Source organism: Isoptericola maris (assembly GCF_048065335.1).
Taxonomy (GTDB): Bacteria; Actinomycetota; Actinomycetes; order Actinomycetales; family Cellulomonadaceae; genus Isoptericola; species Isoptericola rhizosphaerae.
This window is the reverse complement of the sequence record NZ_JBLUNY010000010.1, coordinates 1-41,886: the sequence shown is the minus strand read 5'-3', so window position 1 is coordinate 41,886 and position 41,886 is coordinate 1. Positions and strand designations below refer to the sequence as shown.

The 41,886-nt window shown below is 72.8% G+C and carries 38 protein-coding genes, 1 rRNA gene and 1 riboswitch; of the genes, 14 read left to right on the top strand and 25 right to left on the bottom strand.

The genetic code is table 11. The annotated features are described in order from the left end of the window. Positions 1-68: 68 nt before the first annotated feature. The 4 genes from grpE to ACH5HR_RS14065 all read right to left on the bottom strand — a co-directional run bounded on the left by grpE (position 69) and on the right by ACH5HR_RS14065 (position 4,774). Positions 69-725 carry a nucleotide exchange factor GrpE gene (gene grpE, locus ACH5HR_RS14080; RefSeq protein WP_416478414.1) on the bottom strand — a complete coding sequence of 219 codons (657 nt, stop codon included), beginning with the start codon at positions 723-725 and terminating at the stop codon, positions 69-71. After that, complete coding sequence (gene dnaK, locus ACH5HR_RS14075) at positions 722-2,602, bottom strand: molecular chaperone DnaK (RefSeq protein ID WP_416478412.1); 1,881 nt, start codon at positions 2,600-2,602, stop codon at positions 722-724. Before dnaK ends, grpE begins: the two co-directional genes overlap by 4 nt. Positions 2,603-2,921: 319 nt before the next feature. After that, a complete protein-coding gene (locus tag ACH5HR_RS14070; protein WP_416478410.1) occupies positions 2,922-3,854 on the bottom strand; it encodes a cold-shock protein in 933 nt (310 codons plus the stop codon). 74 nt (positions 3,855-3,928) lie between these two features. Continuing rightward, a complete protein-coding gene (locus ACH5HR_RS14065; RefSeq protein WP_416478408.1) occupies positions 3,929-4,774 on the bottom strand; it encodes a PIG-L deacetylase family protein in 846 nt (281 codons plus the stop codon). Positions 4,775-4,910: 136 nt separating this feature from the next. Between ACH5HR_RS14065 and ACH5HR_RS14060 the strand changes: the two genes are divergently transcribed. Together ACH5HR_RS14060 and ACH5HR_RS14055 are read left to right on the top strand one after the other, a co-directional pair. After that, entirely contained in the window at positions 4,911-6,215 is a 1,305-nt protein-coding gene (locus ACH5HR_RS14060; protein WP_416478406.1) for an AAA family ATPase, read from the top strand. A gap of 11 nt (positions 6,216-6,226) precedes the next feature. Continuing rightward, complete coding sequence (locus tag ACH5HR_RS14055; protein WP_416478404.1) at positions 6,227-7,870, top strand: tetratricopeptide repeat protein; 1,644 nt, start codon at positions 6,227-6,229, stop codon at positions 7,868-7,870. 2 nt (positions 7,871-7,872) lie between these two features. On the opposite strand, the gene ACH5HR_RS14050 is transcribed toward ACH5HR_RS14055, so the two are convergent. Next, entirely contained in the window at positions 7,873-8,301 is a 429-nt protein-coding gene (locus ACH5HR_RS14050; protein ID WP_416478402.1) for a YfbO family protein, read from the bottom strand. A gap of 61 nt (positions 8,302-8,362) precedes the next feature. Between ACH5HR_RS14050 and ACH5HR_RS14045 the strand changes: the two genes are divergently transcribed. Continuing rightward, positions 8,363-9,586, top strand: coding sequence for a glycosyltransferase (locus tag ACH5HR_RS14045; RefSeq protein WP_416478400.1), 1,224 nt, complete (start codon positions 8,363-8,365; stop codon positions 9,584-9,586). A gap of 29 nt (positions 9,587-9,615) precedes the next feature. On the opposite strand, the gene ACH5HR_RS14040 is transcribed toward ACH5HR_RS14045, so the two are convergent. Then, positions 9,616-10,284 (bottom strand): O-methyltransferase, encoded by a 669-nt coding sequence (locus ACH5HR_RS14040; protein WP_416478398.1) that lies wholly within the window; start codon positions 10,282-10,284, stop codon positions 9,616-9,618. 281 nt (positions 10,285-10,565) lie between these two features. Here ACH5HR_RS14040 and erm point away from each other — a divergent pair, with 281 nt between their 5' ends. Genes erm through ACH5HR_RS14025 form a run of 3 tightly spaced genes read left to right on the top strand, consistent with a single transcriptional unit; the run spans position 10,566 to position 12,528 of the window. Continuing rightward, a complete protein-coding gene (erm, locus tag ACH5HR_RS14035) occupies positions 10,566-11,333 on the top strand; it encodes a 23S ribosomal RNA methyltransferase Erm (RefSeq protein WP_416478396.1) in 768 nt (255 codons plus the stop codon). Between the two features lie 38 nt (positions 11,334-11,371). Continuing rightward, positions 11,372-11,953: a 1-acyl-sn-glycerol-3-phosphate acyltransferase gene (locus tag ACH5HR_RS14030; RefSeq protein WP_402377059.1), complete on the top strand. Its 582-nt coding sequence runs from the start codon at positions 11,372-11,374 to the stop codon at positions 11,951-11,953. 14 nt (positions 11,954-11,967) lie between these two features. Then, positions 11,968-12,528, top strand: a complete 561-nt coding sequence (locus ACH5HR_RS14025) for a GNAT family N-acetyltransferase (protein ID WP_416478394.1) — start codon at positions 11,968-11,970, stop codon at positions 12,526-12,528. Positions 12,529-12,573: 45 nt separating this feature from the next. On the opposite strand, the gene ACH5HR_RS14020 is transcribed toward ACH5HR_RS14025, so the two are convergent. Further along, positions 12,574-13,491 carry a universal stress protein gene (locus tag ACH5HR_RS14020; protein ID WP_416478392.1) on the bottom strand — a complete coding sequence of 306 codons (918 nt, stop codon included), beginning with the start codon at positions 13,489-13,491 and terminating at the stop codon, positions 12,574-12,576. A 127-nt stretch (positions 13,492-13,618) separates the two neighbouring features. Here ACH5HR_RS14020 and ACH5HR_RS14015 point away from each other — a divergent pair, with 127 nt between their 5' ends. Then, the gene (locus tag ACH5HR_RS14015; protein WP_402377068.1) at positions 13,619-15,244 is read left to right on the top strand and encodes a sensor histidine kinase; all 1,626 of its coding nucleotides are present in this window, start codon (positions 13,619-13,621) and stop codon (positions 15,242-15,244) included. A 36-nt stretch (positions 15,245-15,280) separates the two neighbouring features. Here ACH5HR_RS14015 and ACH5HR_RS14010 read toward each other — a convergent pair whose 3' ends face one another. The 4 genes from ACH5HR_RS14010 to ACH5HR_RS13995 form a co-directional block, all read right to left on the bottom strand. After that, positions 15,281-15,928 carry a response regulator gene (locus ACH5HR_RS14010; protein WP_402377070.1) on the bottom strand — a complete coding sequence of 216 codons (648 nt, stop codon included), beginning with the start codon at positions 15,926-15,928 and terminating at the stop codon, positions 15,281-15,283. A gap of 27 nt (positions 15,929-15,955) precedes the next feature. Continuing rightward, on the bottom strand, positions 15,956-16,876 hold the full coding sequence (locus ACH5HR_RS14005; protein WP_402377073.1) for a universal stress protein: 921 nt from the start codon (positions 16,874-16,876) through the stop codon (positions 15,956-15,958). A 100-nt stretch (positions 16,877-16,976) separates the two neighbouring features. Beyond that, positions 16,977-17,519 (bottom strand): hypothetical protein, encoded by a 543-nt coding sequence (locus tag ACH5HR_RS14000; RefSeq protein ID WP_402377076.1) that lies wholly within the window; start codon positions 17,517-17,519, stop codon positions 16,977-16,979. Between the two features lie 197 nt (positions 17,520-17,716). Next, a complete protein-coding gene (locus ACH5HR_RS13995; protein WP_416478389.1) occupies positions 17,717-19,873 on the bottom strand; it encodes a gluzincin family metallopeptidase in 2,157 nt (718 codons plus the stop codon). Between the two features lie 174 nt (positions 19,874-20,047). Between ACH5HR_RS13995 and ACH5HR_RS13990 the strand changes: the two genes are divergently transcribed. Then, positions 20,048-20,308 (top strand): hypothetical protein, encoded by a 261-nt coding sequence (locus ACH5HR_RS13990; protein WP_402377081.1) that lies wholly within the window; start codon positions 20,048-20,050, stop codon positions 20,306-20,308. Between the two features lie 49 nt (positions 20,309-20,357). Here the strand turns inward: ACH5HR_RS13990 and hslR are convergent, their stop codons facing one another. Genes hslR through ACH5HR_RS13965 form a run of 5 tightly spaced genes read right to left on the bottom strand, consistent with a single transcriptional unit; the run spans position 20,358 to position 26,459 of the window. Next, the gene (hslR, locus tag ACH5HR_RS13985) at positions 20,358-20,717 is read right to left on the bottom strand and encodes an Hsp15 family ribosome-associated heat shock protein (RefSeq protein WP_402377083.1); all 360 of its coding nucleotides are present in this window, start codon (positions 20,715-20,717) and stop codon (positions 20,358-20,360) included. A 42-nt stretch (positions 20,718-20,759) separates the two neighbouring features. Further along, positions 20,760-23,213, bottom strand: a complete 2,454-nt coding sequence (locus tag ACH5HR_RS13980) for a beta-xylosidase/alpha-l-arabinosidase (protein WP_416478523.1) — start codon at positions 23,211-23,213, stop codon at positions 20,760-20,762. 20 nt (positions 23,214-23,233) lie between these two features. Beyond that, on the bottom strand, positions 23,234-24,118 hold the full coding sequence (locus tag ACH5HR_RS13975; RefSeq protein ID WP_402377089.1) for a carbohydrate ABC transporter permease: 885 nt from the start codon (positions 24,116-24,118) through the stop codon (positions 23,234-23,236). Further along, complete coding sequence (locus ACH5HR_RS13970; RefSeq protein ID WP_416478521.1) at positions 24,118-25,128, bottom strand: carbohydrate ABC transporter permease; 1,011 nt, start codon at positions 25,126-25,128, stop codon at positions 24,118-24,120. Before ACH5HR_RS13970 ends, ACH5HR_RS13975 begins: the two co-directional genes overlap by 1 nt. A gap of 5 nt (positions 25,129-25,133) precedes the next feature. Next, positions 25,134-26,459 (bottom strand): extracellular solute-binding protein, encoded by a 1,326-nt coding sequence (locus ACH5HR_RS13965; RefSeq protein ID WP_402377094.1) that lies wholly within the window; start codon positions 26,457-26,459, stop codon positions 25,134-25,136. A 262-nt stretch (positions 26,460-26,721) separates the two neighbouring features. Here ACH5HR_RS13965 and ACH5HR_RS13960 point away from each other — a divergent pair, with 262 nt between their 5' ends. After that, on the top strand, positions 26,722-27,720 hold the full coding sequence (locus tag ACH5HR_RS13960; RefSeq protein WP_416478387.1) for a LacI family DNA-binding transcriptional regulator: 999 nt from the start codon (positions 26,722-26,724) through the stop codon (positions 27,718-27,720). A gap of 16 nt (positions 27,721-27,736) precedes the next feature. Here ACH5HR_RS13960 and ACH5HR_RS13955 read toward each other — a convergent pair whose 3' ends face one another. Continuing rightward, positions 27,737-28,951, bottom strand: coding sequence for an aminoglycoside phosphotransferase family protein (locus ACH5HR_RS13955; protein ID WP_416478385.1), 1,215 nt, complete (start codon positions 28,949-28,951; stop codon positions 27,737-27,739). Between the two features lie 111 nt (positions 28,952-29,062). Between ACH5HR_RS13955 and pgi the strand changes: the two genes are divergently transcribed. Both pgi and ACH5HR_RS13945 read left to right on the top strand, forming a co-directional pair. Next, complete coding sequence (gene pgi, locus ACH5HR_RS13950; RefSeq protein WP_416478384.1) at positions 29,063-30,772, top strand: glucose-6-phosphate isomerase; 1,710 nt, start codon at positions 29,063-29,065, stop codon at positions 30,770-30,772. 51 nt (positions 30,773-30,823) lie between these two features. Continuing rightward, positions 30,824-31,969, top strand: coding sequence for a PrsW family intramembrane metalloprotease (locus ACH5HR_RS13945; RefSeq protein ID WP_416478382.1), 1,146 nt, complete (start codon positions 30,824-30,826; stop codon positions 31,967-31,969). A 119-nt stretch (positions 31,970-32,088) separates the two neighbouring features. Here the strand turns inward: ACH5HR_RS13945 and ACH5HR_RS13940 are convergent, their stop codons facing one another. Beyond that, positions 32,089-32,556, bottom strand: a complete 468-nt coding sequence (locus ACH5HR_RS13940; RefSeq protein ID WP_416478380.1) for a DUF6069 family protein — start codon at positions 32,554-32,556, stop codon at positions 32,089-32,091. A gap of 202 nt (positions 32,557-32,758) precedes the next feature. Between ACH5HR_RS13940 and ACH5HR_RS13935 the strand changes: the two genes are divergently transcribed. Both ACH5HR_RS13935 and ACH5HR_RS13930 read left to right on the top strand, forming a co-directional pair. After that, complete coding sequence (locus ACH5HR_RS13935) at positions 32,759-33,883, top strand: sensor histidine kinase (RefSeq protein WP_416478379.1); 1,125 nt, start codon at positions 32,759-32,761, stop codon at positions 33,881-33,883. Continuing rightward, positions 33,880-34,542 carry a response regulator gene (locus ACH5HR_RS13930; RefSeq protein ID WP_416478377.1) on the top strand — a complete coding sequence of 221 codons (663 nt, stop codon included), beginning with the start codon at positions 33,880-33,882 and terminating at the stop codon, positions 34,540-34,542. The genes ACH5HR_RS13935 and ACH5HR_RS13930 overlap by 4 nt, the downstream gene beginning before the upstream one ends. 25 nt (positions 34,543-34,567) lie before the next feature. On the opposite strand, the gene ACH5HR_RS13925 is transcribed toward ACH5HR_RS13930, so the two are convergent. The 3 genes from ACH5HR_RS13925 to ACH5HR_RS13915 all read right to left on the bottom strand — a co-directional run bounded on the left by ACH5HR_RS13925 (position 34,568) and on the right by ACH5HR_RS13915 (position 38,564). Continuing rightward, positions 34,568-35,602, bottom strand: coding sequence for an ABC transporter ATP-binding protein (locus ACH5HR_RS13925; RefSeq protein WP_416478375.1), 1,035 nt, complete (start codon positions 35,600-35,602; stop codon positions 34,568-34,570). Further along, positions 35,602-37,299, bottom strand: a complete 1,698-nt coding sequence (locus ACH5HR_RS13920) for an ABC transporter permease (protein WP_416478520.1) — start codon at positions 37,297-37,299, stop codon at positions 35,602-35,604. The genes ACH5HR_RS13925 and ACH5HR_RS13920 overlap by 1 nt, the downstream gene beginning before the upstream one ends. Positions 37,300-37,481: 182 nt before the next feature. Continuing rightward, a complete protein-coding gene (locus ACH5HR_RS13915; protein WP_416478373.1) occupies positions 37,482-38,564 on the bottom strand; it encodes a thiamine ABC transporter substrate-binding protein in 1,083 nt (360 codons plus the stop codon). Between the two features lie 55 nt (positions 38,565-38,619). Further along, positions 38,620-38,724, bottom strand: a riboswitch (TPP riboswitch). Between the two features lie 98 nt (positions 38,725-38,822). Here ACH5HR_RS13915 and ACH5HR_RS13910 point away from each other — a divergent pair. After that, positions 38,823-39,116, top strand: a complete 294-nt coding sequence (locus ACH5HR_RS13910; RefSeq protein ID WP_402377125.1) for a DUF4235 domain-containing protein — start codon at positions 38,823-38,825, stop codon at positions 39,114-39,116. Positions 39,117-39,139: 23 nt separating this feature from the next. Here ACH5HR_RS13910 and ACH5HR_RS13905 read toward each other — a convergent pair whose 3' ends face one another. The 4 genes from ACH5HR_RS13905 to rrf form a co-directional block, all read right to left on the bottom strand. After that, a complete protein-coding gene (locus ACH5HR_RS13905) occupies positions 39,140-39,868 on the bottom strand; it encodes a PAS domain-containing protein (protein ID WP_402377128.1) in 729 nt (242 codons plus the stop codon). 99 nt (positions 39,869-39,967) lie between these two features. Further along, on the bottom strand, positions 39,968-40,900 hold the full coding sequence (locus ACH5HR_RS13900) for a sulfite exporter TauE/SafE family protein (RefSeq protein WP_416478371.1): 933 nt from the start codon (positions 40,898-40,900) through the stop codon (positions 39,968-39,970). A 128-nt stretch (positions 40,901-41,028) separates the two neighbouring features. Continuing rightward, complete coding sequence (locus ACH5HR_RS13895) at positions 41,029-41,487, bottom strand: RrF2 family transcriptional regulator (protein WP_416478369.1); 459 nt, start codon at positions 41,485-41,487, stop codon at positions 41,029-41,031. Positions 41,488-41,657: 170 nt separating this feature from the next. Further along, positions 41,658-41,776, bottom strand: a 5S ribosomal RNA gene (rrf, locus tag ACH5HR_RS13890). Between the last annotated feature and the right edge of the window lie 110 nt (positions 41,777-41,886).

Genomic DNA, 41,886 nt, shown 5'->3' with positions numbered 1-41,886 from the left:
GGGGGTTTGGGGGGGGGGTGGGGCGTGGGTGGGGGGTTTGCGCCCAAAACACCCCCCCCCCACAACGATCACTCGGGTCCGACGACGCCTACGCGGGCGGCGCGGACCACCTTGTCACCGATGCGGTAGCCCGGCTCGATCACCAGGTTGATCGTGGCGACCTCGACCTCGGCGTCCGCGTTGTGCATCAGCGCCTCGTGCAGCGTGGGGTCGAACTCCTCGCCCACGCGGCCGAACCGCTCGATGCCGAACTTCGTCAGCGACGCGTCGAGCTTCTCCGCGATGGCCGCCATCGGGCCCGACAGCTCGGCGTGCTGCTTGGCACGCTCGATGTCGTCGAGGACCGGCAGCAGCGCGACGAGCACGTCCTGCGTGCCCTGGGTCCGCGCGACCTCCTGGTCGCGCAGCGCCCGGTTGCGGTAGTTCGTGAAGCTCGCGCGCTCCCGCTGCAGGGCGTCGAGGTTCTCCGCCGCCTGAGCCTTGGCCCGCAGCAGCTCGGAGTCCTCGACCGCCTCGCCCGAGGGCTCGAAGTCGAGCGCCTCCAGCGGGTCGCCGGCGTCGGCCGCCGCACCCGCGCCGTCGGCCGCGTCCGACGGCGTGGCCTCCGGACGCTTCTCGCCCGAGGTGGGGTCGACCTTGCGCTTGTCCCGGAACTGGAAGGGGGTGTCCCCCGAGCGGCCCTCCTCGGGCTGCTCGGGGGTTCCCTGCGTCTCGTCGGGCGTCACTTGGCGTCCTTCTTGTCGTCCTCGTCGTCGACGATCTCGGCGTCGACGACGTCCTCGTCGGAGTTCTCGGACTCCGGCGTGGCGCCGTCCGCCGGCGCACCGTCCGCACCGGCGCCCGCGGCCTGCTCGGCCGAGTAGATCGCCTCACCGATCTTCTGCGAGGACGTCCCGAGCTTCTCGTAGGCGGTCTTGACGGCGTCGGCGTCCTCGCCCTCCAGGGCGGTCTTGACGGCGGCGATGTCCGCCTCGACCTCGGAGACGACGTCGGCGGGGAGCTTGTCGCGGTTGTCCGCGACCTGCTTCTCCATCGAGTAGGCGAAGGACTCCGCCTGGTTGCGGGTCTCGGCCTCCTCGCGACGCTTCTTGTCCTCCTCGGCGTGCTCCTCCGCCTCCTTGACCATCCGGTCGATGTCCTCCTGCGGGAGGGCCGACCCACCGGTGATCTTCATCGACTGCTCGGTACCCGTGCCGCGGTCACTGGCGGACACGTGCACGATGCCGTTCGCGTCGATGTCGAAGGTGACCTCGATCTGGGGGACGCCGCGCGGCGCCGGCGCGATGCCGGTCAGCTCGAACGTGCCCAGCGGCTTGTTGTCCCGGGTGAACTCGCGCTCGCCCTGGAAGACCTGGATCGCCACCGACGGCTGGTTGTCCTCGGCCGTGGAGAAGATCTCGCTCCGCTTGGTCGGGATCGCCGTGTTGCGCTCGATGAGCTTGGTCATCACGCCGCCCTTGGTCTCGATGCCGAGGGACAGCGGGGTGACGTCGATGAGCAGGATGTCCTTGCGCTCACCACCGATGACACCGGCCTGCAGGGCAGCGCCGACGGCGACGACCTCGTCCGGGTTGACGCCCTTGTTGGGCTCCTTGCCACCGGTGAGCTCACGCACGACGTCGGCCACGGCCGGCATGCGGGTGGAGCCGCCGACGAGGACCACGTGGTCGATCTCCGAGATGGAGACGCCCGCGTCCCGGATGACGGCGTGGAACGGCTCCTTGGTGCGGTCGATGAGGTCCTGCGTCATCTGCTGGAACTGCGCGCGGGTCAGCTTCTCGTCCAGGTGGACGGGCCCGTTCTCGCTCATCGAGAGGTACTGCATCGAGATGTTGGTGCTCGTCGCGGACGAGAGCTCCTTCTTGGCCTGCTCGGCCGCCTCGCGCAGACGCTGCAGGGCGATCTTGTCCTTGGACAGGTCGACGCCCGAGGAGTTCTTCACCTGCTTGATGAGGTGCTCGACGACGCGCTGGTCCCAGTCGTCACCACCGAGCCGGTTGTCACCGGAGGTGGCGCGGACCTGGATCGTGGAGAAGTCGTCCTCGTCCTTGCCCACCTCGAGCAGGGAGACGTCGAACGTGCCGCCACCGAGGTCGAAGACGAGGATGAGCTCGTCCTCCTTGCCCCGGTCGAGGCCGTAGGCGAGGGCCGCGGCGGTCGGCTCGTTGACGATGCGCTGCACGTTGAGGCCGGCGATCTGCCCGGCGTCCTTCGTCGCCTGGCGCTCGGCGTCGTTGAAGTACGCCGGGACGGTGATGACCGCGTCGGTGACGGGCTCGCCCAGGTACTCCTCGGCGTCGCGCTTCAGCTTGCCGAGCACGCGGGCGGAGATCTCCTGCGCGCTGTACTTCTTGTCGTCGATCTCCTGCGACCAGTCGGTGCCCATGTGGCGCTTGACCGACGCGATGGTGCGGTCGACGTTGGTGACGGCCTGCCGCTTGGCGACCTCACCCACGAGGACTTCGCCGTTCTTGGAGAACGCGACGACGGACGGGGTGGTGCGAGCGCCCTCGGCGTTCGCGATGACGGTGGGCTCGCCGCCCTCCAGGACGGCGACCACCGAGTTGGTGGTTCCGAGGTCGATGCCGACTGCACGAGCCATGGTGGTTGCTCTCCTTCGTGACGTGGATTGAGTCGTCTGCACTCAACTTAGGACGCGGTGCCGCGAGTGTCCAGCCAGCGGCGTCAAACTTGAGCCTGCCTGACTCAACCTTGCGCGCGGCGCGTATGTTCCCGCAGGCGGAACGGGCCGTTCGCTCTGAGCGAACGCGCAGACGTCGGCATCCTCGAACCCTCCGGCGGACGGTTCCGCCGAGGTCTACCAGGCGTCGGCGCTGCTGCAGATGATGGACCGGCTCGTGCCGGGCATCCAGCCCACCGCCCTCCCGAAGCCGCGGCGGGGATGAGCCGCGACCGCCCGCTCAGATCAGCTCGACGCCGTCGGCCTGCGGGCCCCGGTCGCTCTGCCGCACCTTGAACCGGACCCGGTCGCCCTCCTCGAGGACCTCGTCGCCCCGCACGACCGACACGTGCACGAACAGGTCGGCGCCCCCGGAGTCGGGCGAGATGAAACCGAAGCCGCGGTCCGCGTCGTAGCGCGCGACCGTGCCCTCGCCGCCGCGCACCGGCGCGCCCGATCCCGCGGGACGGTTCGACCGACCCCGGTCCGCGCCCCCGCGTGCACCCCCGGAACCCCGCACGAGCTGCACGTGGCGAGCGTTCGGCCCCTTGTCGCCGGCGACGACGTCGTACGTCACGCGGGCGCCTTCGACCAGCTCGGTCAGCCCGCCCGCGAGCGCCTTGGCGTGGACGAAGACGTCCTCACCGCCCGCGTCGGGGACGATGAACCCGAAGCCCTTGGTGCCGTCGTAGAAGGTCACTGTCCCGTCCGCGCCGTCAGAGGTCCCGGCGTCCGCGGCGGCCTGGGCCCCGAGCGGGAGCAGGTGGTCCGCCTGCGGCCCCTTCTCGCCGTCGACGACGAGGAACGCCACCCGCTGACCCTCCGAGATCACACCGCCGGTGACGATGGCCGAGCTGTGCACGAAGATCTCGCGCCCGTCGTCGGGCGTGACGAACCCGTACCCCTTGGCGGGCTCGTACCAGCTGACGGTGCCGAGCACGCCCACGGGGGCGTCGGCGGCCCGGTCTCCCGTGACTCGGACGCGGCGCGCCTGCGGGCCGCGGTCGCCCTCGCCCACCTCGAACTCGACGGACTGCCCCTCTCGGAGCAGCTTCGGACCGTCGTCGCCGACGATCTCGGACGCGTGCACGAACAGGTCATCGCCGTCGTTCCCGAGGTCGATGAAGCCGAACCCTCGGTCGGCGTCGAACCATCGAACTGTCCCCTGGGGCACCTAGAACTCCTCAACTCAACAGACATTGCTGTGGTCCAGTGTCCCCCGAGAGCGCCGCGGCCGGGTGCGCCCGGTCAGGCGAGAGGGTCCGCGACGAGGTCCCGCACGTGGTAGAACTCCTGGTCCCACAGCAGATAGACCAACCAGGTGGGCAGTCCGTACGACGCCTGCAGGTAGTCCTCCTGGGACGCGTGGATCTTCCAGCCTTCCTTCTTCTTGCCGACCTCGGCCGACATGGCGTACTCGGGGTCGGGTTGGTTCTCCACGACCAGCCGCCCCTGCTCGCCGCCGAACATCTCGAGCGCCTTCGTCGGGCTGATGGTGTAGACGAGGTGGTCGGGCCCCCGGTATGAGCCGCCCTCCTCGGCGAGCCGGGCGATCGCCAGCTCCGTGACGCGACCCATCTCCCTGTGGTCGAGGTGCCCCGTCGCGCCGGACGCCGGCCAGAATCCGACCACCACGTCCGGCCGGACGCGTCGCATGGTCGCGGCCAGCCGCTCGACGAGCTCCTCCTCGTCGACGTCGGGCACCCCGCCGTCCGGGTAGTCCCACACCTCGTGCTCGTCGACACCGAGGTTGAAGCTGTTCTTCAACGCCTCCGCCTCGCGGACGGCACCGAGGTCGCCCTGCCGCGCGACGACCGGCACCTGCTCCCCGGCCTCGCCCCGCGTCGCGGTGACCATCGCCGTGTAGGCACCGTCCAGGTCCTTCGCACGCCAGAACAGGCCGTTGACGGTCTGCTCGTCGTCCGGGTGGGCGAAGACGCCGAGCACGCGCTCGCCGTCCAGCTCGCCGACGACGGAGTCGACCTTGGTCGCGGTCGGCATGGCGAACAGGGAGCGGCCCGCCACGATCGCCCCGACGAGCAGGAGGACCACGACGGAGACGACGACGATCAGCGCGATGCGGCTCTTGCGCACGGGTGCTCCTTCAAGGCTACGGCCCCGTCGACGGCGACGGGTCGACGCATGCTACCGGCCGGCGCCGGGAGGTGAGCGGTAGCATCCCCAACTGTCCGGTGCCCCCGCTTTCTGCAGCCAGCCGAGGAGACCTCCCGTGTCCGACATCCTGGAGCACATGGCTGTCGCCGTGCAGGCCGCCCCCGACGACGCACCGTTGCGCGTCCAGTACGCACGGCTCCTCCTCCTGCACGACCGCCCCGCGGAGGCGCTCGAGAACGCCAGCACGGCCCTGCGCCTCGACCCCGCCGACGGTGATGCCCTGGCCCTCGTCACCGAGGCCGCGAGCGCTCTGACGAAGCGGACGCCGGCCACGCCGGAGCCGGCACCCGCTCCGGAACCCGCTCCGGAACCCGCTCCGGAAGCAGCGTCGTCGGAGGCTCACGGCTTCGACTGGGAGCGGGTGGAGGCGGAGCTGGGCGTCGACGTCCCGCGACCGTTCGTGGAGGACGCTCCTGCCGGCACGAGCGGCGAGCCGTCCCCCGTCCCCGTGCACGACGACGCCCCCTCGGCCGAGGGCCTGCTCGAGATGTCTCGCGAGACGATCACGCTGGACGACGTCGGTGGCCTGGAGCCTGTGAAGAAGCGCATCCGCGAGGCCTTCCTCGAGCCGATGCGCAACCAGTCGATAGCCCGGGCGTTCGGCAAGTCCCTGCGCGGCGGGCTGCTGCTGTACGGCCCTCCCGGGACGGGCAAGACGTTCATGGCCCGTGCGGTGGCCGGTGAGCTGGGCGCGCGCTTCCTCACGGTGACGCTCGCGGACATCCTCGACAAGTACATCGGGGAGAGCGAGCAGAACCTGCACGCGCTGTTCCAACGGGCTCGGGAGCTGGCACCCGCCGTCCTCTTCCTCGACGAGGTCGACGCGATCGGCGGGAAGCGCACACAGTACACGGGGTCGTCGGGGATGCGGACGGTCGTGAACCAGCTCCTGCAGGAGATGGACGGCATGGGGTCCGACAACGACGGCCTGTTCGTCCTCGGCGCGACGAACCACCCCTGGGACGTCGACAGCGCCCTGCTGCGCCCCGGCAGGTTCGATCGCATGGTCCTCGTGCTCCCGCCGGACGCACCGGCGCGCGAGTCGATCCTGCGCCACTACCTGGAGGGTCGACCGATCGCCGGGATCTCGTTGTCCACGATCGTGGACCAGACCGACGGGTTCTCCGGCGCCGACCTGGAGCACCTGTGCGCCTCGGCCGCCGAGAAGGCGATGATGGACTCGATCGCCTCGGGCGAGATCCGGCCGATCACGATGGACGACGTGCGGTCCGCCTTGGCCGAGGTGCGGCCGTCGACGACGGCGTGGCTGCACTCCGCGCGGAACGTCGTGTCGTTCGCCAACAACGACGGGCGCTACGACGAGCTGGGGGCGTACCTGCGGTCGCGCCGGATGCTGTGAGCACCGGTTCCATGCCCCGGCCCGTGCAGGACCCGGTCGGCGGGTACGTCACGCGCGCCGAGATGCTGGTCGACGCCGGCCGGCCCGAGCAGGCGCTCGAGGGCGTCGAGGCCGCACTGGCCGAGCACCCGGACGACCCCCGCCTGCACCTGACGTCGGGGTGGCTCCACCTGCGCCTGCAGCGCTCCGCGGACGCGCAGCGGATCCTCGAGCAGGTCGTGGCGAGCTCGCCGGACGACGCGCAGGGGCACGTGCTGCTGTCCGTCGCGCTGCAGAACCGCAGCCGGCTGGCCGAGGCGCGGGCCGCCGTCGAACGCGCGATCGAGCTGCAGCCCGACGACGCCGCGACCCTCGTGCAGCACGCCGACGTGCTCACCAGCGGTCGCGTGCGACGCCCGGAGCGTGAGCTGGCGATGGACCGGGTCGCCCGGGCTCTTGAGCTCGAGCCGGAGAACCCGAGCCGGCTGCTCGGCGCCGCATCGATCCACGCACGGCTCGGGGAACGCGATCGTGCGCGCGCGCTCGTTCACCAAGGACTGGCGGTGGCTCCGCAGCACGAGGGCCTGCTCTACGCCGACGCCCAGCTCTCGGAGGACGACGGGCAGCACTCCCGTGCGCTCGTCGGGGTCCTTGCGCAGAACCCTGAGCACGCCGAGGCGGGCTACGTGCTGTTCCTGCGCGTCTGGCAACGCCTGCTCGCACCGATGGACACCGCCATCGCCGTCCTGACGACCAGCGCCCTCGCCGTGGCGTGGCAGATGAGCGACTCGCAGCACGTCTCCCTGCGGTTCTGGGCGGTGGTGCTCGCCGTCGCGCTCGGCATCTCCGCACTGCGGACCTGGTCGGTGCTGCGCCACGTCCCCCGCGTGCTGGTGCGCCGCAGCCTGCTGGACGGCACCTGGTCCGGACGGCTCGGTGCGGCCGCGCTGATCGCGGGCTGGGCGGGTTCGGTCCTCACGCTGGCCGCCCTCCTCGGGCTGCGCGACGCCGTCGCCGTCCGGTGGTTCCTCGTCCTCCTCGCGCTCACCCTGCTGGTCGCGGGGACCGGGTCGGCCATGCTGCCGGGCACCATGCTGCGGCACGCTCGGAGCGCCGGATACCTCTCCACCTCGGAGCCGGGACGCGCCCGCGCCGACGCGCTGCGTGCCAGCTATCGCGCGGCCACGGCGCGCCGGGCCGTGATCGTCGGGCTCGTCGCCCTGCTCAACGCGGCGGTCGCGGCGGGGGCGGCCCGTCCGGACGCACTGCCCGTCGCCGCTCTCGGCGCCGTCGCGTGGCTGCTGCCGGGCGTCCTGGTCGTCTGGCGGCTGCGTGCGCGCCGCGCCGTCGGGCTCGTCGTCCTCTTCGTGACCACCGCGGCGCTCGGCGCGGGCGGGCTGGTCGCCGTCGCGCACGTACCCGTCCTGCCGAACGAGCACGACGCCGACGGTCGGTACGTCACGACGCCCGGCTCCGGTGGCTCGGAACCGGCGTGCAGCGGGTCGCGCTACACCCGGATCAGCTGCGTCCTGCGCGAGAACCGGGAGCGGATGGAGGAGTGGGAGGAGCGCGAGCCGGTCGACATCCCGACCTTCGACGTGGAGGTCCCCGAGATCCCGGAGATCGTCGTGCCCGACCTCCCGGAGCTCGACGTCCCGGACGGACCGACGAACTGAGGTCAGTCCCAGACCAGCGTCAGCACCCGCTGCCCGTCCGGCACGGGCGGCAGCTCGCAGAACTCGTCCCGGTCGTAGGAAAGTCCCTCCCAGACCGGTTCCGCCTGCAGCTCCTCCACACCGAGGCGCGCGTCCACGACGCCGGCGGGCAACGCCGTGCAGATCGCCACCGACTCCGCCGAGACGTCGTCGTAGCCGTCCTCGAACATCTCCTCGTGCAGCTGCACCCGCACCCACGCCACGGCGTCGTCGGCCTCGAGGTCCCGCAGCCGAGCGGCGATCTCGGCGAGGCCGGGCCGTCCGTAGCCGTGCTGGTTCGGCGCTATCGAGTCCTCGACGTCGTTGCCGTCGAAGAACTCGGCGACGGTGAGCAGCGGGATCCGGTTGCCGCCATCGGCGGCGCGCGCCAGGATCTCTTCACGAGTGATCACGAGGACGATGCTAGAGCGCCGGCACACCGCCGCTGCACCTGATCCTCGACGAGAGGCATGCATGAGCACCGTCCTGTTCTGCCCGGTGATGTTCAACCTGGCCGAGACCACGCGCATGATCCAGGTCGCCCGCGCCCTCGACCCGGCGCACTCGGCCGTCTTCATGGGCTACGAGCACGACTACGTCGACCTGGTCCGCGACGCCGGGTTCCCCTACCGGGCGTGCGAGCCCGCCTGGACGCGTGCCGAACGGGACCAGGCGCTCGCGTTCGACCAGGGACGGTCGGTGCGCAGCCCGTTCACCACCGATCTGGTCCGCGAGCGCGTGCGGGTCGAGCGCAGCGTCGTCCGGGAGACCGGCGCCCGCGCGATGGTGACCGGCTCGAACCTCACGTCGTTCCTCTCGGCCCGGGCCGAGGGCGTCCCGCTGTACTACCCGGTCCCGTTCGCGCTGACCGGGCCGCAGGTGGCGCAGACCCGCCGGATGGGGTTCGTGCGCGGCCGGAGCGGCCTGGCCCGGGCGGCGGACCGGGTCGCGACGTCGGCCTTCCGCTGGGTCTACACCTCCGCGCCGCTCGCCCCGCGGGCGTTCACGACCGTCGCCCGGGAGCACGGAGTCCCGGCGCCGCGCACCGTCGCCGAGCTGATCCGGGCCGACCACAACCTGCTCACCGAGACGGCCTGGGAGCTCGAGGGCGTCGACCTGCCGGACGACTTCGAGCGCGTCGGCCCGATCTTCGCCCACCTCGACGCGCCGCTGCCGGCTGTCGTCGAGGAGCTGGCCGCCGCCCCGGAGCCGTTGGTGTACCTCGGGCTCGGGTCGTCGGCGAGCCGTGCGCTGGTGCTGAGAACGGCGCGAGCGCTCGGCGACCTGCCGGTGAACGTCGTCGCGCCCGTGCGTCACTACCTGCGGGACGACGACGTCCTGCCGCCGAACGTGCACGTCACCGACCTGCTGCCCGCCCACCGGCTCGGCGGGCTGGTCGGCGCCGCCGTGCTGCACGGCGGGCAGGGCACGGTGCAGACCGCGTGCGCGACGGGCGTGCCGTTCGTCGGCATGGGCCTCCAGCCGGAGCAGACGTGGAACGTGCGCCGCTGCGAGGAGCGCGGCAACGCCGTCGTCGTCTCGCCGCGGCGGGTGGGCACGCAGGACTTCCGCACGGGGGTGCACCGCGCACTGTTCGACCCGGCCGTCCGCACTGCCGCCGCGGAGGTGCGAGAGGCCTATCAGGGCGAGGACGGCGCGACGGCGGCAGCCCGGGTCGTCGAGCGCAGCCTCGCCTGAGGCACGCGTGAGCAGCTCCCCGGCGAACCTCAGCGCACGCGCGCGATCGCGAACCCGTCCCAGCCCTTCGAGCCGACCGTCTGTAGCGCCGTCGCCTCCAGCCGCGGGTCGTTGCCGAGCGCGTGCAGGAACGCTCGCGAGCCCTGGACGCTCGGGTCGTCGCTGGACGGGTCGACGACGGCGCCGCGGCGCACCACGTTGTCACCCACGATCACGCTGCCGGAGCGTGTCAGCCGCAGCGCGAGCTCGAGGTAGGCCGCCATGTTCGCCTTGTCGGCGTCGAGGAACACGAGGTCGTAGGGCTCGGTGCCGGACTCGGCGAGACGGGCCAGCACGTCGAGCGCCGGACCGACCGCGATCTCGACCCGCTCGCCGACGTCGGCCCGCGCAAGGTTCTCCTGCGCCACCTCGGCGTGCCGGGGGTCGAGCTCGACGGTGGTGACGTGCCCGTGCGCCCCGACGGCCCGCGCGAGCCAGATGGTGCTGTAGCCGGCGAGCGTCCCCAGCTCGAGGACCCGCCGCGCGCCAGCCATCCGCGCCACGAGGGCGAGGAACGCCCCCTGGTTCGGGGCCACCTCGATCGGCGGCAGGCCACGCTCCCGCCCCAGCTCACGGGCGGCAACCAGCGCCTCGTCCTCTGCGACCAGCTCGCCCACCAGGTAGTCGTCGACGGTCGTCCACACATCGTCAGCAGCCATGTCCTGATCCTGGCACACGGCCCGGTCCGCCGTCCCGGACGTCCCCGGAAATTCGCTCGATCCCGTCGCTGCCTCCGCACTACCGTCCCCGTCATGGGAACTCTCTGCTGCGCGCCGTCGACGGCGCTGCTCTTCCGCGACCGCCGCGCCTGACGGCGCGTCCGCGGGTCCACCACGCCACGCGCCGTCGTCCGGGACGTCCTCGCACCCCGGCCGCGCGTCATCTCGTCATGCCCTGACGCTCGTCGGGGTGCTCCGCATCTCTCGCTCGGAGCGCACCCGTGTCTACCCGTTCCCGCCATGGCGGCCGCCATGAGCTCGGCCAGAACTTCCTCGTCCACCGCCCCACCATCGACCGCATCGTCGGTCTCGTCGCCGCCACCGACGGCCCGGTCCTCGAGATCGGGGCCGGCGACGGTGCCCTCACCGTCCCGCTGGCCCGGCTCGGCCGCGACCTGACCGCGATCGATCTCGACGAGCACCTCGTCCGGCGACTGCGACGCCGCCTGCCGGACGTGCACGTCGAGCACGCGGACGTGCTGCGCCACCCTCTCGACCGGCCGGTCGTGGTCAGCAACGTCCCGTTCCACGTCACCACCCCCGTGCTGCGGCGCCTCCTCTCCCGCGACAGCTGGGAGCACGCCGTCCTGCTCACCCAGTGGGAGGTGGCCCGCAAGCGGGCCGGTGTGGGCGGGACGACGATGATGACGGCGCAAGCCGGGCCGTGGTTCACGTTCACGCTGCACGGCCGGGTCCCGGCCCGCCACTTCCGGCCTGTCCCGGGGGCCGACGGCGGCCTGCTGGCCGTGGCCCGCCGCTCGGAACCGCTCGTCCCGGCCCGCGAGCGCAACGCCTACGAGGCGTTCGTCCGTCGGGTCTTCACGGGGCGAGGCCGCACCCTGGCCGACGTCGCCGCCGGCGCCACCAGGACGCCTCGCCGCGAGGCGCACGCGCTGCTGGCCGCCTGCGGCGTGGCAGCCAGGGCGCTGCCGCGCGACCTGGCTCCGGGGCACTGGGCTCACCTCTGGCGCTCGCTCCGAGCCCGGTAGGGCGTACCGCGGCGGCGCCGCGCGACTAAACTCGCACGATGCTCACCTCGTTGCGCCGCGCCGTCGCAGGCCTCTTCTGGCGGATCAGCCGGTGGACCCTCCGCAGCGAGCCGGTCCCTGACCGGGCGGGAATCCTCATCGGCGCTCCGCACACCTCGAACTGGGACTTCGTGCTGATGCTCGCCATCTCGTGGCGGCTCGGCATGGACATCCGCTGGCTGGGCAAGCACACGCTGTTCAGCGGCTGGAAGGGGCCGGTCATGCGGCGGCTGGGCGGCATCCCCGTCGACCGCCGCGACCCGTCGCGCGTGGTGGTCGACGTCCTGGACCACGTCTCCCGGGGCGAGGTCTTCCACCTGGTCGTCACGCCGGAGGGCACCCGTTCGGGCGACGGCTGGAAGTCCGGCTTCTACCGCATCGCCCAGGAGGCCGGGCTGCCGGTCACCCTCGGCTACGTGGACCGCACCACGATGACCACCGGGCTGGGGCCCACGCTGGAGCTGACCGGTGACGTCGGAGCCGACATGGACCGCATCCGCACCTTCTACGCCGACAAGGCCGGCTACAACCCTGAGCTGCGCACCGAACCGCGGCTGCGCTCGGAGTCCGAGGGCGGGTAGATAGGCTCGCCCTCATGCCGCTCCCGTTCTCCCTGCACGACGGCGTCACCCTGCGGCTGCTGCGGCCCGGCGACGGAGCTGCTCTCGCCGACGCCTACTCCCGCAACCGCGATCACCTGGCGCCGTGGGAGCCGGCGCGGACCGAGGCGTTCTTCACGGCCGAGCGCCAGACCGCGCAGGTCTTCGCCGGGCTCCGCGAGCACGAGGCCGGGCGGCAGTGGCCGCTCGTCCTGGAACGCAGCGGTGAGATCGTCGGCCGGGTCAACGTCAACGACGTCGTCGGGGGCGTGTTCCAGAACGGTCACCTGGGCTACTGGGTCGACGTCGGTCTGGCCGGCCGCGGGATCATGTCCGCGGCGGTGCACGCCACGGTCGCTCTCGCCCGCGACGACCTCGGGCTGCACCGCCTGCAGGCGGCGACGCTCCCTCACAACACGGCGTCCCAGCGCGTGCTGGAGCGTGCCGGGTTCGAGCGCATCGGCACGGCTCCGCAGTACCTGCGCATCGCGGGCGAGTGGCAGGATCACCTGCTGTTCCAGCGGATCCTGCCTGCGACCGGCACGAACCGCGCCTGACTTCCGCAGGAGGACCGCCAGGTCGGAGTCCTGCCGGCGCCGTCGCTAGCCGTGCGCCACGATGACGGGGCAGGACACGTCCCGGGTCAGCCGGTCGGCCACCGAGCGCAGGATCCGGCCCGTGATCGGCGTGTGCCTGCGCCCTCCGACCACGATCAGGTCGTGGCGGCCGAGGCGGGGGGTCAGGACGTCGATCGTCGTGCCGTGCGCTACCTCGACCGACCACTGCACGGTCGGGTACTTCTCCGCCCAGCGCCGCATCTCCTCGTGCAGACTGGCGATCGCCTCGTCTTCGTACTGGTGCACCCAGGCCCCCGCCGCGGCATACGGCCCGGCGACGAAGCTCTGTGCCAGCGCATGGATGGCCACGAGCGGTGCCGCGGCGTGCCGGGCCTCGTCGAAGGCCAGGTCGAGCACCCGGCCGAGGTGGTCGTCGAAGTCCACGGCGGCGACGACCCGCCACACCGGCCCGACGGCGTCGGCCGGGCACGCGGACCGCTGCGCGACGGGATCGATCGGCACCACCGCGACCGCTCCCCGCGCCATCGCCGAGACCGCTGCGGACACCGAGCCCAGCACCAGCCGGTCGACGGCGTGCAGGCCGCGCCTGCCCACGACGACCAGCTCGGCCGCGGCCGAGCGCTCGACGAGCACCCCGGCGGCCGCACCCTCGACGACCTCTACGTCGACGTCGGCGGCGTCCGGCACGAGCCCGGGTCGCTGCCGGCGCGCGTCCGCCAGGTGGTCCAGCGCCTTGTCGCCCACGTCCTGCGCCTCGGCGCGCCGAGCCGCGGGGCCGAGCCCGTAGCCGTCGACGTAGGGCACCGTGGTGACCTCGTAGGCGGTGAGCACCGTCAGCCCGGTCCGGCGACGCACCGCCTCGGCAGCCGCCCACTCCATGGCCTGCTCGCCCGCCGGCGATCCGTCGATCCCGACGACGACTCCGTACCGCATGGTGCTCATGGCGTCCTCCTCCGCTCCAGGACTCCAGTACGCCACAGCGGCACGGGTCCGCGGCAGGGGCACCCGCCCCCTCCGGGGAGGCCGAAGGTCCCGGGCCGGACAGCTCGGACGCCGCTACCGTGAACCCATGACCGACGACGCGGACGTCCTGCTCGAGGCGGTGCTGTCCGTCGGCCGCGGTCTCGAGCTGGAGGGGACCCTGCATCGCGTCGTCCAGGCGGCGGCGGACATGGTCGACGCCCGCTACGCCGCCCTCGGCATCGTCGGGGACGACGGCCAGATCGCCCAGTTCATCACCGTGGGGCTGAGCGAGGAGGAGATCCAGGCCATCGGCCCCTACCCGCGCGGAAAGGGTCTCCTCGGAGAGCTGATCCGGCACCCGGTCCCCGTGCGGCTGCCCGACCTGAGCGCGGATCCACGCTCGGTCGGGTTCCCGGCGAACCACCCGCCGATGCGGTCGTTCCTCGGGGTCCCCCTGCGGGTGCACGGCAACCCGTTCGGCAACCTCTACCTCACCGACAAGCGGGGCGAGGGCGAGTTCACCCCCGAGGACCAGCATCTCGTCGAGGCCCTGGCCTCTGCCGCGAGCGTCGCCGTCGAGAACTCCCGGCTCTACAGCGAGGCGACGTTGCGGGAGCGATGGGCGCACGGCAACGACGAGATCTCCCGCCGGGTGCTCGAGGGCGACCCGCCCGAGCTCGTGCTCGACGCCGTCGCCCAGGAGGCGCTGCAGGTCGCCGCTGCGGACGTCGCGGTGCTGGTCACCGTCAGCGGAGACGCGGACGGCCACCTCCGGGTGCGCTCGGCGCACGGTCCCGGCACCGAGGGCCTGGTGGGCACGCTCGTCCCCGTCGAGGGCACGTTCGCCGCGGAGGCCTACACCTCCGGCCGGCCGGTCGTCACTCCTGACGCCGCGTCCGACCGTCGGCAGACGCTCTCGTTCAACCCGCCGAGCGTCGTCGGGCCGCTCGCCGCGCTGCCGCTCGGCGGCCCTGGCAGGACGTCCGGCGTCCTGACCGTCGGGCGACGGCTCGGCACGCAGGCGTTCCCCCGGGTGGTCATCGACGCGCTGTCCGCGTTCGCGTCCCAGGCGGCGCTCGCCCTGGAGCTCGCCGAACGACGTCACGACGCCGAACGGCTCGCCGTCGTCCGCGACCGGGACCGCATCGCGCGGGACCTGCACGACCTGGCGATCCAGCGCCTGTACGCCACCGGCCTGTCGCTGGAGGGGGTCGGCCGACGGCTGCAGGACCGGCCCGACGCGGCGGCCGACGCCGACCGGGTCACCCGTGCCGTCACCGACCTGGACGAGACGATCAGCCTGATCCGCACCACGATCCGCGGCCTGCAGCCCTCCACGGGCGCGGTGCGGCGTGTCGGCCTGCGCGCCCGTCTCGTCGCCGAGGCCGACGCCGCCTCCCGCACCCTGGGCTTCACCCCGGCGCTGCACATGGCCGGACCGGTGGACACGTTGGTGCCGACGACCATGGCGGACCACCTCGTGGCGGTGCTGCGGGAGGCGCTGTCCAACGTCGCCCGCCACGCCGCGGCACGCCGTGTCGGCGTCGAGCTCGTCGCGGGCGACGACGTCGTCCTCACGGTGTCCGACGACGGCCGCGGGATCCCCGCTGACGCCCCGCGCAGCGGCCTGGCGAACCTCGAGCGCCGTGCCGCCGAGCTGGACGGGACGTTCAGCGTCGAACGGACCCGGCCGGGCACCACGCTGCGCTGGCGCGTCCCGCTGAACCGGTAGCTGCGCCGTCGGCGGCCGCTGTCTCAGGTGCTGCGCTCACGGGTGCTGCTCGAGGCGGGTCGAGAGCACGGCCGCCTGGACGCGGCGCTCCAGGCCGAGCTTCGCCAGAACGCTGGAGACGTAGTTCTTGACCGTCTTCTCGGCGAGGTACAGCTCGGCGCCGATCTGCCGGTTCGTGAGCCCTTGGCCGATCAGCGCCAGGACGCGGCGTTCCTGCGCGGTGAGGTCCCCGAGCGGGTCCGCCGCGGGATGGTCCTGCGCACGCATGCGCTCCATGACCAGCCGGGCCGCCCGCGGGTCGAGCGTCGACCCGCCCGCCGCGACCGTCCGGATCGCCGACAGCAGGTCGCTGCCGCGCACCTGCTTGAGGACGTAGCCGGCGGCCCCGGCCAGGATCGCGTCGAACAGCGCCTCGTCGTCGTCGAACGACGTGAGCATCAGGCAGGCCACGTCGGTGCCGGATCGCAGCTCCCGGCAGACGCTCACGCCGTCGCCGTCGGGCAGCCGGACGTCCAGCACGGCAACGTCCGGCCGCAGGGCCGGGATCCGGGCCAGCGCCTCGGCAGCCGACCCCGCCTCGCCGACGACCTCGAGGTCCGGCTCGGCCTCGAGGAGGTCGGCGACGCCGCGGCGCACCACCTCGTGGTCGTCCACGAGGAAGACCCGCACCGTCTGTTCGCTCATGGCGGTCACGCTACGCGTGCGAGGCGGTCAGCGCTGCTCGTGCGCCACGATGATCGGGCACTCGACGTCCCGGCCGAGACGGTCGGCGTCCGACCGGAAGATCCGCCCGAGGATCGGGGCGTGCGGACGGCCCCCGATCACCGCCAGGTCGTGCCGGCTCAGCCGGCGGGCCAGCACGTCGACGATCGACCCGCGTGCCGTCTCGACGGTCCACTGCACGTCCGGGTACTTCTGCTGCCAGGCGTCCAGCTCCTCGCGCAGACGAGCCGTCACGTCGCTCGCGTTCTCGTGCGCCCAGGCGGTCTCCATCGCGTACGGTCCGGCGATGAACTCCGAGCGCAGCGCGTGGACGAGCAGCAGCGGGACGCCGGCGTGCTGGGCCTCCTCGAACGCGACGTCGAGGACGCGACCCAGGTGCTCGTCGAAGTCGACGGCCGCCACAACCCGCCACACCGCTGCGATGACGTCGCCCGGGCAGTCCGAGTCGGCCGCGACGGGGTCGAACGGCACGATGGCCACCGGCCCCCTCGCCCTGGCCGACACGACCCCGGAGACGGACCCCAGGACGACCCGGTCGAAGGCGTTCAGGCCGCGCCGGCCGACGACGACGAGAGCGCTGGTCGCCGAGCGGTCGACGAGCGCGCCCGCTGCCGAACCGCTGACCGTCTCCCAGCTGATGTCGTCCGCCTCCGGCACCTGGCTCGCACACTCCTCGCGGGCCTTCGTCAGGTGCTCGGCAGCCCGTCCGACGACCGCGGCGGCCTCCTCTCGCATCGCGTCGGGACCGATGCCGTAGCCCGTGGCGCCCGGGACGGTCGCGACGTCGTACGCGCTCACCACCGTCAGAGGTGCCTTGCGGCGGACGGCCTCGGCCGCCGCCCAGTAGAGCGCCTGGTTGCTGTCCGTCGAGCCGTCGACGCCGACGACTACTCCGTGACGCTTGCTCATCACGTCCTCCTCGGTCGCTGTACTTCCATGGTGTGGCACCGACGACCTCGAGGCCAGGGACGGCCTCGAGGCGGTCGACGCGGACGATCCCGCGACGCGCTCAGCGCAGGACCGGGTAACGCTTGACCAGGTCTGTCGCTGCCCAGCGGCGCCCGAGACCGAACGTGTCGCCGGCGGCGACGGCGGCCAGGCCGATCAGGGCGACGGCCTCGATGAGGTGGTCGTCCAGGAACGGGTTGGTGTCGATCGGCAGGGCAGCCATCCACATCATGACCAGCAGCAGGGCACCCGAGACGGCGGCGACCCGCATCCCGATGCCGAGCGCGAGCGCCAGGCCGATGCCGAGCAGGCCGAGCATGAACAGCCAGTCGATGACGGCGACCCCGGCCAGCGCCCCGAAGAACCCGGCGAACGGGCCCTCGACGTGGCTCAGGAAGCCCTCCGTCGGCGAACCACCGGAGATCCAGGCGTTCTCGGCCGGTGTCGCCAGTCCCAGACCGAACGTCTTGTCCGCGAAGGCCCACAGGAACTGGAAGGCGATGAGCAGCCGGAGCACCGCGAACGTGATCGCAGCGACGGGCGAGAGCCCGGTGCGAGCCGGTGCGGTGGGGACGCCCTGCGTGTCCCGGACGGTGGTGGTCATGGTTCCTCCTTCGGCCGGGAGCCCGGCCCTCGCTGCCCGGTCATCTCCGGGCGACGAGACCAGCATCTCCACCGAGCACCGCGCCACGGCAGGGGGGAACGGCCCTCACCTGGGGGTACGTCGACCCTGATCGGCGGGCCAAAGGTCCCGATCAGGACACGCGGGGCGCCGAGAGAGCGTCGCCGCACCCCGCGCTCTCAGCTGCCGACGGGCGTCTTCGCTCCGTCAGTGCCGTCGTCGGCCGTCTGGTCCACGTCCTCCGCAACCCCGGCGTCCTCCGGCGCCGCGTCCTGGGGCGCCGCACCGTCCGTCGTCACGCCGTCCGTCGTCACGCCGGGGGCGGGGATGACCGCCACCACCTGGGGCGCCGTCAGCCGTGCCGCACGCCGACGACGGCGGCGCGGCACCAGCAGCACCGGCACGAGCACGAGGAGGGCGAGCAGGAGCAGCCCGGCGACGATCGCGGCCAGGCCGATCCACAGCGCGCGATCGGCCTGTTCGGAGGTCTCGTCCGCGAGCGCCGCCGCCCGGTCGAGCTCTCCGGCCGCGAGAGCGGTCCGCGCCTTCTGCGCCGTGGACTCGGCGTCGAGCAACGACTCGCCGAGCTCGGTGACCGGGCCGCTGTCCGCGGCGACGGCCCCGGACGCCTCGCTGACCTGCTCTATCGTGGTGGCGGCCTGCGGGAGCAGCGTCGCGAGCTCGGTGTAGTGGGCTTCGGTGCCGGCGTCCTCGTACGCGGCGCGCACCGTCTCCGGGACGTCGAGGCCGGTCGTCTCCGCAGCCTGCTGGACGGCGACCGCCTGCGGTGCGAGGGGGTCGAGCGCAGCCACCGCGTCCGCGGCCTCGTCGAACTTCCAGTCCGTCATGTCCCGCCGCAGGCCCAGCGGCACCTGCCACGCGCCGTCGGCCTCGTCGAGGTCCGCGTAGGCCGCACGGGCGTCGGTGCGCTGACCGAGCAGGGCCGCCCCGGCGCCGTCGACGACCCACTTCTCGTAGGCCTTCGTCCCGTCCACGCCACCCCGTTCGGCGACGAGGTCGAGGAACCGCTGCCAGTCCACCCGCCCGTGGTTCCTGCGGGTGTCACCCGGCTGTTCGTAGGCGCCCTCGCCGGCGTAGGCGGCCGAGACGACCGCGGTGAACTGCTCGTCGTCGAGGTCGCCCAACAGCCCGTGCACGGCGGTGTACGCGGCCGCGTAGGCGTACGTCTCGGTGTCGAGCTCGCGCGTGGACTCGGTCCAGTCGAGCAGCGGCAGGGCGCCGGCAGCCTGCCGCTTCGGGGCCTTGCGGGGCTTGCCCTCGCCGTCGACGGCGGCGATCACGCGGTACGCCGTGGTCTCGGTCAGCCCTTCGTAGAGCCAGCGGCCGTCGAACCGCTCGTCGTCGAACCAGGCGTGGCCCAGCTCGTGGAAGAGGGTGGCCTCGTCGAGCTCCTCGCCCAGGACGATCTCGTCCCCCGCGTCGTCGAACCACGCGTAGCCGAGCACCTGCGGGGAGACGTCCTCGCGGATGACCTCGATGCGGCCGGGCCACGGCGCGCCGAGGAACGATTCCAGGACGGGCATGCCGACGGCCACGCGGTCGGCCGCGAACTTCCGCCACGTCTTGTCCCCGGGGAAGCTCTGCAGGGTCAGGGTGGCGTCGCCGACCGTGACCTTTTTCTCGTCCGCTCTGGCGGGATCGCGCACCGACACGGCAGCCCACACCCCCCAGTCGTCGGTGGCCTCGTCCAGCGAGTACACGGTCTTCTTGCCCTGCTGCTCGGCGGTGAAGTCGGCGGTGGCGTCGAACGTCATCGCCTTCGGCACGACCACCTCGACACTGACCCTGCCCGGGTCGCCGGTGGCCTGCGCGGCGAAGGTGCCGTACCCGGGGCCGACGCGGGTCCACCGGTCGGAGCGGATCGGAGCACCACCGATCTCGTACGTCCACACGATGGTGCGGCTGCGTCCGTAGCGCAGCGGCGAGAACTTCGCGGTGGCCCACTGGACGTTCGGGTCCTCGGGCTCGGCCTTGAGGTCCACGGTGAGCGACGAGCCGCCGCTCGTGGCCCGCACGTTCTTGGCGCTGGTCGGCACGCCGATGCCGTAGGAGTCCCAGTAGTAGTACGTGTTGCCGCGGTCCGGCGTCACGTTGGTGATCGTCGTCGTGACCTTCGCCGTCACGGCGCCCTTGCCCTTGACGACGAACCGGGCGTGCGACTCCTCGGTGATCCCGTTGGCGGCGGCAGCGGGTGGGGCCACCGCCGGTGCGACGAGCAGGCCGCCCAGCCCGAGCGCGAGGGCGAGCACCGCCGTCGTCCCTCGGCGGAACATGCGCCCCGGTGTGATCGTTCGGGTCCGGTCCGCGCGTGCCACGTCTGCTCCGTCGTGTCGTTCGTCCGACGACCCGTCGGTCGTCGGGCCTGATCGTAGCGGTACCGGCAGGCGTCCGGTCGGCGTCCCGACAGGTAGACAGGGAGCGCTCCCCGCTCGCGCGACCATCACCCGTGGGGTAGACCGGAGGCATCGGTCTGGACATCGGGGGATGCCATGGAGAACGAGGCGGGCGCGACCACCATCGCGTTGTTGACGGCGTGCACTGATCCGGACCTCGGGATCCGATCACGGATCGTCCAGGAGCTCCTCGACGAGGCGAGCCGGGACCCCCGGCTGGCCCGTCAGGTGATGACCACGATGCTCACCGCGTCCGTGATGTCCCTGCGCGCCTACACGGACGTCGCCGAGCGGGACCCGCACGAGGTGCTGCAGGCGCTCGGCCTGTCCTGGTCCGCGCGGACGCTCGGTGTCTGACCCACCCGCCGAGGTGGTACCGCCGTCGCCGAGGTCGTAGCGCTGCCCGCTACCGCCGTCGTCCGCGGAGCTTGTCGATCTCGCGCCGCTCCCGCTTGGTGGGCCGGCCGGCGCCCCGTTCCCGGAGCCCGACGGCGGCACGTTCCTCGCGCGTCGGCACCGGCGGGCTCTGGTCCTCGTAGGCCTTGGCGGCGATCGGCGCGCCGACCCGCTTGGGGACCAGCTCGCGCACGACGACGATGCGCTCCCGCAAGGGATCGCGCCACGTGATGCGGTCGCCGACCGTCACGGACGTCGCCGGTTTGGCGACCGTGCCGTTGACCCGGACACGGCCGGCGCGCAGCGTGGAGGCGGAGACGGAGCGGCTCTTGAAGAGCCGCACCGCCCACAGCCAGATGTCGACCCGCATCCGCCTACTGTCCCACGACCGCGCCGGCCGGCGAGCCCGCTCCTACCTCGCGACGGCGGTGGTCGCGATCCGCTGGTCCACCGCCGTCACCGCGTGGACCTCGCCCGTCAGGGTGAGCGTCGCTCGGGGTGTCGCGGTCCCGGGGATGTCCCGGCGTGCGACCGCCTTCTCGTTGGTGATCGCGCCCCCGGTGGCCTCCTCCAGGTCGTCGAGACCTGCCCCGTCCGTCGCGGTGGCGTGCGAGCCGACCCACACCTGGACGTCGCCCGGCTCGACGACGCGCCGGTGGCTACGGTCGGTGAACGCGAACCGCGCGGCCGGCACGGCGAACGCGACGACCACCGACTCCTGCGGAGCGAGCTCGACCCGCTCGTAGGCCAGCAGCTGGACCACCGGTCGGGGCAGCGAGCCCACGACGTCGCGCCCGTACAGCTGGACGACGTCGGCACCCGCCACGTCGCCCGTGTTCGTCACGCGCACGGACACCGTGAACGAGCCGTGCGTCGGCGCCGAGGCGTCGACCTCCAGCTCCGAGTAGCCGAACTCCGTGTAGGACAGCCCGAACCCGAAGGGGCGCGCCGGCGTCGAGTCGGCCGACGTGACGTCGCTCGGACCGCCGAGGATCGGGTGCAGGTAGGTGTACGGCTGCGCCCCGGCCGATCGCGGCAGGGACACGGGCAGCCGCCCGGACGGGACGACGCCGCCGGCGACCACGCCCGAGATCGCCGTGCCACCCTCCTCGCCGGGGAAGAACGACTGGACCACCGCGGCCGGCCGCTGGTCGCCGTCGAGCGCCCAGTCGATCGCGTACGGACGCCCGGAGACGACGACCATGACGACCGGGGTCCCCGTGGCGACGAGCGCCTCGACGAGCTGACGCTGCGCGCCCGGCAGGTCGAGCGACTCGACGTCGTTCCCCTCGCCGACGGTGCCGCGGCCGAACAGACCGGCCTGGTCGCCGACGACGACGATCCCGACGTCCGCGGAGCGCACCGCCGCGACGGCCTCCCCGAACCCGGAGGTGTCCGTCCCGTCGACCTCGCAGCCGCGGGCGTGCACGAGCGTGGGCTGCTGCACGCCGGCGTCGGCGAAAGCACCGCCCAGCGCCTCGAACACGGTGGGGATCTCGAAGCCCAGCGGGTGCTCCGGGTGGTGCGCCAGCACGTGGTTGGCGAACGAGTAGCACCCCATGAGCGCGTCGGCCCGGTGGGCGTTGGGCCCGACGACCGCCACCCGGCGCGGTGCCTCCGACCAGCCGCTCAGCGGGAGCGTGCCGTCGTTGGACAGCAGGACCACGGACTCCTCGGCGAGCCGCCGCGCCACGGCGCGGTGCCGCGGGGAGTCCAGGTCGACGGTGCTGGGCGGCTCACCGGTGAAGGCGTCCAGGTCGAGCAGCCCGAGCTCTTCCTTCTGCGCCAGCGCCCGCAGCACGGCCCGGTCCACGAACGCCTCGTCGACCCGGCCGTCCCGCACCGCCTCGGCGAGCGGGGCGAGGTAGGCGTCACCGGTCGGGAGCTCGATGTCGAGACCGGCGGCGAGCGCTTGCCCGGCGGCGTCGCCACGATCAGCCGCCACGGCGTGCATGACCTGCAGGAACGCCACTCCGAAGTAGTCGGCCACCACGACGCCGTCGAAGCCCCACTCGTCCCGCAGGATCTCGGTGAGGTACTCGTGGGCGGCATGGTTGGGCACGCCGTCGAGGTCGTTGTACGACGCCATGACGGAGCGCGCACCGCCGTCACGCACAGCCATCTCGAACGGAGGCAGGTACGTGTCGGCGACCTCGCGCGGACCGGCAGAGACCGGGGCGTGGTTGCGCCCTGCCCGCGAGCCGGAGTACCCGACGAAGTGCTTGAGGGTGGCGTGCACCCCGGCGCCCTGGAGGCCCCGGACGTACGACGTCCCGACCGTGCCGACCACATACGGGTCCTCGGCGATGCACTCGTCGACACGGCCCCAACGCGGGTCCTGCACGACGTCGAGCACGGGTGCGAGGCCCTGGTGGATACCGAGCGTGCGCATCGAGTCGCCGATCACGGCGCCCATCTCCTCGACGAGCGCCGGGTCGAACGACGCGCCCCAGGCGAGCGGCGTCGGGAACGTGGCGGCCTGCCACGCGGCGAGGCCGGTGAGACACTCCTCGTGCACGAGCGCCGGGATGCCCAGCCTGGTCGAGGCCTTGAGCCGGCGCTGCTCGTCCCACAGCCAGCGGGCACGCTCCACCGGCTCGACCGGGCGGGTGCCGTACACCCGCGTGTAGTGGCCGATCCCGTGCCGGGTGACCTCGCCGAGCCGGTCGGACCCTGCCTGCCCTGCAGCCATCTCGCCCTGCATGGGCGCGACGACCTCCCCGCCCTGGTCGAGCCAGTACCCGACGATCTGGGCGAGCTTCTCCTCGAGGGTCATCTCCGCGTGCAGCGCGGCGACCCTGTCGGAGACCTGCGGGGCGGCAGGTGCCGGCCCGGTCTGGCCCTCGACCACGGTCTCGGTCGGCATGCGGTCCTCTCTCTGCGCGGTCATCCCTTCACCGCGCCCTGCAGTCCGTTGACGATGCGCTTCTGCATCGCCAGGAAGAACACGAGCGCCGGGATCATGGCGAGCGTGGTGAACGCGAACACACCGGCGGTGTCGGACGAGTGCTCGGAGGAGAAGTCGGCGACACCGAGCGGCAGGGTCTTCATGTCGCCCTGCAGCAGGAGCAACGGCAGCAGGTAGGCGTTCCACGACCCGACGAACGCGAGGACGCCGACGGTGACCATGCCCGGTCCGGACAGCGGGATGAGGATCCGCCAGAAGAACCCGATCCGGCTGGTGCCGTCGAGCTGCGCGGCCTCCTCCAGCTCCTGCGGCAGCGCCTGCAGGAACGGTCGCAGGATGACCACGGTCATCGGTAGCGCGAACGCCGCCTGCGGCAGCGCCACGCCCCACCAGGTGTTGCCGAGCCCGAAGTTCTGCGTGAGCAGGATGAACAGCGGGATCACCGCGACCGTGGCTGGGAAGAGGAGCCCGGCGACGAACAGCATGAACAGGGCCTCGCGCCCCTTGAACGCGTACCGCGCCAGCGGGTACGCCGCCATGACACCGAAGATCACGACGATCGCGGTGGTGATCACGGCGACGATCACCGAGTTGAGCGTGTACTGCCAGAACGACGGGTTGGTGACGACGCCCGCGTAGTTGCTGAAGATCCACGGGTCCGGCAGGGCTGCCGGGTTCTGCGTGAGCTGGCCGTTGCTGCGGAAACCGCCCAGCACGCCGTAGACGACGGGCCCGAGGGTCACGCAGACGACCACGAACGCGATCGCGTAGACGACCGGGTTGCCGCCCTGGAACTTGCCCGCGCTGCCCCGGCGGCGCTTGGCCGGCTGGGTCACGGCTGGAGTCTGAGTCGACGTGGTCATCACGCCACCCCCTTGGCGTCTCGGCGCAGGATCAGTCGCTGGTAGAGCACCGCCATGACCAGCGCGATCAGGAACAGGATCACGGAGGCGGCACCGGCGATCCCGAAGTTGTTGCTCCGGGTGCCCTCGTTGACGAGGAAGATCGCCATCGTGCTGGTGGCGTTCGCCGGACCGCCCTTGGTCAGGATCCAGACCATGTCGAAGAGCTGCAACGACCCGATCATGGACAGGAAGCCCCAGGTACGGATCGTGGGGCCGAGCAGCGGGACGGTGATCCGGCGCTGCACCTGCCACCAGGAGGCGCCGTCGAGCTGGGCGGCCTCGTAGAGCTCTTCGGGCACGCCCTGCAGACCCGCGAGGAAGAGGATCACGGCCAGGCCGAGGTACTTCCAGGTCAGGATCGCGACGACGGTCCACAACGCCAGGTCCATGTCGCCGAGCCAGCCCTGGGCCGGCGGCTCGAGGCCGACCGACTTCAGGAGCGTGTCGATCACGCCGTACTGCGGCTGGACGAGCTGGAACCAGATGACACCGGCCACGACCTCGGCGAGGACGTACGGCACGAAGATGATCGTGCGGAGCGCGCCCTGGCCCCACATCTTGCGGTTCAGCAGGAGTGCGATCGCGAGTCCCAGCGGGAGCTGGATGGCGATCGACAGCACGACGATGAGGAGGTTGTTCATCAGCGAACCGATGAACACGTCGTTGTTGAGGATCGAGACGTAGTTCGAGAGCCCGACGAAGTCCACCATGGGACCTCGGCCGTTCCACCGGAACGCCGACATCTGGACGGCCGTGATGACCGGCCAGACGATGAAGAGGATGAGCATCGCGAGAGCCGGCGCTACGAAGAACGCGATCTCGAGGTACTTGCGTCGTTCTGAGCGCTTCGCCCGCCCCCCCCCCCCCGCGGGCCGGGCTGCCGGGCCCCCGGTGCGGGGCGCCCGGGCCGCCGGACCGGAGGAGGTGGCAGGCGAGACGTCCGTCGCGACGGCCGCGTCGTCTGCCATCTCGGTCATCCCTGCGCTGCCGCGGCTTCTTCGATGGCGTCGACGACGTCCTGCGGGCCGGCCTCACCGGCGAACAGCAGGGCGATCTCGTCGTTCATCGCGTTACCGATGGACTGACCCAGACGGGTGTCCAGGTAGAGCTGGGCCTCACCGCCGCCGTCACGGACGGGGATGAGCTGCGCCAGCGTCTCGTTGGCCACCGAGTCGGTCGCCGCCGGGTTGGTCGGCAGACCCATGTCGAGCTCGGCGAAGCCCGTCTGAACCTCGTCGGAGACCAGGTACTCGGCGAAGTCGACCGCGACGTCCGGAGCGTCGTTGGAGACCGCCCAGGCGTCACCGCCACCCATCTGGTCGCTCGGGTCACCGGCCTGGCCGGGGAAGGTGGGGTAGGCGAACCAGCCGAGCCAGTCCGGCACGGTCTCGTCCTCGCGCAGACCACCGACGACACCGGGCTCCCAGTGACCGGCGAGCTCCATGCCGACGCGCTCGCTGGCCAGCAGGCCGGAGGCCGACGTCGGGCCCTCCTGCGCGCCCGTGGCCAGGAAGCCGGGGTTGAACGGCTCCTTGTCGAGGATGTCCTGGACGTTCTCACCGGCCTTGATGAAGCACTCGTCGGAGTAGTCACCGGACTCGATGGCGGCCTCGACGGTGTCGAAGGTGCACTCGCGGACGACGCCGTAGTACCAGTAGTGCGCGGCGGGCCACTTGTCCCCGGCGCCGACCGAGGCCGGGTCGATCCCGGCCGCCTTCAGCTGGTCGACGTAGCCGTAGAACTCGTCGATCGTCGGGCTGTCCGACACGTCGCTGATGCCGGCTTCCTCGAAGAGGTCCTTGTTGTACCAGAAGCCCACGATGCCCATCGAGAACGGCAGCGCGTAGACGCTGTCGTCCACGGTGTACTGACCGGTGAACGCGGAGATCTTCTCGACGCTCTCCGCGGCGTCCTCGGTGAGGTCGCGGAGCAGCCCGGCGTCGACGTCGTTCTGCAGCTCGCCGCCACCACGGCTCATGAAGACGTCCGGGATGCCCGAACCGGCCTGCATGGCAGCCTGGAGCTTGGTCAGCATGTCCTCGTGCTGCATGGCCTCGATCTGGACCGTGACGCCAGGGTTGGCCTCCTCGAAGTCCGCGGCGACCTGGTCGTAGTACTCCTTGCCCTCGCCGGTGTTCGAGTTGTGCCACCACTCGACGGTGGCCTCGCCACCCTCGGCGGTGTTCTCGGAGTCGGGCGACTCCTGGTCAGCCGTTCCCTGACCGGCACAGGCGCCTGCCAGGAGGGCGATGGTCGCCCCGAGCGCGACGGCGGTCGCGCCTCGCATCTTCCTCGTCATCGTGGAACCCCTTGGTCGTCGTCGACAGTGGTACTTCTGGTACTGCGGCTACGGGCGGGCCACGTGCACTCGGTGTCGCGGCTGCCCGTCCGATTCCTACCTTGGCAGGCGACCCGCAAATCCGTCAATCGTTTTCGATAACGGTTTCGACACGGCCGGACGGGGTGCGCCGCACGCCCTGGTTCCCGGATACTCTCGTCCTGTGAGCACCGCCGCCGACCCGCAACCCGCGGGAACCCAGTCCGGACCCATCGTGGGTCGCGTGACGATCTCCGACGTCGCGCGGGTCGCGGGCGTCTCCGTCGCCACGGTCTCGAAGGTCGTCAACCACCGCTACGGAGTTGCGCCGTCGACGGCGGAGCGGGTCCTCGGCGTCGTCGCCGAGCTCGGCTACGAGTCCTCGCTGGTCGCCCGCAGCCTGCGCCGGCAGTCGACCAACGTCGTCGGCGTCCTGGTGGCCGAGTTCGAGCCCTACTCCACCGAGCTGCTCAAGGGCATCTCCTCCGCCGTCGACGGCACCGGCTACGAGCTCCTCGCGTACTCCGGCGGCACCGACGGCGGCGCCATCACGGGGTGGGAGCGCCGCTCGCTCTCCCGGCTCGCCGGGACCCTCATCGACGCCGCCATCGTCGTCACCCCCACCATGGTGCTGTCCGAGGCCAACGGCATCCCGGTGGTCGCCATCGACCCGCACACCGGCCCCGAGGGCACGCACACCGTGGACTCGGACAACACCACCGGCGCGCGCGAGGCCGTCGAGCACCTGCTCGCCCTCGGCCACCGCCGCATCGCCCACCTCGGCGGCCGCCCCGACCTCGAGTCGGCACGCCTCCGCGAGCTCGGCTACCGCCAGGCGCTCGAGGCCGCCGGGCTCACCGTCGACCAGTCGCTGATCCGGGTGGGCGGCTACCGCCCCAACACCGCGGACACCCCGGCGCGCGAGCTGCTGGCGCCGTCCCGCGGCGAACGCCCCACCGCCGTCTTCGCCGCGAACGACCAGTCCGCCATCCACGTCATCGAGGTGGCGCACGACCTCGGCCTGCGCGTCCCCGAAGACCTGTCGGTGGTGGGCTTCGACAACGTTCCCGAGTCCCTGACCACCACGCCCGCGCTGACCACCGTGTCGCAGCCGCTGCACGAGATGGGCACCGAGGCGCTGCGCATGGTGCTCGACCTGCTCGAGGGCGCACCGCGCGAGCAGCACCTGCGCCTGCCGACGTCGCTCGTCGCCCGCGGCAGCACCGGCCCGGTCGGCGCCTGACCCGTCCGCCCCGGCCTCAGGCCGGACGTCCGCCGAGCCAGCGCTCCACCGCGTCGAGCCGCCGCGAGGTCTGCCGCGGCCAGTCCGCCTCCTGGACGCGGTGCGGCCCCGTCGCCAGGGACAGCAGGACACCCGCGGTGCGGGCGGAGAGCTCGTCCGCGTCGACGACGTCCCCGAACCCCTTCGCGTACTCCAGGGCCAGGCGGTGCAACCCGTCGGCGTCCCAGCCGCGCAGCAGGGAGAGCGTCTCGACGTGCGCGACGAGGCACGCGAGGTCGTCCGCCCGCCGGCCCGGCCCCGCCGAGTCGACGTCGAGCAGCCCCGTGATGCGCCCGTCCTGCCCGAGCATGATCTGCGACTCGTACAGGTCGCCGTGGGTCGGCTCCGTCGCCGGCTGACCGGCGATCCGGCCCGCGACGACGGCGGCGAGCTGCGCCGCGCGATCAGCCTCGGACGGCATCGCCGCCCCGATCACCGACGCATAGTGGGCCGCGTTCTCGCTCCACGAGGCCCGGTACGGCAGGTCCGTGACGCCGTCGGGCAGCTGTTCCAGGAGGTCGACGACGTCACCCGCCACCGGCACCGGACCGCCGTCGCGCACCGCGTGGCGCATCGACTCCCCCGGCAGCGGGGCGATGACGAGCAGCCCGTCGGTGTTGCGGCCCAACGGCTTCGGCACCGGGAGGCCGGCGCCCGCGAGCAGTGCGTGCCGCGCGTAGAGCTCGTCGCCCTTCTCCGGCCGGACGACCTTGAGGAAGACCCGGGCACCCGGCGTGCTGGCCTCGATGACGGCCCGGCGCGTCGGGCGGTAGGCGCGCACCCGCAGCGTCACCGGCCCGCGCGCGACCTCCGGCACACCCAGGTCCCCCAGGAGCGTGCTGACCGCCTCGACGTCGTAGGCCGTGGCCAGCGCCGGCAGGCCGGGGTCGCCCGGGAACCGCCACACCGCGACCGCGTGCTCGCCGTCGTCCAGCGTCAGCACACCCGGGACGTGCTGGTCGCCCGGCCGCCCCAGCGACGCCCCGAGCGTCTCGGTGCGCACCTGCGGCTCCGTGCCGCCGATCACCCAGCGCACGCGCGCCCGGTAGGCGACGGTCGTGGAGCGGCCCGGACGGTGGTCGACCTGGCGGACCGACCAGTCCACGAGCTCGCCACCCGCGGTGGACACGGCCGTCGCGAGCAGCTCCGTGGCGTCGTCGCCGGTGAGGAGCTCGAGGTTGCTGGTTCTCATCACCCCATCCTCACCACGATCGGCCCGGAGCGCGCGGGATCCGCCCAACGCGGTGGCAGCAGGTCGCGGACGGGCGCGCGCACGCTGCCCGCGATCACTACCGTAGGCGCCATGACGACCTCTCCTGTCGACGCCACGACCACGTCCGCCTGGGACGAGCTGCTGCAGCACCACCACGAGTTCCGGGGGGACCTGCGCGGCTGGTTCGCCGCCGATCCCGGCCGCGCCGAGCGCCACAGCCACACCGCCGGCGACCTGTTCGTCGACCTGTCCAAGAACCTCGCGACCGACGAGACCTACCAGCTGCTCGTCCGCCTCGCCGGGGAGGTCGACCTCCCCGCACGCATCGAGGCGATGTTCACCGGCGAGCACATCAACGTCACCGAGGACCGCGCCGTGCTGCACACCGCGCTGCGCCGGGCGCCGGGGACCCAGCCGCCGCTCGTCGTCGACGGGCAGGACGTCGACGCGGACGTCGCCCGCGAGCTCGACCGGCTCAGCGCCTTCGCGGACCAGGTGCGCTCCGGGAAGTGGACCGGGGTGACCGGCAAGCCCGTCGAGACGATCGTCAACATCGGCATCGGCGGATCCGACCTCGGTCCCGTCATGGTCTACGAGGCCCTGCGCCCGTACCTGCGCGACGGCCTGGAGGCCCGGTTCGTCTCGAACATCGACCCGACCGACGTCGCGCAGAAGACCGCCGGTCTCGACCCCGAGACGACGCTGTTCATCGTCGCCTCCAAGACCTTCGGCACGCTCGAGACCCTGACCAACGCCCGCCTCGCACGGGCCTGGCTCTGGGAGGCCCTCGTCGCGTCCGGCGCGATCGAGGACACCGACGAGGCGCGACAGGCCGCCGTCGGACAGCACTTCGTGGCCGTGTCCACGGCGCTCGACAAGGTCGCCGCGTTCGGCATCGACCCGGACAACGCCTTCGGGTTCTGGGACTGGGTGGGCGGCCGTTACTCGGTGGACTCCGCGATCGGCCTGTCCCTGGCGATCGCGTTCGGGCCGGACCGGTTCCGCGAGCTGCTCGCCGGCTTCCGCACGATGGACGAGCACTTCCGCACCACGCCCCTCGAGCGGAACGTCCCCGCCCTGATGGGGCTGCTCAACGTCTGGTACACGAACTTCCTCGACGCCCACACCCACGCCGTCCTGCCGTACGCCCAGCAGCTCCACCGGTTCCCGGCCTACCTGCAGCAGCTCACCATGGAGTCCAACGGCAAGTCGGTGCGCTGGGACGGCTCGCCCGTGACCACCCAGACCGGCGAGGTCTTCTGGGGGGAGCCCGGCACCAACGGCCAGCACGCGTTCTACCAGCTCATCCACCAGGGCACCCGCACCATCCCGGCGGACTTCATCGCGTTCGCGACGCCGGCCTACCCGCTGACCGACAGCGAGGGCGACGGGAAGGCCGTGCAGCCCGGCGCCGACGTGCACGAGCTGTTCCTCGCCAACTTCTTCGCGCAGACCAAGGCGCTGGCGTTCGGCAAGACGGCCGAGGAGGTCCGCGCCGAGGGCACCGACGAGGCGATCGTCCCGGCCCGCGTGTTCTCCGGCAACCGGCCGACGACGTCGATCATGGCGCCCGCCCTCACGCCGTCCGCGCTCGGCCAGCTCGTGGCGCTGTACGAGCACATCACGTTCGTCGAGGGTGTCGTGTGGGGCATCGACTCGTTCGACCAGTGGGGCGTGGAGCTCGGCAAGAAGCTCGCCCTGGAGATCGCGCCCGCCGTCTCCGGCGACGACGCCACGCTGGCCGAGCAGGACTCCTCGACCGCCGCGCTGATCCGGTACTACCGGGAGCGGCGGGCTTGAGAGCACGGACGCCACGACGGGCGGGAGCGCGGCCTCAGTAGGGTTTGGGCCATGCCTCCACTCGATCCGCGGGCGATCCTGGCCGACCGGCCGACGGCCCGCCCGTCGGTCGGCACGGTCGTCACGATCGCCGTGTCGTCGTTGTGCCTGGTCATCGCTCTGACGGTCATGCTGCACGACGGCGCCACGGGCGTCCCGGCGGCCGTCGTGCTCGCGCTCGTCCCGCTGCCGCTGCTGCTCGCGGGCATCCTGGCGCTCGACCGGCTGGAGCCGGAGCCGCCCGATGCCCTGATCGCCGCCTTCGGGTGGGGTGCGGGGGTCGCGGTGCTCCTGGCGATGCTCCTCAACACCGCCGGGCTGGACCTGGTGTGGGCACCGATGCTCGGCAACGAGCTCGGGAGGTACGCCATGGCGGCGGTCACCGCCCCCGTGGTCGAGGAGGTCCTCAAGGGCGCGGTGCTGGTGGGGCTGCTGTGGTTCCGCCGCAGCGAGCTCAACGGTCCGACGGACGGCATCATCTACGGATCGATGGTGGCGCTCGGCTTCGCCGTGGTGGAGAACATCAGCTACTACGCCTTCGCCCCACCGGGCACCCTGGCGCTGACGTTCACCGTGCGCGGACTCGTCTCCCCGCTCCTGCACCCGTTGTGCACGTCGCTCATGGGCATCGGCGTCGCGGCGGCGGCCCTGCGCCGTCCCGGCCGGAGCAGGACAATCCCGGTGCTCACCGGGCTGGCAGGTGCGGTCGCGCTGCACTCGGCGTGGAACGCGTCGTCGGCGTTCGGGCTGCCGGGCCTCGGTGCGGCCTACCTCGCCGGGCTCGGGGTGCTCGTCGCCCTGGCGGTCGTGCTGCACCGCGACCGGCAGCGCATCGTCGCCCTGATCCGCACCCACCTGCCGCAGTACCGCGAGACCGGCGTCGTCACGCCGTCCGACCTGTGGATGCTGTCCTCGCTGCACCGCAGACGCCGGGCCCGCGAACAGGTCCGGGCCGCCCTCGGGCGCGGGCCCGCTCGCGCGTTGGCGGACTACCAGCAGGCCGCGACGGAGCTCGCCATGCTGCACCGCCGACGCGCCCTCGGTCTGGTGCCCGACGACGCGTTCGTCGCGCGCCGCGACCCCCTCCTGCTCCTCATGCACCATGCCCGTGCGGTGTTCGCGCTGCCCGCCCTGCCGCGTCCTGCCTGGCGAGGCTGACCGTCCGCGCTGGTCAGGAGGAGGCTTTCGTCCTGCCTGTCGCTTCGCCGAGAACGCGGTGACGGTCAGGGCGAGTCAGCCGTTCAGCAGCGTGCACCGCATCATGGATGGGCCAGGCGCTAGCCCGCGGTGTGGTCGACCCCGCCTCCCGAGGCGCTCCGCCGGAGGCCGAGCGCGATCGTCGCGCCGACGGCCACGTGCTCGGCGACCAGGAACCCCACGGCCTCCCGTGTCGCCGCGCCCAGCGGGCCGGCCAAGGAGCCGAGCAGCACCACGCCGCACAGCACGAGCCACACCCGGTCACCGCCGCCGGGCAGCCGCCGCAGCAGCGCACGCACGCCCCAGCCGAGCAGCCCGGCCGTGAGCCCGGCCACGACGACGTCGACCAGCCCCACCTCGCGCAGGCCGCCACCGGTCCTCGCGACCAGCTCCGCGCCGCTCACGGTCGCCACCGTCCACACCACCGCAGCGACCGCCGCGGCCAGCGGCGGTACGCCCCACGCCGGGGTCCGACGGCGGAGCACCCCGCCGCGCCGCCCGGTCCCGTTCCCGTCCGGAATCATCCGTCCCGTCGTCTGATGGGTCATCGTCCCGTCTCCTCCCGCCGGCGCTGCCGGTCCGTCCTCGGATGCTGTCGGTACCCAGCGTGCGAGCCCCGGGGCGACCTGCGCCTCGGCCGGAGGGAGGTCGCTGCCGGGACCTCCGTCGTCGGGCACCCCGACCGGAGCCGGGGACGCCCCCGACCTTCGTCGGTGTCGGGACCCGGCGGGCAGCCGTAGCGTTCCTGCCATGCACGTCCCTCCCGCGACCCTCCCGCGACGCCTGCTCATCGGCGCCTGGCTGGCGATCGCCGCGCTGACCGCCGTGGTGGTCGTGACCTCGAACCTCGACGTCCGCACCGGGCTGCTCCTCGACGTCTCCGTCGCGCTGGCGGCGCTCGGGCTGACGGCCCTGCTGTTCACTCGGCACACGGTCGCCGCGGCACTCGGGCTCGCGGCACTGGCCGCGCTCTCCCCCGCCGCGACGCCTGCCGCCACGGCCGCGACGCTGCAGGTGGCCCGGAGCCGCCCGATCCGCACCGCCCTGCTCGTCGCCGTCGCCGGGACGCTGGGGCACGCCGTCCAGGCGCTGTGGCACCCCGTCCCCCTCCCGCTCGTCTGGTGGCTGCTGTGCGACGTCGCGGTGCACGCCGCGCTGCTCGGCTGGGGGGCGTTCTGGCAGGAGCGGGCGCTCGTGCTGTGGTCGCTGCGCGACCGCGCCCGGCGTGCCGAGGCCGAGCAGGAGCAGCGGGTGGCCGAGGCTCGCACGGCCGAGCGCACCCGGATCGCGCGCGAGATGCACGACACCCTGGCCCACCGGCTCTCCCTGCTCGCGGCGACCGCCGGGGCGCTGGAGTACCGGCCCGACGCCGACCCGGCAGCGCTCGCCGCGGCGGCCGGCCGCGTGCGTTCCGGCGTCAGCGACGCGCTCGAGGACCTCCGCCAGGTGATCCGCCTGCTGCGCGCGGACGGCCTCGACCACGCACCGGACCTCGACGACGTCGCGGGCCTCGTCGAGGAGGCGCGGGAGGCCGGGAGCGCCGTCTCCTACGACGCGCCGGCAGCCGGTTCCGCCGAGGTGCCACCGGCCGTGCGGACCACGCTCTTCCGCGTGGTCCAGGAAGGTCTCACCAACGCGCGCCGGCACGCCGCGGGCGCGGCCGTCCGGGTCGAGCTCGAGATCGGACCCGGTGAGGCCACGGTGCGCGTGGCCGACGACGGCGGACGGCCGGGCGCACCGGGCGACGGACCGGGCAGCGGCACAGGGATCGTCGGGCTGCACGAGCGGGTGACGCTCCTCGGCGGCCGGTTCGACGCGGGCCCGCGTGCCGGCGGAGGTTTCACGCTCGCGGCCTGGCTACCGTGGGACCGATGACCGATTCCCCGCAGCGCAGCGTGCGCGTCGTGCTCGTGGACGACGACGCGCTCGTGCGCGCCGGTCTGCGCCTCATGCTCGACGGCGCCGACGGCATCCGGGTGGTCGCCGAGGCGGCGGACGGCGGTGAGGTCCCCGGTGTGCTCGACGCCCACCCGGCGGACGTCGTCCTCATGGACCTGCGCATGCCCGGCGTCGGGGGGATCGACGCGACGCGCACCGTCCGGGCGCGGCCGTCACCGCCCGCCGTCGTCGTCCTGACCACCTTCGACACGGCCGAGGAGGTCGGCGGCGCCCTGCACGCCGGCGCCGCCGGCTACCTCCTCAAGGACATGCCGCCCGCCCGGATCGCGGCCGCGGTCAGGTCGGCCGCGGCGGGCGAGCCGGTGCTGGCGCCCGACGTCGCACGGCGGCTCATGGAGACCGTCGCCGGTACCGGCGGTGCCCGGGAACGGGCGCACGCGGCCCTGGGGGCACTGACGGCCCGCGAGCGCGACGTCGCCGCGGAGCTCGGCCGGGGCGCCTCCAACGCCGAGATCGCGACCCGCCTCCACCTCAGCGTGCCCACGGTCAAGGCGCACGTCTCCCAGCTCCTGGACAAGCTCGGCCTGGAGAACCGCACCCAGGTGGCGCTGCTCGTGCACGACGCGCAGGGCTGAGCGCCGCGGCGCCCCGTCGTCATCCTCAGCCGGGCACGACGGCGCAGCCCCGCGGGTCCAGCACCAAGCCCACCTTGTCGTCGGCCGCCGGCACGCTGCCGTCCGTGAGGGCGACCAGCCGCTCCTCGCCCGCACCCAGGTCCGCGTCCACGGTGACCTCGGTGCGACCGCGCCGGAACGTGGTCGCGACGACGACGCCGTGCCGCACCTCACCGCCCACCGACGCGCCACCGGAAGCGCCACCCGAGCCGCCGTCGACCACCCGCAGGCCCGCCGGACCGACCGCGAGGAGACCGTCGGCGTGCGGCAGGAACGTCTGGTACCCGAGGAACTCCGCGACCTCGCGCGTGGCGGGTGCCCGCCACAATGCCTCCGGCGCCGCGACCTGAGCGAGCCGGCCCGCCGACATCACCGCCACCCGGTCCGCCACCGTGAACGCCTCGTCGTGGTCGTGGGTGACGAACACCGCTGTCGTGCCCGTCGCGTGCAGGACAGCCCGGATCTCGACGGCCAGCCGCTCGCGCAGGCCCCGGTCGAGGGCCGAGAGCGGCTCGTCGAGGAGCAACAGCCGCGGCCGGGGGGCCAGGGCGCGCGCCAGCGCCACCCGCTGCTTCTCCCCGCCCGACAGCTCGGCCACCGGTCGCCCGCCGAACCCCGTGAGCCCCACCAGGGCCAGGAGCTCGGACACCCGCTCGGCCCGCTCCGCCCGCGGCCGGTCGGCCAGCCCGTAGGCCACGTTCCCCGCGACGTCGCGGTGCGGGAACAGCTGGCCCTCCTGGAACAGCAGCCCGAACCCCCGACGGTGCACGGGCACGCCCGCCAGGTCGGCACCGTCGAACGCCACGGAACCCGCCGCCACCGGCTCGAGGCCGGCCACCGCCCGCAGGAGCGAGGACTTGCCGCAGCCGCTGGGCCCCAGCAGCGCCAGCACCTCGCCGGCCGCGACGTCGAGCGAGACGCCGTCGACCGCCGTCGTGCCCGCGTGCCCGCGCCGCTGCCCGTAGCGGACGACGACGTCGCGCACGGCCAGGCCGGCACCGCGCTCCTGCGAGACCGTCATCAGAACTCCCCTCCGCCGCCGTCGCCACGCATCCGTTCCGCCACCATCATGACCGTCGCGGTAAGCAGCGCCAGCACCACCGACGCCGCGAGCGCCATCCCGTAGTTCTCCGCGCCGGGCTGCCCGACGAGCCGGTAGATCACCACCGGCAGCGTCGCGGCGTCCGGCCGGGCCAGGAACGACGTCGCGCCGAACTCCCCGAGCGACACCGCGAAGGCGAACCCCACGGCGAGCCCCAGCGACCGCGCCGCCAGGGCGAGGTCCACGCTGGCCAGCACCCGGCCCGGCGGCGCGCCGAGCACCGCCGCCGTCTCCCGCAACCGCGGGTCGATCGCCCGCAGCACCGGCAGCATCGTGCGGACCACGAGCGGGATGGCGACGACCGCCTGCGCGATCGGCACCAGCAGCCCCGACGTGCGCAGGTCGACGTCCAGACCCAGCGGCCGGTCGAGCGTCAGGAGGAACCCGAACCCGACCGTCACCGCCGACACCCCCAGCGGGAGCATGAACACCGCGTCGAGCCCCCCGACGGCGCGCCGCAGGCCGCGCGAACGCGGCCGGCGCGAGACGACCAGCACCACCAGCCCGCCGACCACCACGGCGATCAGCGTGGCGAGGGCCGCGATCCGCAACGAGTTCGCCGTCGCCTCCCACACGGTCACGGTCAGCGCGTTGCGCCCGCCCGTCGTCCCCAGCGCGACATAGTTCGCGAGCGACCAGGCGCCGTCGGGCCCCCGGAACGACCGCAGGACGAGACCCGCGAGCGGGAACGCGACCAGCCCGCAGACGACGACGGCGGTCGCCACCGCGGGCAGCACGTCCCGGACGGAGCGCAGGTCCAGCGGATGGGCGCCCGACCGCTCGCCCGTGAGCTGCAAGGCCCGCTCGCGGCGGGCACGCAGGCGGCCGCTGACCAGCAGCGCGGCCACGACCACCACGAGCTGCAGCACGCTGAGCACGGCCGCGGCACGCAGGTCCAGGAACTGCGTGGTGCGGATCCAGATCTCCGTCTCGATCGTGCCGTACCGCATGCCGCCGAGCACGAGGACGACGCCGAACGCCGTCGAGCAGAACAGGAAGACGACCGACGCCGCCGAGGCGATCGCCGGACCCAGCGCCGGCAGCGTCACCGTGCGGAAGGCGCGCCACGGCGTCGCACCGAGAGCCCGCGCAGCCTGCTCGGCACGGGGATCCAGCCGTTCCCACAGCCCGCCCACCGTGCGGACCACCACCGAGTAGTTGAAGAACACGAGCGCGACCACCACGCCCGCGAAGCTCTCCTCCCACCCGAGCCACCCCAGCGGCCCCGACGGCGTGAACAGGTGCCGGAACGCGACACCGACGACGACGGTCGGCAGCACGAACGGGACCGTCACCAGCCCACGCAGCAACGTCCGACCGGGGAACCGGCACCGGTACAGCAGGTAGGCGCCCGGGATGCCGAGCAGCACGCTCAGCACCGTCCCCACGGACGCCTGCGCGAGCGTCTGCCCCACCACCCGCCACGTGCGCGGCTGACCCAGGACCTCCGCGAAGCCGGAGAGGTCGAGCGTGCGCCCGCCCGCGCCGTCGTCCGCGAAGAAGCCCTGGACGACCAGCGCGACCACCGGCCAGGCGAAGAAGACGGCGAGGAACACCAGAGGGACACCGACCGCGGCCCCCCAGCCCAGCCACGCCTGCCGGGGTCGGAGCCGCAGGCTCACCCGGAGTTGCGTCGGGTGACCCTGCGGCTCCGCTCCGGGCGAGTGTCTTGCTCCGCTGCGCCCCTCACCCTCGCGTCGCCTCCGGCTCACCCGGGTTTGCGTCGGGTGACCCTGCGGCTCCGCTCCGGGCGAGTGTCTTGCTCCGCTGCGCCCCTCACCCTCGCGTCGCCTCCGGCTCACCCGATGACCGTGGCCGTCCACTGCTCGATCCACTCGTCACGGTGCGCCGCGATCTCCTCCGCGGCGACCTCGTGCGGCTCCTCGGCGAGCGGCGCGAACTGCTCCCACTCGGTGGGCAGCTCCACGGACTCGTCCGCGGGATACATGTACATGCTGCCCGGGACGTCCGCCTGCACCGGCCCCGACGTCAGGAAGTCGACCAGCGCCCGGGCGCCGTCCGGGTTGTCGGACCCCGCGAGGACGCCCGCATACTCGACCTGGCGGAAGCAGGTGTCCAGCAACGCCGCGGTGGTCGAGGCGCTGCCGTCCTCGGTGACCGTGGCCGCCGGCGACGTCGCGTACGACAGCACGATCGGTCGCTCGCCGCCCTCGCCCCCGCCCGAGAAGTCGACGTAGTACGCGTCCGACCAGCCGTCCGTGACGCGCAGACCGTTGTCCGCGAGCTCGGCCCAGTAGTCCTGCCATCCGTCCTCGCCGAACGCGCTGACGGTGGCCAGCAGGAACGCGAAGCCGGGCGACGACGTCGCCGGGTTGGTGACGACGGTCAGGTCGGCGTACTCCTCCTCGGTGAGGTCCTCGAAGGTGGCCGGCGGCTGGATGCCCGCGTCCTCGAACCAGGCCGTGTCGACGTTGAGGCAGACGTCGCCACGGTCGATCGGGGTCAGGGCCACCAGGCCCGGCTCCGCCTGCGCGGTCACCGACGGGTCGAGGTCCGTCGGCGTGTAGGGCTCGAACACCCCCGCCTCCACGGCGCGTGACGCGAACGTGTTGTCCACGCCGTACACCACGTCCCCGAGCGGGCTGTCCTGCGTCAGGACGAGCTGGTTGACCAGCGTGCCCGCGTCGCCGGCGGCCACGTGCTCGACCTGCAGCCCCGTCTTCGACTCGAAGGACTCCAGCAGCCCGTCGCTCAGGGCGAAGGAGTCGTGGGTGACCAGCGTGACGGTGCCCGAGAGCTCGCCGTCGGTCGACGACCCACCGGACTCCCCCGGGGCCTCGCTGCCCGAGCAGGCGGCCAGTGCGGGCAGCAGGCCGACAGCGGCGACCGTCGCCAGGGTGCGGCGGGTACGGATGATCATTCGTCCTCCTCAGACGGATCTGAAGGGGGGCCGTCGTCCATGTCCACGGACGACGGGATCGAGAAGCCCGACTTCCTCCACCGGTGCTAACCGGGTCAGGTTCGAGGGTCTGCGGAGATCCGCACTCTCAGCGCTCGGTGGCGCTCCCCTGTCGTTCCCTCCGAGCCTACACACCGTGCGCACGCTACGGTGGTGACGTCCGTCGGGCGGACCCCTCGCGAGCCTCGCCCGATGCCGCCGTCTGGTACTGGAGGATCCGTGGATCACCTTGAGCTCTCCCCGCAGTCCGAGCCCTCGCTGGGCCTCAAGATCGGGACGGTCGCGGCGACGTTCGCGGCCGGGTGGGTCGCGCAGAAGCTCATCAAGGTGATCTGGGAGAAGGCCACGGGGAACGACGCCCCGATCGACCTGGACGCGGACGACATCCCGATCGTGCAGGCGATCACGTTCGCGGCCGTCACCGGCGGCGTCGCCGTCCTCGCCCGGCGGCTCGCCCGGCAGGGCGTCACCAAGGCCGTGGACCGGCGGGCCAAGCAGGTCTCCGTGGTCTGAGGCCCGGACCGGCGCAGGCGCGCTCAGCCGCGGGTGCGCTGCCGCCGTCGGGCCAGCTGCGCCTCGTGCCCACGAGGCCGCTCCACGGTGTGGACGGCGGCCAGGGCCGCCTCGAGCCGCACCGCCGGGTCGCCGTCGGCGCCGGCCATCGCCTCGACGATCTGAGCGGCCGCAGCCTGCAACGGGATCTGGGCCCGTGCAGCCGCCTCGCCGAGCTTGTCGCCGGCCTCGGCCTCCGCGATGCCGTGCACCACCATGAACGCACCCTTGGCCTGCTCGACAGCAGAGGCCGACACCATGGCCCGTCCCACGGCGCGCTGGGACTCGCGGTCCAGCGCCTCACGGGTCACCGGGCTGACGTCCAGCACATAGCCTGCGACGTGCGTGATCTCGCCGTCGTCGGTGAGGTGCGCCTGCCCCGTCACCACGACCGTCCGCGCCTTCCCGTGCGGGTCGACGATCCGGTGGGCGCTGCTGAACGGCCGTCCCGACCGCATCGCCACCACGGCGGTCCGGGAGACCCGGCTGCGATCGTCGGGGTGCGTGCGAGACCTCAGCGCGTCCATGCTCGGCTCGATCTCGCCCGGCTCACGCCCGTGCATCCGGTACACCTCGTCGGACCACCAGGTGCGGCCGGAGTCGAGCTCGACCCGGTACCGGCCCACGACGAGCTGTACACCCGCTGCGAGAACTTCGGCCGCGCCGGCCAGGCCGGCACCCCCGACGGTGCGGTGCGACGACGAACCGCTCATGACATCTCCCCCGGGTTCCGGGCTCAGCACCCGGTCAGGACTCGTGTGCCGCCCACCGTACTCCCGAGGCCCAGAACTGCCACCTGAGGAGGCGTTCCGTCATCCGACGGGGGCCGCGTCGGACGCTTCCTCGTCCCCTGCCCCGGACGACTCGGCGGCTGCGGCAGCACGCTCGCTGCGGTGCGCCCGGACCGAGTAGACGACCGCACCAACCCAGACGGCAGCCACGACGGCGAGAATCACCGTCGTCGCGGCACTGCCCACCGACACCAGGTCGGTGCGGAGCAGCGTGCGCGTGTTCGTCAGCACGATGACCCCACCGACCGCGGAGCCCAGGACGCGCGGCGGCACCCACCGGACGATCCAGGCAGCGATCGGTGCGCCGATCAGCCCGCCGATCAGCAGCGCGATCGCCCAGGAGCCGTCGATCCCGGCCGTCCCGAGGCCGACGAGGAAGCCGAGGCTGGCCGCCACCGCGACGAAGAACTCGCTGGTGTCGATCGAACCGACGACCTTGCGGGGCTCGAGACGTCCGCTCGCGAGGATCGCGGGGGTACCGACGGGCCCCCAGCCGCCCCCGCCGGTGGCGTCCATGAACCCGGCCACCAGGCCGAGCGGCGTCAGGAAGCGGCGGCGCAGCGGCTGCCCGATCCGGTCGGTGCGCAGCCCGCGGAAGGTGAACCGGAACAGGACGTAGACCCCCAGGCCGAGCAGCAGCACCGACATGAGCGGGCCGGCGATCTCCGTGGAGAGCCAGGACAGGAACGTCGCGCCGGCGAACGCGCCGACCGCGCCGGGCAGGCCGATGCGCGCCACGACCCGCCAGTCGACGTTGCCGAAGCGCCAGTGCGATGCACCGGAGGCGAGCGTCGTCCCGATCTCGGCCAGGTGGACCGTGGCCGAGGCTGCGGCCGGGTTCGTGCCGATCATCAGCAGCAGGGTCGTGGAGGTGACCCCGTAGGCCATGCCCAGGCTGCCGTCGACGAGCTGCGCCCCGAGTCCGACGAGAGCGAGCAGTACGAGAGTGGGCACGAGAGCCTCCGACGTGGGAACGACGAGTTACTCGACATACCCTATCGGTCCCATCGGTTTAATGTCGAGGGGTGTCTCGGGAACGTCGCACCGAGCGTGACCCGGGCGGCTCCGACGGAGCCGTTCCGTCAGGGGTTCTCCCACGCCTCGTCGTCGTCCACCAGGAGACGGATCTCCGCCGGGATCGTCCCCGTAGCGAGATCCGCGAGAGTCACCTGGGACAGCACCGCCCGAACGTTCGCGCGCAGCGCCACCCAGACGTGCAGCAGCGATGCGGCAGACCCCGAGTAGTCCAGGTCGGACGGGCGCTGGTCGCGCACGTACACCAGGGGGCCGTCCACGGCCCGGACGACGTCGGCCACCGAGACCTCGGCTGCGGGCCGGGCCAGGACGTACCCGCCGCCGGCCCCGCGGCGGCTCGCCACGATGCCCTCACGGCGCAGGTCACGAAGGATCGCCTCGAGGAACCGGTGCGGCACCTGCTGGGCGGAGGCCAGAACCTCGGCTGACACGGGATGCTCGTCGGTCGCGGCCGCCAGCTCCACGGACGCGCGCACTGCGTAATCAGCCTTTGCCGAGATCCTCACCCGTGCCGCCTCTCAGCCTGCTCCGCCATCGGTCTCCTTGCCGGTCGATCAGCGACGGACACCGACGACCTGCCCGAACATGATAGGTCCCATCCAGTGGGAAGTTCCGTCGGGGGGATGCAGCGAGGCCCCCCGCACCGTGTGGTGTGGGGGGCCTGGCTGTGAAGGGTGTCCGGCGGCGTCCTACTCTCCCACCCCGTCTCCAGGGCAGTACCATCGGCGCTGAAGGGCTGAGCTTCCGGGTGTTCGGTATGGGACCGGGCGTTTCCCCTTCGCTGTGACCGCCGTAACGTTGTCGAGTTGTGTGGGTGGCCCCGTGCCTGGCCCTGGTGGGGCTGGGTGGGGTGGTGCCCGTTTCTCGGGAACCGCACAGTGGACGCGTGCATGCATGTGTGTTGT

Excerpts from the sequence above, each read along its gene's own strand:
- dnaK (WP_416478412.1), bottom strand. The coding sequence starts at position 2,602 with ATGGCTCGTGCAGTCGGCATCGACCTCGGAACCACCAACTCGGTGGTC.
- ACH5HR_RS14055 (WP_416478404.1), top strand. The coding sequence starts at position 6,227 with ATGCCCCGGCCCGTGCAGGACCCGGTCGGCGGGTACGTCACGCGCGCC.
- ACH5HR_RS14045 (WP_416478400.1), top strand. The coding sequence starts at position 8,363 with ATGAGCACCGTCCTGTTCTGCCCGGTGATGTTCAACCTGGCCGAGACC.
- ACH5HR_RS14040 (WP_416478398.1), bottom strand. The coding sequence starts at position 10,284 with ATGGCTGCTGACGATGTGTGGACGACCGTCGACGACTACCTGGTGGGC.
- ACH5HR_RS14030 (WP_402377059.1), top strand. The coding sequence starts at position 11,372 with ATGCTCACCTCGTTGCGCCGCGCCGTCGCAGGCCTCTTCTGGCGGATC.
- ACH5HR_RS14025 (WP_416478394.1), top strand. The coding sequence starts at position 11,968 with ATGCCGCTCCCGTTCTCCCTGCACGACGGCGTCACCCTGCGGCTGCTG.
- ACH5HR_RS14020 (WP_416478392.1), bottom strand. The coding sequence starts at position 13,491 with ATGAGCACCATGCGGTACGGAGTCGTCGTCGGGATCGACGGATCGCCG.
- ACH5HR_RS14015 (WP_402377068.1), top strand. The coding sequence starts at position 13,619 with ATGACCGACGACGCGGACGTCCTGCTCGAGGCGGTGCTGTCCGTCGGC.
- ACH5HR_RS14010 (WP_402377070.1), bottom strand. The coding sequence starts at position 15,928 with ATGAGCGAACAGACGGTGCGGGTCTTCCTCGTGGACGACCACGAGGTG.
- ACH5HR_RS14005 (WP_402377073.1), bottom strand. The coding sequence starts at position 16,876 with ATGAGCAAGCGTCACGGAGTAGTCGTCGGCGTCGACGGCTCGACGGAC.
- ACH5HR_RS14000 (WP_402377076.1), bottom strand. The coding sequence starts at position 17,519 with ATGACCACCACCGTCCGGGACACGCAGGGCGTCCCCACCGCACCGGCT.
- ACH5HR_RS13990 (WP_402377081.1), top strand. The coding sequence starts at position 20,048 with ATGGAGAACGAGGCGGGCGCGACCACCATCGCGTTGTTGACGGCGTGC.
- hslR (WP_402377083.1), bottom strand. The coding sequence starts at position 20,717 with ATGCGGGTCGACATCTGGCTGTGGGCGGTGCGGCTCTTCAAGAGCCGC.
- ACH5HR_RS13980 (WP_416478523.1), bottom strand. The coding sequence starts at position 23,213 with ATGCCGACCGAGACCGTGGTCGAGGGCCAGACCGGGCCGGCACCTGCC.
- ACH5HR_RS13975 (WP_402377089.1), bottom strand. The coding sequence starts at position 24,118 with ATGACCACGTCGACTCAGACTCCAGCCGTGACCCAGCCGGCCAAGCGC.
- ACH5HR_RS13970 (WP_416478521.1), bottom strand. The coding sequence starts at position 25,128 with ATGGCAGACGACGCGGCCGTCGCGACGGACGTCTCGCCTGCCACCTCC.
- ACH5HR_RS13965 (WP_402377094.1), bottom strand. The coding sequence starts at position 26,459 with ATGACGAGGAAGATGCGAGGCGCGACCGCCGTCGCGCTCGGGGCGACC.
- ACH5HR_RS13955 (WP_416478385.1), bottom strand. The coding sequence starts at position 28,951 with ATGAGAACCAGCAACCTCGAGCTCCTCACCGGCGACGACGCCACGGAG.
- pgi (WP_416478384.1), top strand. The coding sequence starts at position 29,063 with ATGACGACCTCTCCTGTCGACGCCACGACCACGTCCGCCTGGGACGAG.
- ACH5HR_RS13945 (WP_416478382.1), top strand. The coding sequence starts at position 30,824 with ATGCCTCCACTCGATCCGCGGGCGATCCTGGCCGACCGGCCGACGGCC.
- ACH5HR_RS13940 (WP_416478380.1), bottom strand. The coding sequence starts at position 32,556 with ATGACCCATCAGACGACGGGACGGATGATTCCGGACGGGAACGGGACC.
- ACH5HR_RS13935 (WP_416478379.1), top strand. The coding sequence starts at position 32,759 with ATGCACGTCCCTCCCGCGACCCTCCCGCGACGCCTGCTCATCGGCGCC.
- ACH5HR_RS13930 (WP_416478377.1), top strand. The coding sequence starts at position 33,880 with ATGACCGATTCCCCGCAGCGCAGCGTGCGCGTCGTGCTCGTGGACGAC.
- ACH5HR_RS13925 (WP_416478375.1), bottom strand. The coding sequence starts at position 35,602 with ATGACGGTCTCGCAGGAGCGCGGTGCCGGCCTGGCCGTGCGCGACGTC.
- ACH5HR_RS13915 (WP_416478373.1), bottom strand. The coding sequence starts at position 38,564 with ATGATCATCCGTACCCGCCGCACCCTGGCGACGGTCGCCGCTGTCGGC.
- ACH5HR_RS13905 (WP_402377128.1), bottom strand. The coding sequence starts at position 39,868 with ATGAGCGGTTCGTCGTCGCACCGCACCGTCGGGGGTGCCGGCCTGGCC.